The sequence below is a fragment of the Nocardia cyriacigeorgica genome (genome assembly GCF_010868145.1).
Lineage (GTDB): Bacteria > Actinomycetota > Actinomycetes > Mycobacteriales > Mycobacteriaceae > Nocardia > Nocardia cyriacigeorgica_D.
The window spans coordinates 439,259-496,217 of the sequence record NZ_JAAGUY010000002.1; the positions used below are offsets into that span (position 1 = coordinate 439,259).

Sequence of the window (56,959 nt, forward strand, 5' to 3'; positions counted from 1 at the left end):
TTCGCGCCGCTGCTGTGTGGCGGGCTGGAGCGTGACGCCGAACGCGCGTTACTCCGCTCCTTCGAGGGACCGCGCTTCTGTGGCCACCCCGACCTGCGCTACGCGCTACCGCCGTCGACGTCACCGGTGTCCAAGGACTTCCGGCCGCGCGAATACTGGCGCGGCCCGGTCTGGCCGGTGATGACCTGGTTGTTCTCCTGGGCCTTCGCCCGCCGCGGCTGGGCCGAACGCTCCTACATGCTGCGCGCCGAGGGCCTGCGACAAGCCAGCGACGGCAGCTTCGCCGAGTACTACGAACCCTTCACTGGCGAACCGCTCGGCAGCATGCAACAGTCGTGGACGGCCGCGTCGGTGCTGGACTGGCTCGGCTGAAAACTTGCCGGTCACGCGAGTTTTACTGTTCCGCCACCGGGCGTCGTGACGCCGCACACCCGCTACCCCGATACTCGGGTACAACGTCGACCCAGGTCGGAGGCCGATGATGAGGGCGAGGGCGCGGTTCGCCGCAGCGCAATCCGAGGTGGTCGGCCGGGCGTGCAGGGCGAATCGTCGTGGCGGTCGGCCCCATTCGTCCGGATACTGGGTGGAACGCCATGGCAGGTCGGAGGCTCGGATATGACACAGGCACAGCGGTTCGCGCCCGAGGTGATCGCAGCGGGCGAGACCTGGGGCATCTCAGGCGGCGACTTCCTGCTGGTGTACATCCCGGTCGCATTGCTCGCCATCGCGGCAGGGCTGTATTTGCAGCGCAAGTACACCTACCGGCGGGCGTCCGAGTGGGACGGCGTCTCGCTGGAGAAGCTGACGGCTCCGGAGACCGCGATGCTGTTCGGCGAGGAACGCGCGGTGACCACGGCGGTGACGCTGCTGCGCAGCCACGACATCATCGATTCGGAGGGCACGCCGACCCGGCTACCGACCGTGGCCGACCGCGCTCAACTGGATTGGTTCACCCTCGCGATCTATGACGCGATCAGCCATAAGAAAGAGACGATCGCCGATATCACCCGAGAGGCCGCCGTGCCGCTCGGACAGCTGCGCACCGCACTGGTCGAGCGCGGCTACATCACCGGTGACGTGGATCGGCGCGACGCTCGTGATGCCGGTATGCCAATCCTGATCGTCGGTGTCCTCGGGCTCGTCCGTTTCATCGCCGGGATCATCGCGGGCAATCCATCGGGATTCCTGGTGCCGTGCCTGCTCGTGCTGGCATTCACCGCATGGTGGGTGATGACCCCTGATCCGCTGACACCGCGCGGTGAGGCGGCCAAGGCACGCGCCATCTCCGACAATTCGCATCTGCGCCCGTCGAATTCGCCCGCGTACACCACCTACGGTGTCGGCGCCGCCGCGGTCGCGGTCGCGGTATTCGGTGTTGCGGCCCTGACGGTGCTCGATCCTGGTCTCGCGCAGGCGGTGCAGCCGCCGACCGGGGGTGCCGATGGCGGTGGGAGCGGCGGCGATGGTGGCGGTGACGGCGGCGGATGCGGTGGCGGTGGCTGCGGTGGCTGTGGTGGCTGCGGCGGGTGAGATCGTGAACGGTCTGCTGCCCGACGAGGCGCTCGGCATCGGCTGGCGGCCCGAGATCTGCGGGCTGATCGACCAGCTCGATGGTCTCGGTTTCTGCGAGGTGATCGCGGAATCGCTGCCCGCTGCCCGTGTGCCCCCTGAGTTGGCGGCTTTGCGCGCGCGGGGGACGGTTGTTGTCCCGCACGGTGTCACGCTGTCGCTCGGCGGCGTCGACCCGGTGGACGACAAGCGGATCGCCCGCCTCGCGGAGTCCGCGAACCGGGTGTCCGCGCCGCTAGTGAGCGAGCATGTCGCGTTCGTGCGCGCCGGCGGACTCGAAGCCGGCCACCTGTTGCCCGTGCCGCGAACGCGAACCTCGCTGGAGGTGTTGACGCGCAATATCGTCCGTACCCAGGAGGGCCTGCCGGTTCCGCTCGCGGTCGAAAACATCGCCGCGCTATTCGACTGGCCCGATGACGAATTCACCGAATCGGAATTCCTCACCGAATTGGTCGAACGCACCGGCGTGTACCTGCTGATCGATATCGCCAACGTCTACGCCAACGCCCGCAACCGCTCCCGCGACCCGATCACCGAATTACGTCGGCTCCCCACCGACCGGCTCGCCTACTGCCATGTCGCAGGCGGCACCGTATCCAGTGGCCGCTACCACGACACGCATCAGCATCCGGTGCCTACCGAAGTGCTCGCGCTGGTAGCCGAATTCACCACCACCTGTCCCGCGCCGTTGATGCTCGAACGCGATGGCAACTATCCGCCAGCGGATGAACTGCTCGACGAACTCGACGCCATCGCCAATGCGGCGGCTCGTGCGTCGATCACCGCCCGCGCCCGCGCCGCGGCCCCACCGCTGCGGGGAAGAGTGTGATTACCGTGGGCTTCAGGACTTCTCGAGGACAGCTGCCCCGTCGGTCCGGCGTTGGCGAAGCCGGTGCCGAAGCTTCGGGCCGGACCATGAATCGCGTATCGGGACAATCCGCGGACTTGGCGACGGAACAGTGCGTCCCGCAGGGTGCTTCGCTCGCCGCAGTTCATGCTCTCGGCGAGCAGCAGGCCGCACTGGTCCGCGCCTTGGTCGCGGGCGCCGCGCCCCCACCCGGTTTCGATGACGATGCCGTCCTCGCAGCGGAAACCGCTCTCCTCCGAAAACGTGCAGGGATCGTTGCCCGCCACCACCCGATGGTCGCCCACGCAGCGGGCCCTGACTTCGAGCAGCGGTTCGCATCCTGGGCGCGAGGACGACCGAAGATCTCCACCGACGCCGACATCGCCGGTTTCGCGAAGCATATGGGGATCGAGCTGCCCGATCGGAAAGACAGCATCGGATTCCGGATTCGCTCGCTCCTGCGCTCGATGTGGCGATGACGCCCCACACCACTGGCCGCCTCCTACAACCCCGCCGAGGTCGAACAAGCCGACGCCGAGGTCCAGGAATGGATCGCCTTCGACGGTGAAGTCCGCGAGGCCGGAATCTTCGTGCACGAGGCAGGCCTGCACCCCGGTCACGACGCACGGACCGTCACGGTCCGCGACGGCGAAGTCGCAGTCGACAAGGGTGTCACCGGCAATGTGGGCGCAGGGTTCTACGTGCTCGATGTCCCCGACGTGGACACCGCCATCCACTGGGCCCATCGCATCCCCACCGCCCGCTACGGCCACGTCGAAGTCCGCCAGGTCGTGGAGTTCTGACCACCAGGCGTGCGATCAGAGCGAGCGAGCGCGCATCCGCACCGCATCGAGTACCGCTCGCCCTGCCTCCACGTCACCCACAGCAACCCGGACACTTCCATCGGGATATGCCCTGGCCCCTATTCCAGCTCGGCGCAGAGCCGTCGCGACGCCTGGACCGGGCAGGTAGAGGAAGTTGGCATAGCTGTAAGGGACCTCGATGCCCATGTGGCGCAGGGCCTCGCGGAGAGATTCGCGTTCCTCGGTGATCCGGGCAACGCGGACCGCGAGTTCGGGTTCGGCGGCGTACGACGCCGAGACGGCGGTGACTGCGAATGTCGGGGTTCCGAAGGGGAGTTGCAGGTGGCGGATGCGGGTGATCAGCTCGGTGTTGCCGATGGCGTAACCGATGCGTAGGCCTGCCAGGCCGTATGCCTTGGAAAAAGTCCGCAGGATCAGCAGATTCGGGTGGCGGGCCAGCAGGGTGCTCGAGTCGATGCGGTCGTTGGCGGGGAGGAATTCGACGTACGCCTCGTCCAGGATCACCGGGACGCTCGTCGGGATCGCACGTAGGAACGAGCGCAGGTCGCGCTTGGAAACGAGGGTTCCGGTGGGGTTGTGTGGACGACACAGCACCACCAGCCGCGTTCGGCTGCTGACGGCGCGTGCCATCGCTCGGAGGTCCTGGTCGCCCGCGGCGTCGAGCGGCACACCGACGACGTCGACGCCGGTCATCCCGGCCATGATCGGGTAGCCGTCGAACGTCGGCATGCCAAGCACCATGTCCGCGCCGGGCCCGGCCAGCGTGTGGAGGATCTGCATGGCCACCCCGGTGGCTCCGGAGCCGACAACCACCTGGTCCGGGCGCACACCGAGTTGGCCGGCGACGACGCTTGGCAGCCGCGCGGGCAGGAACTCGGGATACCTGTTCGCCCGCCCCAGTTCCCGCTGGATCGCCGCACGCACCGAAGGCAAAGGCGGGAACGGATTCTCGCTCAAACTCAGATCGAACCGGACCGACGGTGCAGCGGTGTGACATCGCCGCGACGACCGGCTGCGGTCTGCCACCTGAATGCTCATCGCGCTGGGCTCCACATATTCATCGCCCCGCACCCCAGCGCACCGCAGCGGCGGCGGCGAAATCACCGGCGTGGGCGAACGCTGACATGAGGACAACAGATCCGTTGCGCAGCCGACCTGCCCGGTTCTCGACATCCAAGGTCACCGGAATCCCCGCGGCGAACAGGTTTCCACAGCTGTCGAACGTATCGGGATGACGCTCGGCCGGCAGCTCCAACGCATCATGCCAATTGCGCAGGAACAACCGATTGGGCTGATTGGTGATGAAGGTATCGATATCGCGGCCCTTCACCCCGATCCGATCGCACACCGCCAGCGCCACCTCGGGAACCAGCCGATTTCCGCGCGCGAAAACCTTGGTGATCTTCGATTCGGTGAAGCTCACGCAGCCCTGTCCCTCGCCGGGCTCCCAGTACTTGCGGTCGCCGTTGGTGGAAAAGTCCATGTCGCCGGCGAATTCGGGATAGGTGCGGCATTCGATGTCCAGAATCGGCGCGCTGTCGTCGCGCACGAGCAGACCGACACCACATCCGTCACCGGGCACGGGTGCCTGGGCGAGTTTACGGATATCAGGCTGGGTGAATACCGGGCCCGCGCAATTCTGGGTCGCGGCGATGAGCGCGGTTCTGGCGTCGGTAGTGCGCATGATGGTCTGGGCCAGCGCCATCATGTGCACGAACGCCGCGCAGCCGCCGTTGTGCAGGTCGAAGACCCAGCCGGGCTTGGCGCCGAGCCTGCGCGCCACTTCGGGGCCGCAGCCCATGACCGGATTGTCGGGCAACTGGGTATGAGTGAGGAGAATGTCGACGCTCGACAGCAAGTCGGTGCCGTGTCGTTCGATCAACGGGGCCACCGCGCGCTCGACCATATCGACAGCGGTCTCGTCGCGGGCGACGTGATGGCGCGTCTTCGGCGAACGGAACATGACATTCTTCGCCATGCGATCCGACCGGGAGAACTGGGTGAAGTACTCCGTCCCGATCGGCTCGCCGGGCAGATAGCTCGCCACATCGATCAGGCTGACCAGCGGCGGGCGTGGCGCGTCAGGGTCTGTCATCAACTCATCCATTCCGGCTTGATCGGCAGCCCGTGCGCGGCACGGTATTCACAGATCGCCTTGAGATTGTCCATTTCCAATTGATGTCCGGCGGAGAACATTTCCCAGAAATCGCCGACCCAGACCGGCCGCTTCGGTGGCGCCGTATCCGGGTAGCCGTTCTCGTCGTAGAAGGGATGGCGGCAATTCACCCACAGCACAACAGACCCCGGCTTGTCCAACACCACCTGTGCATCCACCACGCGCATCAGGTAGACCATCCACAGGTGAAATCCCTGGTCCCAGGCGCAGTGGTAGTCGACGGTCATGGCCTCGGGATTCGCGACCGTGCGGGTGTAGATCTTGGTCGTGTCGCCGAGCCGGTCATGCGCCAACCACAGGCCCGGCTCATCGGTTTCGGCGAATCCGCGCAGGCTGTAGGTCCATTCCTCCAGTGACCTCGTGTCGGCCAGGTATTCGTACACCTCTCGTGGCGGTGCGGCGATATAGGCCTGAACCGGGCAGAAATCGCCGTAGATCTGATCGTGCGGATACACCGACCGGAGCATGTCCATGATGATCGGGGTGGTGGCCTCCTTATCGGAATTCTCGATGCGGAGCAGACCCGGGATCACCTGGTCCGTAACGTCACTGAGGGCGGGCAGGGCGCTTGTTGTCACGGTGTACTCCTGAGAAATGGCAAGAACGGTGGGATTTCGTCCGGGTCACAGTCGATCGAGAGGAACGACGGGCCCGAACCGCCGAGGCATTCGGTGAGTGCCCCGGGGAGCTCGGCCAAGGTGTGGACAGAACAGACGCGCAGCTGGGGAAACATGGCCGCGACGCCGTCACCCAGCCGGGCGGGCTGGAATCTGTTGAAGCTGTACCGATCCCGATACAGCAGTTGTTCGCGCGTCACGCACATGGCGTGCGCGTTGTTGTTGAACACGATGAAGGTGATGGGCTGTGTGTGCTCGACCGCGGTGTGCAGTTCCATGCCGTGCATGAAGAACGAGCCGTCGCCCGCGATCACCACGGTGCGGTGGCCGTCCGGTGCGCGGGCGAAGGCCGAACCGATACCGGCGCCGAACGCATACCCCATCCCGCCCATACCGAGAGCGACCACGAAACGCCCGTCGCGCGGCACCCGCAACTGATGCACCACGGCCGCACCGGTATTGCCCGCGTCGACGAACACGTCGGCGCCGTCGGGCAGTGCTGCCTGGATCGCGGCCACGATATGCCGGTAGCGCAGTCCGGGACCATGCGATTCGGGTACCGGCATCGGCGACAAGGTGCGGGCGGGGGCGGTGCGGGTGACGCGAGTCGTGCGCACCGCGGTGGCGACCGACGACGTCGGATCCGGCGCCGGGGCCGGGGCGATGACAGACTCGGCGAGGTCGGTATCGGCGTGCCCGTCGTGTCCGCCGCGCAGCCGCTGCAGGATGGTGCGCAATGCGAAGGCGACATCGGTGCAGGTGGCGTGGACCGCGGGCAGATGCGGCATGGCGAGCCCGATGCTGGCGATGGTGGTCCGCGCCAGCAAATCGTCGAGTCCGGTGCGTGCGGTGACCGGCATCGGGGTGCCGACCAGCAGGCACAGCGTGGCGGCTTCCAGAGCATCGGTGAGTTCGCGGTGACCCATGGTGCCCGCGACACCGCAGAACGCCGGTTCGGAGTTGTCGTAGGTGTCCTTGGCGTCGGGCGCGACGCCGACCAGCGCGCCCAGCTCCGCGACCAGTTCCGCGAGCGCGGTGCGCGCATCGTCTCGAGCCACCTGGTCGCCGGCGATGACCACCACCGTCCCGAGATTGTGGGCGGTTTCCAGCGCCGTCATCACGCGCTCGAGTTCGTCGTCGTCGAGCCAGGTGGCACGCGGATCGGGACGGAACGCCGCGATACCACCCATCTCGGCCTGCTGGACATCCTTGGGGATGAGCAGCACCGACGGCCCGCCGCGGCGAGCCGCACGCAGTGCCCGCGCCAGCCGTTCCGGCAGTTCGGCCGGGGTGGCGACCCGGGCGCAGTAGCGGCTGATCGTGCTGAACAGCCGGACCGCGTCGATCGCGCCGGCTTGGCCACTCGAATCCTGGAATGCGCCGTGCCCCTCCAGTGCGGTCGGTGGTTGTCCGATCAGGGCCAGCACCGGAACCCGTGACGCATACGATTCAGCCAGTCCGGCAACGAGATTCATTGCGCCTCCGCCGGAGGTCGCGGCGACGACGCCGAGCCCGCTTGTGGAGCGGGCGTACCCGTCGGCCATGGTCGCGGCGGAGAATTCATGTTTGGCCACCACACCCGTGACCGCGCCGCCCGCGTCGAAGATGGCGTCGTAGAGATCCTCGATATTGGCGCCGTCGACGCCGAAGATATGTCGCACGCCGAGGTCCGGCATGGTGCGCACCAGATAGTCCACAACTCTGTCGGGCATCGAACCTCCTTGCCGCGCCGAGTCGGCAGCGCCGTGCACCGCCCATGAGGAGATACGGGGCCGGTCGCGTCACGGTTCAGCCTGATCGAGGGCACTTTTCGCGGAGCACTTGCGTGTACGTATACATCTACGTATAGTCACTGTCATGCCCAACAAGACGATCTACGTTGCCGACGACGACCTAGCCCTGTTCCAGCGGGCGCAGGAGCTCGTCGGCGGCAATCTGTCGGGGGCCGTTGTCACCGCATTGCGCCGGTTCATCGAGCTGGAGGAGGGCAGGCAGGAGGGGTTCGAGGACATCGTGCTCCGGGTCGGCCACAACGGTGCCCGGCAGGTGCGGTTCGAGGGTGCGTTGCTCGGGGAGTGGCGCGATGTCAACGACACCCGCACCGAACACGTTCGGGTTTTCCGCAGCCGCAAGGGCAAGTTCGTCCTGCATGCCCAGTACTCCAACTGGGACGAAGTGCCGGACATAGCCATGAACGGCTGGAAAGACTGGAAGAGCTGGCGGCGCATGCTCGGCGTCGGCGATCAGGATTGGGGTGATTTCATCCTGGAAATCGTTGATTCCCTCGCCGAACTGAAAGGCAAGATGCCGGACAAGCTCTATGAGCGGGTCGCCGATATCGCGGACCGCCCGCCGATCGAAGAGCTGGACATCTGAGGCGCAGGTCGTCTCCACTGCGGTCTCGCCTGCCGATTGCTCGGCCATCGGCGTGACGGCGTGCTCGGCGATCCGCCGACCGCCTAACTGAACATCCACATCCGAGAACGCCGCCCCCTCGGGGAGCGGTGCGGAGTATTCATGCTGTCATTCGCATTATTTTATGAGAAATTCGTGGAAGGAAAGGCCATGTCCACAGGTGGACGCGCATCGGCAATCTGGGCCTCGGGACTCCGAAAGGCCTACGGCGACAAGGTGGTACTCGATGCCATCGATCTGAACGTGCCCGAAGGCACGATCTTCTCCCTGCTCGGCCCCAACGGTGCGGGCAAAACGACCACTGTGCAGATCCTCACCACCTTGATCAGCGCCGACGGCGGCGAGATCCAGGTCGGCGGATACGATCTCGCCACCGACCGAGACGCGGTGCGCACCGCGATCGGCGTGACCGGCCAGTTCTCGGCCGTCGACGAGCTGCTCACCGGCCGGGAAAACCTGGTGCTGATGGCGGATCTGAACCATCTGCCCCGGCGGGCCGGCCGAAACCTGGCGGCGGAACTGCTCGAGCGCTTCGACCTCGTCGAGGCCGCCGACAAGCCCGCGTCCACCTACTCCGGCGGCATGACCAGGCGGCTCGACCTGGCGATGACGCTGGTCGGCGACCCGCGCATCATCTTCCTCGACGAACCGACCACCGGGCTCGACCCCCGCAGTAGGCGGTCGATCTGGGAGATCATCCGAGAACTGGTCGACGACTACAGCGTCACCGTCTTCCTCACCACCCAGTACCTGGAGGAGGCCGATCAGCTCGCCGACCGCATCGCCGTCCTCGACCATGGCCGCATCGTCGCTGAAGGCACCGCATCGGAGCTGAAGCGGCTCGTTCCCGGTGGGCACATCCGGTTGCAGTTCGCCGATCGCGCCGATCTGGACGCGGCGACCACGGCCTTCGGTTCGGCGGCCCGCCCGGTCGACGACGAGCTCACCCTCGCCGTTCCCAGTGACGGCGGAATCGGTTCGGTGCGATCGGTGCTCGACCGTCTCGACGAATTCCACATCCCCGCTGAAGGACTGTCGGTCCACACCCCCAACCTCGACGACGTCTTTCTCACCCTGACCGGATCCCCCGTCGCAGACAAGGAGCCCGTGCGATGACCACCGCAACCTGGCAGGCCGAGCCCAGTAGATTCACCGGCACCATGACGGACTCGCTGACCATGCTGCGCCGCAACTTGCTGCACGTCAGGCGCTATCCGAGTATGGCTTTCAGCATTCTGATCATGCCGATCGTGCTCATGATGATCTTCAATTACGTCTTCGGTGGAGCCCTGGAAGCCGGCCTCGAACCGGGCGCGAAATACATCGACTACCTGGCACCGGGCATGTTGCTGCTGCTCCCGGCCTACCTGACCGTCTCGGTGGCGGTATCCCTTGCCACCGATGCGACCAAGGGCATCGTCAACCGGTTCCGGGTGATGTCGATCGCTCAATCGGCCATGCTGACCGGGCACGTCGTCGGCACGCTGATCCAGGGCGCGTTCGCACTCGTTGGCATGCTCGGGGTGGCCATGCTGATGGGCTTCCGCCCCGATGCGACCCCGATCGAGTGGGTGGCGGTGATCGGACTGCTGCTGCTCGTTGTGTTCGCCTTCACCTGGCTGGCCGTTGCGTTCGGGCTCGTTGCGCCGAATCCGGAGAGCGCGAGCAATATGCCCTTCCCGATCGTGATGCTGCCCTTCCTCGGTAGCGGCCTCGTCCCCACCGACACCATGCCGACCGTGCTGCGCTGGTTCGCCGAATACCAGCCGTTCACGCCGATCACCGAAACCGTTCGCGGACTGTTGATGGGTACCGAGATCGGCGCCAATGGGATCATCGCGCTCGGCTGGTGTGTCGGCATCGCGGCCACCGGCTACCTGTGGTCGATGACATTGTTCAAGCGGCAATCCCGCTGAACACGGCCCCCTCGATCCCCCGTCCCCGGCGGGGGATCGTCGGCGTGTTCAGGGGCTTTCGGCACGGGCTGCGTGGTGCCCTGTCCGCCTTGCCGACCTCAGTTGCGCTCGAGCTCGATCGGGTGGGTGGCCAGCAGCGACAATGGCAGCGGCTGCCTGCGCAACACATGCGCCCACAGGTCGGTGCGGCGCGTGGTGATGGGATCACTCGGCAGGGCCGAGAGCACGATCCAGTCGTCCTGCTCGAGTTCGCCCTCCAGCTGGCCGAAGGTCCAGCCCGCGTAACCGGCGAAGACGCGGATCCCCTCCACCAGCGGGGCGACCACCGCTGGGTCGCTGTCGAGGTCGATCAACACCATCCGGCCGTCGATGCGGCGCAGGCCCGCGACACCATCGATGGAAGCACCGACCCGTAGCGTGCCGAGGCACAGCGCGGCATCGCGTTTGACCGGGCCGCCGACGAACAGGGTGCGCGGCGCCGCGGCGACCTCGGCCCACTGCGGCAGCACATCGTGGACGGCGGTATCGCTCGGCCGGTTGATGACCACGCCAAGACTGCCCGCATCGTTGTGCTCGATGATGTAGATGACGGTGCGGCGGAAGGTCGGCTCCACGAGTTCGGTCGAGGACACCAGCAGGGTGCCCGCGCGGACTATCTGTTCGCCGCGGTGGGAACTGCGCCGGCCCTGTTCATCGCCACCGCCGCGACCGCCGCGAGTTTGCCGATCATCCGGGTCTTCTGCGCGTGCCACTCCGTCATCATCGCAGTTATCGCGCCGTCGCGCCGCTTGTCTTCGCGTTCCGTGTCGCGGGGAACCCCCGACGCGAGCGTGACAAGATCAACATGCCAGTCGACCGGGTGGGGCCGCGTCGTAGAGTCGGCGACATGCAACCGCCCGAGGTCGTCCTCGACAACAGTGACGCCGTGTACGACTACTACCGCGCACACCAGCAGCGGCGGTTCCAAGCGCGCGCGGCATACGCGCTGCTCGGGCGGCGTTTCCGGCCGCGCATCAGCTACGCCACAGGTGCACGGGCGCGGATCACGGAATTGGTCCGCTCCCGCAAACCACTGCTCATCGCGATCAACCATCTCTCCCAGCTCGACCCGTACACCGTGGCCGCGGCAGCCTGGCGTAGCGAACTCCGCCCGATCATCGGCAAGGTGCGCGTGCTCGCCAAAGACGAGCTGTTCCTCGAACGCGATCAGCGCCGCAAGATCGACATGATGGGCGGCATCCCCGTCTTCCGCGGCCGCGACCACGGCCTGCGCGCGGTGAACGCGGCCGGCCAGCGCATGATGGACATCTGCGCCGAACGCCTCCACGACGGTGACGGCATCGCGGTGTTCCCCGAAGGCACCTGCAACGACGTCGATCCGACCCAGGTGCAGCCGATCGGCAGCGGCATCGGCCACATCGCTTTCCGCACCATGAAGCTCGGCACCGAACCCGCACTGCTCAACATCGGCCTCAGTTACGGGCCGCGCGCCGATCCGGCGATCGAGCCGACCAAGGACGAAGCCAAGTCGGCAAGCTTCTACTTCAGCGTGCCGATCACCGAACTGCCTGCCCGTCCCGCGGAGATCGCGCGGTTGGTGCGCAGCGATCTGCAGCTGGCTTTGGACGGAGCCGTCGCGGCGTACTGAACGCGGCTCAGTCGAGGTGGTCCGCCTTGTCGCGTAGGTAGCGCTGTTCGACCTCATTGCTCGTCATATCAGCGGCCTGCCGGAAGAGCACGGCCGCGGCAGTGGTTTCGCCGGCCTGCAACAACAGATGGGCGCGGACTGCCCGCTCCCGTTGCTGGGTCAACGGATTCCGGTCGAGACGGTGGCGCCGATCGAGGTCGTCGAGCAGGGCAAGGCCGCGTGCGGGCCCATATGCTCTCGCCACCGCCACCACCCGGCCGAGCTGGACCGGCGCCGTGGGTGTGAGGTGTTCCAACCACAGGTAGAGCATGGCGATCTGGGGCCAGTCGGTCTGCTCCGGCGCGATCGCCGCGGCATGCACCGCGGCGAGCGCGGCCTGGATTTGGTACGGGCCCGCCTGTCCCTGGTTCCAGACGCTGTCGATGAGTGTGGTGCCTTCGTCGATCAGTGCGCGACTCCACCGTGAGCGGTCCTGCTCCTCCATCGGGATCAGTTCGCCGGTATCGGTGCGGGCACTGCGACGAGAGTCGGTGAGCAGCATCAATGCGAGCAGGCCGACGATTTCGGCGTCCTCGGGGAGCGTGGCACGGAGCATGCGGGTCAGCCGGATGGCTTCACGGGTCAGGTCGACACGGGCGAGTTCCGCGCCTGCTGTGGCGGTGTAGCCCTCGTTGAAGATCAAGTAGAGCACCCGCATGACCGAGGCCATGCGGGCGTCGCGGTCGGCATCGGCGGGCGGGGTGAAGCGCGCACCCGCTGTGGCCAATCGCTGTTTGGCGCGGCTGATCCGCGTGCCCATGGTGGCCTCGGTCGTGCCGTAGGCGTGGGCGATCTCGGCCGTGGTGAGACCGCCGACCGCACGTAGGGTGAGCGCCACCTGGGAGGCGGGGCCGAGTGCGGGGTGACAGCACAACAGCAGCAGGGTGAGACTGTCGTCGGCGTCGGTGATTCGCGCGGCTCGCGCCGGTTCGGCCATTGCCAACTGGGCGACTCCGGCTTCCAGCTCGCGGCGGTGACGGGCCTGGTCGGAGCGCAGCAGGTCGACCATCCGCCGATAGGCGATCCGGATGAGCCAGCTGCGCGGGTTGTCGGGAATTCCGTCGTCAGGCCACTGCTGGGCGGCGGCCAGCAGTGACTCCTGGACCGCGTCCTCGGCGATATCGAACCGTCCGAAACGACGGACCAGCGCACCGAGGACCTGCGGCGCCTCGGCGCGCAGCAGGTCCTCGATCGCGGATGTCATGCGGTGAAGTCCTCGCCCATGATCGGCCGGATCTCGATCGGTTCGCCGAGTGCTTCGACGATGCCGGTGGTGATCTCCACGGCGCGTTCGTGACTGGACACGTCGATCACGGCGAAGCTGGCCAGAACCTCCTTCAGTTCGGCGAATGGGCCGTCGGTCGCGACCACACCATCGGAGGTGGCACGGATGGTTGTGCTGGTCGCCGGGTGACCGAGACCTTCGGTGGTGACCAGCTCACCGGCGGCGATCAGCTCCTGTTCCAGCCGCTGGTAGGTGGCGAACGCGGCCAGCGCCTCCTCCGAAGGGGTATCTGCGGTGGCGGCGTTCCATGCGGCGGCCGGGGTGTAGCCGAGCAGCAGGTATTTCACGTGAAGTCCTCCTACGTCGATGTCGATGATCACGTTAGGCACATGCCCTCGCTGCCACCTCGGAGCCGCTCGACGCTTTTCGACTACTCGGCATTGTGATTCAGATCACATCTATTGGGTGTCGAGGTCGGTGGCGCCGTTCCGAGGTAGCAGCAAACACCCCCACATAGGAGGAAGAAATGAACGACTTGCAGCAGCAGCCCAGCCCCGAGGTCAAGAGTTTGGATCGCCTGGTCGGAACCTGGAAAGTCACCGGCGGCGCGGAAGGCACCGTGCGGTACGAATGGATGCCCGGCCGGTTCTTCCTGCTTCAGCACATCGACCTCACCCAGTTCGGTGAGCCGGTCACTGGGATGGAAGTCATCGGCAAACTGCGCCCTTTCGGGGAGCCCACCGGCGAGGACGTGTACTCGCGGTATTACGACTCGCTCGGCAACACCTTCGATTACGTCTACGGACTCGACGGTGACACGCTGACCATCTGGGGCGGCGCCAAGGGCAGCCCGGCCTACTACAAGGGCACCTTCGACGCCGAAGGCACGACCGTCACAGGCGAATGGGTCTACCCGGGCGGCGGCGGTTACGCGTCGACGATGACCCGCATCTGACGCCTCGTGTGAAACCTACTGCGGCAGACCGAGCCTGCCGCGTGCCCAGTGCGGGACCATCGGCAGGTACTCGGGGCGGGTTTCGACGAAATGCCGCACCATCGGGCACATGGGGAGGGCGCCGAGGTGGTCGGAGCGGGTCTGGTTCAGGGCGGTCTCGACCAGAACGCGGCCATAGCCCTGGCCCTCGTACTGGGAGTAGATCTCGGTGTGCACGAATGCGCGTTCGGCACCGGTGTCCTGGTACTCCGCGTACCCGGCGATCGCGCCGTCGACGTAGATCTCGAAGCGTTCCAGTGCGGTGTTGTTACGGACCTCTGTCGACATGGCTCGAAGCTACTCCACGCGGGCGTCCGGGACACATCGCAACGTGTGGTCGACGAGGATCCGCCGTCTGTCGGGCGTGCCGGGATCGGAACAACCGCGGCAGGAAGCGATGTGGCTGCGGGATCGGGTGCCCGCCGGTGGCGTGATCGGTGGGCAACCCCAGCCGGGGGTGCGCAGGCAGGGTCGGCGGCGGAGAATCCTCGACATGGAGTCGGTGCCGACGATCGTGCTCGCCCCGGACAAGTTCAAGGGTTCGCTGACGGCCGCCGAGGTGGTGGATTCGCTGGCCACGGGTATCGGGCAGGTGCGACCGGATGCTCGGGTGGTTCGTGTTCCAGTGGCCGATGGTGGGGACGGGACCGTCGATGCGTTCGTGTCGGCCGGGTGGACACGGGTCTTGCTACGCGCGCCGGGGCCGACAGGTGAACTTTTGGACACCTCCTATGCGGTGCACGGCGAGACGGCGGTCATCGAGCTCGCCGCCGTCGCCGGCCTGGCCAAACTTCCTGGCGGGCGACCGGACCCGTTGAACGCCAGCACTTTCGGGCTCGGAGTTGTGATCGCACATGCGCTCGATGCGGGCGCCACACGGATCGTCCTCGGGCTCGGCGGCAGTGCATCGACCGATGGTGGTGCAGGCATGCTGACAGGTCTGGGGGCGAAGGTGATCGGGCCGGACGGGCGCGAATTGCCAAGGGGTGGAGCGTCGTTACTGGACGCGAAGCGGTGGGATCCACGCGGTCTGCATCCGGGACTCGCCGCCGCGCAGATCATCGTGGCGAGCGATGTGGACAACCCGCTGCTCGGCCCGTCGGGTGCGGTCACGGTGTATGCAACACAGAAAGGCGCAAGTCGTCAGGACATGGCGCTTCTCGAAGCCGCACTGCGCAATTGGGCATTGCTCACCGGACGCGAGTTCGCCGGGCGTCCCGGCGCCGGCGCGGCGGGCGGGACCGGCTTCGCGGCCATGGCCCTCCTCGGGGCCGAGCTGCGCAGTGGAATCGAGGTCGTGCTCGAACTCCTCGACTTCACCGCTGTGCTCGAATCAGCCACACTGGTCGTCACTGGTGAGGGCTGCCTGGACGAGCAGACCCTGCACGGCAAAGCGCCGATGGGCGTCGCGGCCGCCGCGCGCGCCGCTGGCATTCCCGTCGTGGCCGTCGCGGGACGCTCCGAACTCACCGTCGCTCAGATCGCCACCGCGGGATTCGCCGTCGGCCACACCCTCGCCGAACTGCAACCCGATCCCGAACGCTCGATCGCCGAAGCCGCGGCGCTGCTCGAACAGCTCGGAGCCAGGATCGCCGTCGAACAACTCGACGGTCGGAGCCGGGGCTAGTCAAGGGTTGTCGGGCCGCGCGGCGATCCGGGGCAGAACCAGATCGCGCTGACCGAGGGTCATCCGCTCCCCCGGGCGATCGTGGTCGAGCCCTTCCCGACCGTGATCGCCTGTTCTCGGATGCCCTAACTCGCCGCCGACAGGTTCGTGAACAGCACGCCGCGATGCCGATCGCCCCACTCTTCCAATGGGCGGAGCGCTTCCGCGAGTTCGGCGCCCAATGGGGTGAGCGAGTATTCGACGCGGGGCGGGATCTCCGGGAACACCTCGCGGCGCACGACGCCGGAGGTTTCGAGGTGGCGCAGGTTCTCGGTGAGCACCTTCTCGCTGACGCCCTCGAGCAGGCGGCGGATCTCGCTGAAGCGGCGGGGCCCATCGCTGAGCACCCACATCAGGTGCAATCGCCATTTACCGCCGACGACATCGATCGCCACGCTCATCCCGCAAATGTTGTGATCCATACCACTGTCGGTCGTCACTGGATCCTCCTGACCTCGATACGGACCTCGACGTTAGCAACCGTACCCGCACGTGCGTTCTTGTGACTTCTACCTGCGTAGATGAAACATCGACACCGACGCCGGCAAACAATCGTATCGACTTTCGAAGGATCAGCACATGTCTCAGCAGCAGGGCAGCACCGCCTCGGTCTCGGTCATCGGCCTCGGCCCGATGGGTCAGTCGATGGTGCGGGCATTCTTGAAGGCGGGCACCGAGGTGACGGTGTGGAACCGCAGCAGCGCCAAGGTCGACGCCATGGTGGAACTCGGCGCCAAGCGTGCGACCACCGTCGCCGAGGCGCTCGATGCCAACGAGGTGATCGTGGTGAGCCTGACCCACTACGACGCCATGTACGACGTGCTCGGCCAGGCCACCGACCATCTCGCGGGCAAGGTCATCGCGAATCTGTCGTCGGATTCACCGGAGAAGGCGCGCGCGGGCGGTGCCTGGGTGCGATCGCACGGCGCCGAGTTCTTCTCCGGCGGATTCATGTCGGCGGGCGACAATATCGAGCACCCGGCCTCGTACGTCTTCTACAGTGGGCCGCGCGAGGTGTTCGACGCGCACGCCGAACTCCTGCGCCCCCTGAGCCCGCAGGAGTACCTCGGCACCGATGACGGTCTCGCGCAGGTCTTCTACCAGGCGCTGCTCGTCACCTTCCACCCGTGGATCCTGGCCTACCACCAGGCTCTGGCTGTGGTCGAGCGTTCCGGCCACGATATCGAGCAGTTCCTGCCATACGCCATTCGCTCGGCCGGCGCCTACCCGTTCTTCATGGAGGAATACGCGAAGGAGGCGAAGGCCGGCGGCTGGGGTGATCTGGCGGCCCTGAAGATGATGGACGCGGGCGCCCAGCACATCATCGACGCCAGCGAGGAGGTCGGCGTCGATGCGGTGCTGTCGCACACCGCGCAATCGTTGTGGCGCAAGGCCATCGTTGCGAGCGAGGAGGCCGGTACCCCGGTGTCCATGTTCCAGCTCTTGCGCAATGAACAGGGCTGACGCCCGCTCGAGCATCGAAAGATAGGCATGCACATCGTGTCTCGACACAGCGCCACTCGTTCGGTGACGGTGATCGGACTCGGGCCGATGGGTCAGGCGATAGCTCGCGCCTACCTGGATGACGGTGTCGCGGTGACGGTCTGGAACCGCACCGCAGCCAAAACCGACGCCATGGTCGATCTCGGCGCGATACGCGCGGACAGCGTCGCCGATGCTCTCGCGGCCAGCGAGGTGATCGTGCTCAGCCTGACCCACTACGAGGCGATGTACGACGTACTCACCCCGGTGGCTGATCAGTTGAACGGCAAGGTCGTGGTCAACTTGTCGTCGGACTCACCCGAGAACACCCGGCGCGCAGCAGCGTGGGTCCGCTCGCGCTGCGGTCGATTCCTCGCCGGCGGTGTCATGGCGCAACCGGCGGAACTGGCAGGCCCGACCGCTTACGTCTTCTACAGCGGGCCGGAGGAGGTCTTCGACAAGCATCGGGACCTGTTGCGGCCCTTGGGCGTGCCCGAGTATCTGGGTTCCGACGACGGCCTCGCTCAGCTGTACTACCAGGCGATGTTCGCGCTGTTCACGCCCCTGCTGCTCGGCTACGAGCAAGCGATGGCGATCATCGAACGCTCGGGCTCGGAGATCTCCCGGTTCCTGCCGTATGCGCAGCGTTCGCTTGGGTCGGTCGCGGAACTGTATGCCGCCTGGTCGGGCAGGGCTGAAGCCGGAGATTGGGGCGATCTGGCGCATCTGCGGATGATGGATGCCGGCGCGCGCCATGTCGTGGAAACCGGTGCGGCGGCCGGTGTGGACACCACCCTGGCGGAAACGGTGTCCGCCTACTGGCGGCGGGCGATCGCCGAAAGCGTGGAAGCCGGAACGCCGATTCCGACGTTCCGGCTGTTTCGCGGGCACACGGTGTGAATCAGGCCGTCTCCGAGGACGATCCGAGTCGCGGGAAGGGGGCGGTGGAGAAGATCACCTCCACCGTCACCTCGAAATACTCCGCGATCCGCAAGGCCAGATGCAGGCTCGGGCTGTACTCGCCGCGCTCCAGATATCCGATGGTCTGGTAGTGCACGCCGAGTGCTTCCGCGAGCTCGCGCCGGGAGATGCCGCGCTCGGCCCGCAACATCGCGATCCGGTTGTAAATGACCTCAGTAGGCACGCTGCAACGCCTTCTCGCGTCGCTCGGCCATCGCGGCTCCCGATTCACGCCGGGCCATCCTGCGCATCACGATCGGGGCGATCAGCAGTCCGGCAGCTGCCCAGATTCCCAGTACCGCAGCAGTTTCCAGATGTCGCCAGGATTGGCCGAGCTCGACCGCTTCCGCGTCCGCCGGCAGTAGCGCCGAGCGCATACCGAGTCCGATCCAGTACATCGGAAACACCTGCCCGACGGTCTGCAACCAGCCGGGCAGGCCGGTGATCGGATAGAAAATGCCCGAGATGGCGACCAGCCCCATCAGCGGCATGGTGAAGAAGAACAGTCCACGGGGATCGTCGAAGACCGAACCGACGATCGCACCGATCGACAGCACGGCGAGCAGGCCGAGCGCAAGCACCCATACCAACGTCAGCCAGGACCCGACGCTGTCGAGCGACACACCCCCCACGATCACCATGCCCACGCCCAGCAGGATAACCACCTGGGCGAGCACCGCTCCGGCGCTGGCACCGATCTTGCCGATCAGGTAGCCGATCATGCCGTTGGGCGTGGCCTTGGCCCGGAGCAGGGTGCCGTCCTCGCGATCAAGGACCAGGTACTGGGCGATGCTGTACAACCCGTTGAACCCGATGATCATCCCGAGTATGCCGGGCAATGCCAGGGCGCCGAGCTTCAAACCGGTTTCCTGGAACGTGCCGTTGCGCATGAAGAACAACGCGATCAGCAGCAGGATCGGGGTGAGGAGAACACCGGCGAGATCCTCGGTATTGGTGAACTGCATCCGCAACTCGATCCGGGTCCGGGTGAATCCCGCCCGAATCGCGACCATGGTTGGGTTCATCGCACAACCTCCTCGATGGCGTGGATCTCCGCCTGTTCCGACCCGGACTCGAAGTGGCGGACCAGGGCCACATATGTTTCCTCGAGCGAACCGCGGCGCACCTCCAGTTCGCCGACCTCCGCTCCGAACTGCTGGAACAGCTCGTAGACGAACTTGGTCGATTCGGCGGTGGTGTGCACGAACCGCTGGCCGTCCCTGGTCCAGCGAACCTCGGCGTCCACCGATACCCGGCGCGCCAATTCGTCAGCTGAACCGTCGGCGATGATCCGGCCACCGGCCAGGATCAGGATGCGGTCGGCGAGCTTTTCCGCCTCGTCCAGATCATGCGTTGTGAGCAGGATGGTGGTCTGCTGTTCGTCGGCCAGGCGGTGTACCAGGTCGTGGAATTCGCGGCGGGCCTCCGGGTCGAAACCGGCGGTCGGCTCGTCCAGGAACAGCACCTCGGGCTTGCCGACGACGCCGATCGCCACGTCCAGCCTGCGGCGTTGCCCGCCGGACAGGGTCGAGACCTTGGCGCCGGCGTGTTCGGTGAGGCCGACCAATGCGATGAGTTCGTCGGCGTCCCACGGCCGCCTCGTGGCGTCGGTGCTGTAGGGGCCGTAGAAAGAGCCGAGGTAGGCCAGCAATTCCCGCACCCGCCATTTGCTGTGGTCACGCCACGATTGCAGGACCACTCCGATGCGCGAGCGCCAGGCCTCGTCACCGTGCACCGGATCGACGCCGAGTACTTCGACCCGCCCGGCCGATGGTGCGCGGAAACCCTCCAGGATTTCGATGGTTGTGGTCTTGCCCGCGCCGTTGGGTCCGAGCATGACCAGAACTTCGCCGTGTCGCGCCTGGAACGTGACGTCGTTGAGGACGTCCTCGGTGCCGTAGCGCATGCGCAGTTTCTCGACGTTGAGCACTACGCCATCACCCACTGTCATGGTATCCCTCCCTGTCGTGGGTTGGTGATGATTTGTAGCATACCTACTACATTTCGCAGTGACAATGCTTTGTTGCCTATGGTTGACATGCAGCCAATCAGCTGCCTATTCTGCATTTATGCACCCAAATGGCTGCATATGAGAGAGAATGGCGATGGACGAGGTATTCAAAGCGCTGTCCGACCCCAGCCGCAGACGACTGCTCGACAGCCTCCAGGCTCGCAATGGTCAGAGCCTGCGGGAACTGTGTGCGGGACTGGATATGGCCCGCCAATCGGTCAGCAAGCATCTGGCCGTCCTCGAGGCCGCCGATCTGGTGATCACCCGACGTAGCGGCCGGGAAAAACTGCACTACCTCAACGCCGAACCCATCAACGCCATCGCCGACCGCTGGATCAACCGCTATCACCGCGCGCGGGTGAACACCCTCGCCGACCTGAAAACCGCATTGGAGGCCAGTCCGATGAGCGACACCGAATTCGTCTACACCACCTACATCAAGACCACGCCGGAGAAGCTCTGGCAGGCCCTCACCGACCCCGCTTTCACCAGCCGGTACTGGGGTGCCACCTTCGATACCGACTGGCAGACCGGCTCGGAAATGGTGTGGAAGCAACGCAATTGGGTCGGCAAAGACCCGGAACAAGTGGTACTCGAGTCCGATCCTCCGCGCCGGCTCTCCTACACCTGGCACACCATCGGTCCGGAATTCGCCGCCGAATTCGGCATGGACACCGCCGAGCTCGCCGAGTGGTCCGCTGAACCGCGATCCAAGGTCACCTTCGAGCTCGAACCTCAGGGCGACATCGTGAAGCTGACCGTCGTGCACGACGGCTTCGAACCCGGCAGCCGCATCCTCGAAGGCATCCAGGGCGGTTGGCCAGCCATCCTCTCGAGTCTCAAGACTCTGCTGGAAACCGGGGATGTAATGCCCGAACCCGCCGAATAGCAGCCGGTAGGCGGCAATTCTCAGGGACGGATTTCCACTCGTTCGAATCCTTTCTCGGTCTCGAATGCTCTTATGGTTGTGACAGTCGAACCGAGACAGCGGCCGCGAGCCATGCCTATGTGGTCGCGCCATCACCATCCACCGCGCGCGATCCTCGAGGAGGTGGATGGGGTGGAACGCGGATGGGCTGGCGAGCAGCTCGTGGTAGCGGCCCAGAACGGTGACCGGGAGGCGATCTCCGCGATCGTCTCCGGCGCCCATCCGCATGTGCGGCGATTCGCGCACCAGTTGTGCGCCTCCTCCGCCGACGCCGAAGACGCTGCGCAAGAGGCTTTGATCACCCTGTATCGCAAGATCGGGACGCTGCGTACCGCGGCAGCGATCGCCTCGTGGATGTTCCGCATCGTGCGCAACGAATGCCTACGCCGCGCCCGCCGCGTGCTCGACCGCAACCCGCTGGTTGAGCTTGCCGGAGCCGATACGGTCGTCTCGGCTGAGGACGAAGTCCTGCGCCGCCTCGACACCGATCAGCTGACCCGGGCGATCACATCACTACCCGACCTCCAGCGCAGGGTCCTGATCATGCGCGATGTGCTCGGCTACCCCGGACGCGAGACTGCCGAAGCGCTCGGCCTGAGCACCGCGGCAATGAAGTCACAGCTGCACCGCGCCCGTACCGCGATCCGAGACGACCTGAGCTCGAATCTGTAGTCCGTTATCGCCCGCGCGGCAGCGGCCCTCTCGGCGTCGAACGCACGACCGACCCGCGAGCCGTCGCTCGCACCAGTGATCGACCTTCGCATGCCGCGATGCGTGAAATCGTCCCCCGAATCGAAGGAAGTCCCCCATGCTCACATCCGGATCCCCCGCACCAGCAGTGGAACTCGAAGACACCGCCGGGCAGGTATGGCGCCTCTCCGACCACCTCGGCACGCACAGCGCACTCATGTACTTCATGCGGTCGACGTCCTGCCCGATCTGCAACAGCCACGTTCGTGACCTCGTCGCGCGCCGAAACGAGTTCGCCGCCGAGGGCATCCGTGTCCATATCGCGGTGCCCGAGGACCGCGATCGCGCCCTGGCTTGGAAAACCAAGCGCGGCATCCCCTTTTCTGTTCTGGTCGGCTCGGATCGGACCCCGCACGAGTCGATCGGCCTGACCCGCACCGTCTTCGGCTCGATGCAGCAGTCGGGCACAATCCTTGTCGACCGGGACGGCATCATCCGCCACGCCCACGGTGCCACCCTGCCCACCAGCAGCTACGACAAGAAGGGCATTCTCGCCGCCGTCGATTCCATGCGGAGCGGAACTCGCTCGTGACCGGCGCCACGATGTGGCCGGTCGGCTGGGAAATCGACCCCATCGGTCACGTCGGCCTGCTCCAGTATCGCCAGATCTGGGGAGCCTCGGGCGGTCGACCGCAGTGGATGATTCTGATTGTTGACAGATCATGACCCCCGTCGCGCACCGGTGCGGGTTGGGCGGTTCGTGGTTCGGTCGATCCGACGCAGGTCCCTTTACCCGTGACGGTTCAGTAGCAGTAGGAAGAGAACGGGTGCGAATGATGCGGGCCGGTAGTCGGTTGCGTGTGGTGATAGGAGTGGCGCTCGGCGTGCTAGCGCTGGCGTTGGTGCTCGGCGCGTGTTCGTCGGGAGGCTCGGACTCTGATGTGCCGGGTTCGAGCACGGTGACGAAGGCTTCGGTCACCGCGACGAAGACAGCTGCTCCTACCAAGTCCGGTGCAGCGAAGGAGCCTCCGGGCGGGTCGCAGAGCGGTGGGCAGTCCGGAGACAGTGGGTCTACCGGCGGACAGGGTGATGGCGGCGGTTCCGGGCAGCCCGCGGGCTCGCAACCGGACGGGTCGGGCCCCCACGCGGACCCGGAAAACGCGCATCCGACGGAGCATTTCCCCCCGTGTGAGCCAGGGTTCTGCGGGCACGATCATTGCGGACCTGGCCAATGCGGAGAGACGCCGCCGGGCGGCACCGACAACTGCGGCCCCGGCCAATGTGGTGCGCCAACGAATTGCGCGGGCGAGATCGACTACACAGGTGATCCGCGGTCGGCCGACGAGATCAACAAGATCGGTATGCGGGACGGCAAGTGCCCGGACCCGATTCGTCCCGCCCCGACCACGACGACCCCGCCGGCAGAGACCACGCCCGCGCCGACATCCTCGTCAGCTCCCGCGTCGACTGTCACTACCTCACCGGCCGCGTAGCAGTAGGTTCGAATCGCCAGCTCACGGCCCCGGCGGTCATCCTTCGACTCGCCGGGGCAGGCTTTCCGGAAGCGTCCATCCGCGCCAATGCGCGATGAGGCACAGTCCGGCGCCGAGGCCGGTCGCACAGATCATGCCGATAGTGGGGTGGCCCGCGCTGCTGATCGCGACCATCACAATGCTCGCCGCGAGCGCGGCCGTCGCGTAGAGAGTGTTTCCGCCGAAGATTCGAGGGGTTCGGCGGAGCACGATATCGCGGACCATGCCGCCTCCGACGGCGGTGATGGTGCCGAGAAGCACGGCGGGCAGCCAGCCCAATCCCACTGCGAGCGTTTTCTGTGCGCCGGTGGCGGCCCAGCAGCCGAGGGCTGCGGCGTCGACGAAGAGGAACGTGCGGTCCCAGAGCTTGCCTTCGATCAGCAGCACGAAGGCGATCAGCGCGCCGATCAACGCGATCATGAGGTAGGCGTAGTTGGTCAGCGCGATCGGAGTTCCGCGCTGCAGCAGCGTGTCGCGGATGAGGCCGCCGCCGAGCCCGGACAGGATCGCCAGGGTCACGAAGCCGATCGGGTCGAACCGCTCCGCGCGAGCGAGCACTCCGCCCAATATCGCGTTCGCGAGTACTCCGCTCAGATCGAGCACAAGGAACAAATCGTTCAGATCGGCCGCCTCCACCCGCACATCGTCCACCAGTTATGGCAGAAGGGCCCTCGGGCGACACACCAGTATTGAGAACAAAAAGAGAGCACCGCTCTTGACGTTGATGCCGCAGTGTGCGACTGTTGATCTCAACAGAGAGCGATGCTCACAAGGAGGCGGAAATGACCGGCAACAACGCGACCAACCGATACATCGGCCCTGGCCGGGGTGAGGCGACCATGAACCGGATCGCGAATCTGCTGCCCAAGCTGGGGATCAGCGTGATGGGCTCGCGACTGCTCGCCGTGCGTGGACGCAAGAGTGGCGAGTGGCGGATGACGATGGTCAACGTGATGGACGCCGACGGGGCGCGCTACCTGGTCGCACCGCGCGGACATACCCAGTGGGTGCGGAATCTGCGGGTGGCCGGTGGTGGTGAACTGCGGCTCGGGCGGAAGGTGGAGGCCTTCACCGCGAGCGAGGTCGACGACGCCGACAAGGTGCCGCTGCTCCGCCTCTACCTGAAGCGCTGGGGTTGGGAGGTTGGCCGGTTCTTCGACGGCATCACCAAGGACTCCACCGATGCGGAGCTGGCCGCGGTCGCGCCGGGCTTCCCGGTGTTCCGTCTCGCCTGATCAGCGGCGGATCAGGAATTCGATGGCGGCGGCGTAGCCGAAGACGCCCATACCCGCGATGACCGCCGTCGCGATGGGGGAGATGAAGGAGTGGTGCCGGAACTCCTCGCGGGCATGCACATTGCTGACGTGCACCTCGACGATCGGAACCTCCGGAATCACCAGCGCGTCGCGCAGCGTGACCGAGGTATGGGTGAGCCCACCGGGATTGATCACGATTCCCGAGACCGCCCCGCGAGCCTGATGGATCCGGTCGATCAGGGCGCCCTCGGAGTTCGACTGGAAGGCCTGCACCTCGCGGCCGAGCCCGGTGGCGGTGCGAGTGCACAGTTCCACCACGTCGTCGAGCGTCTCCGAACCGTAGATCTCCGGCTGGCGGACACCGAGCATGTTCAGGTTCGGTCCGTTCAGCACCAGGATCGGCAGGTTCGGCGCAGCGGTTTCGGGCATGCCGGCAACCTTACCGATCCGTCGGCGTCGACCTCCGCGATTGGCGGCGGGCCGCCGCGGGTATCTCTGGAGAAACGCCGAGTTCGGTGGTATGTGCACACGGCGTGACGTCTGCCGGTACGGTAGCGGCGCCGGTTGTCTTCGGACCGCCGGACGACGTTGGTGAACGGCCTCGAAGACGGGAGCGATCGGGCACAATTGGGATCGTTGTGCACGGGTTGCGTTCCCGGGTCCGGGGGCGCCGCATACAGGGATTGATCAGGTACGGTGGTCTTGTTACTGGAGTGACAAGAGTGAAGAGTGGGCGACATGGATGTGTGGGGATCCCGCCGCTTTCGCTTCCGGGGCGCACTGGCCCTCACGGGGGTGGCGGTTCTGGTATTCGCGATGGGATCGTGTGGTTTAGGTGAGCAGCCGAACGAAGCCGAGGCTGTGGTCGAGCGCTTTACCGAGATGCTCGACGACCATGACTACGCGGCCGCCGCGGAGCTGACGTCGTACCCCACTGCGGCCTCGGCAACCCTGAAGCAAATGTTCGAAGGCCTGGAATCGGGCGAAGTCGACTACGAGAAGACCCAATTCATCGAACTCGACCCCGCGTCGGGTCTGTTCAGCATGGACGTCGACTGGAACTTCGGCGAGGGCAAGGACTGGAGCTACAGCATCGAAGGTTCGGTGCGCAAGCTCGCCATCGGCTGGCGGATCTCCTGGGATCCCGCGATCGTCATGCCGCAGTTGAGCCACAACCGTGACGTCAAGCTGGTGCGCACCACACCTGAGCCGCCACCGCGCGTGGTGGACATCGTCGGCGAACCGCTGATGGCCGAGCAGACGATCAACGTGATCAAACTGGATCCCGCCCTGATGCCCGATCCGGTTGCCTCGACGAACGCCCTGGCCGCCGTGATCGAACCGGTCGCCTCGCTGATCACCGGACCGTATCTGATGCAGCAGCTTGCATCCTCGCAGGGTAAGCCGATCATCGCGGTCAGCCTGCGCGACGGCGACTTCAACATCCTCGAGCCTCGTATGGCGCCCATCCCCGGTGTGGTGATGGAAAAGCAGCCGCGGGTCATCTCCGTCGACCGGCGGGTGCGTTCTCCGATGCTGGACGGACTGGTCGAGGTATGGGAGGACAGCCAGCAGGCGCACTCCGGGTGGGGCGTCCAGTTGTTCGAGAAGGACGGCCGATTCATCACCCAGCTGGCTGGTGAACAGGGCCCTGCCGGGCCGGATATCGCCGCGACCATGGATCAGAAATTGCAGCGCGCCGCCTTGGATGCTGTGGTCAGCGTCGCGAGCCCCGCATCGCTGGTGGCGATACAGCCCTCCACCGGCGCGGTGGTCGCGGTTGCCCAGAACGGTTATGCCAGCGAGCACGGGCCGGTAGCGTTCACCGGGCTGTACCCGGTCGGCGCGAACATCGAGCTGTTCCGCAATATCGCGGCCGTCGAAAAAGGCAAGGCGCCGGGGGATATCACGGTGCAGGAGGCCGCAGAGGCCGCGACCAAGCTCGGCGTCGGCGTCGATTTCCGGGTACCGGGTCTGGACGAGGTCACCGGACGGCTGGCGATCTCGGGGCGCAGCGCCGAGCAAGTCCGGCAGGGTGCCGGGGCGGACGCGGTCCTGGCCAGCCCCTTCGGGATGGCGATCGCTGCCGCGACAATCGCGCGCGGCTCGGTGCCGCCGCCCATGATCGAGCGTGGGCGGCCCAGCGAAACGGATGCTCAGCTGGATCCGCTGGCGGCGCCGGTCACCGATCGGCTGCGCACCATGATGCGCGACGGCATGAACGATCCCCGGATGGACGAGCTTCGGATGTACGGCGGGGTCACCGCCTTCGTCGCCGAAGCGGGTGAGGACGGCTGGTTGATCGCCACGATGGGAGATCTGGCCTTCGCCGTCCACATCGACGCTATGGACGGCGGCGATGCGGCAGTGCGCATGGCGGCCCGGATGTTCCGCTCGTTCACCACACCCGAGCCCTGATCGGGGATCAGTTGATCGCGGTCCACGCCGCGCGCCAGCCCAGCAGGAAGAACGCGAGCACACCGCCCGCGACCAGCATGAAGCTGAACGCGGTGCCCTGACCGCTGATCGAACGCAGCAGCATGCCGCCGCCGAAGGTGCCGAGCCAGACCAGGACTCCGGTGGGCCAGAGCGAACTGCCGTCGAAGCGGGAGCTCTCGCCGTACATCCGGCTTGCCGCGGCCAGCGCCACCACCCAGCCGACCGCGAGTCCGATCGCGAACGGCCATACCGTCCGCAACAATCCGGCGAGCACCGCCTCATCGTGACTTTGCCGTCCGATCGCACAGAACAGGACCACCAGCAGGGCATCGATCACCAACGGCAGGAAAATCCTCACCCGGGTCAGCTTAGTGTTTGTTTCAACAAGGTCCCCGCGACACCACGGCTACACGGTGCGGCGCTGTTCGAATTCCTTTTCGTATTCCGCGTCATCGGCCTGTTTGGTGCGGAAAAGGAACGCGAAAACGATCCAGCCGATGATCGCCACCAGAATGAAACTCACCAACCGGTAGACGAATGCGGCGGCGACGGCCTGGGCGGCGGGCAGACCCGCGGCGGCGGTGAGGCCATAGATCAAGGTCGCGTCGACGTAGACGATGCCGCCGGGCGCGAACGGAATGGAGCCGACGGCTTTACCTGCGGCGAAAGCGATCAACAGACCCGCCCACTTGGGATCTCCACCGACCGCATAACAGGCGGCGCCGAGGCATGCGACATCGGCGAACCGGTGTACCAGCGCCCACCCGGCGACCCACGCGCCATCGCGTTTGCCGAGATCGACCGACTCCAACTGGGCCAGCATCTCGGTGACCTTGGCCATGCTGTGGTCGGCAGGCTGCTTGCGTACCCGGTTCACCAGCGCCAACGATTTGCGCAGTACCAATTCGAGCGCACCGGGATTGCTGGAGATGTAATTGCCCGCCCACACCAGCGCGACGATGGCCAGCACCGTAACGATCAGCTTGACCGGGCCCACCCGGTTGCCGACCAGCAGCGCACCGCCGACACCGAGCAGCGCCAGGCCCGCCGCGGCGACCACACCGGAAAACACCAGCTGCCAGGACGCCACCACCGGGCTCGCACCCCACCGCCTGGTCTGCCGATAGGTGAAGGCGGTGGAGAAGACCTGCCCGGCAGGCAGCGTCACCGACATCGCGGTCGCGCCGTAGACGACGGCGACGGATTTCCGCTGGCTGACCTCGACACCACCGGCATTGAGCAGCTGTTTCTGCACCCGCCCGAATCCGCTCATCGACATCGCCTGGAATACGATGCACAGCGCGACCCAGCCCCAATGGATTTCGGTGAGTGTGCGCCACGATTCGTGCAAACGCGGCCACAGATAGATGGCTTCGCCGATCAGTAATGCGAGCAACGCCACACCAGCGACCCATTTCAGCCACCGGAATCTTCGCCGAATCGACGCAGCGGTAGCCGCAGGCGAGGCAGAATCGCCTGCTGGAGCACCGTTGGCCGTCACGCGGTCAGCCTAACGAACGCACCTGTTCTTCGTCTGCACCGTCGGTCGCCTCGGCGCCGTTCTTCGGCCAGGCCAATCTGGTTTTTCTGCGGCGTCCGCGCAGCTGTACCTCGTCGCCGCTCACCCAAAACTCTTGCTCACTTTCATCGGCGAAATACAGCGCGGAGCCCGAGGCGAGCACCCGACCGGGCTGGTCTTTGGCCAGCTCGGTCAGTCGGGACGCCTCGTTGACCGGATCTCCGATGACCGTGTATTCGAAACGATTGGCCGCACCGATATTTCCCGCGACGGCCAGACCAGCCGAAACACCGATACCGATATCGAGGCCGTGCACTTCGCGCAGCGCCTCACGTAGTTCCCTTGCCGCGGCGAGGGCGGCGCCCGGCGCGTCCGGACGATCCAGCGGCGCGCCGAAAATCGCCAGCGCGGCATCGCCGACGAACTTGTTGACGAATCCGTGGTGTCGATCGATGACGTCGACCACGACCCGGAAGAACTCGTTGAGCAGGCTCACCACCTCGGTGGGCGGGCGCTCGGCGGCGGTGGCGGTGGAGCCGACCATATCCACGAACAGCACCGCGACGAATCGCGTCTCACCACCGAGTTCGGTGCCGTAATCGAGTGCGCGCTGTGCCACCTCGGCGCCGACATGCTGGCCGAACAGCTCCTGCAGCTGCTGACGCTTGGCGGCCTCCTCCATCATGCGGTTGAAGCCGACCTGCAGTAGACCGATCTCACTGCCGTCGAACACCTCGACCTGCACATCACGGGCGCCGGCCTGGACCCGGTTGATCGCCTGGCTCAGCTGACGCACCGGATCGGAGATGCTCGAGGCGGTGAGCATGGACAACGCCAGCGCCTGCATGATCACGACACCGCACAGCAGCAGGATCGACACCGCAAGTGACTGCGCCGAGAATTTGATGTCGGAGGAGATCTGGGTGACGCACAGCAGCACGATCGCGATGGTCGGGGCGAAGGTGCCCATTCCCCAGGTCATGGCCATTCTGGTGCCGACGCCGGGGGTCAGGGTCTGATCGAACGTGCCCGCGGTGAGCGCTTCGGCGGCGACCGGGCGCAGGATGCGTTCGCCGAGCATGTAGGTGAAGCCGAACACAATGGTCGCGGCCATACATTCGGTGACGATCACCGCGCCGGCAAGTTCGGGTGTGTCGACGATGATCAACGAGGCCAGCACCGCGCCGCCGACGATCCACAACGCGAGATGCAGAATCGACTGCCGAAGCGGCGCATGCAGTGCGGCCATCTGTTCTTGTCTGCTCGGCGGTCCACCACGGACCTGCCAGCGCATCACCGGCCGCAGCATCAACGCCGAGGCCACCACGCTCAGCAGGCCGCCGATGGCGAAGACCAGTGCCGGGATCAGCAGGCCGACCCGGCGCGGGCCGCCGAGCTCGCCTTCGGGCACCGGCAGCCCGTACTGGATGAACGCCCACACCAGCACAGCGCCGAACGCGTTGGCAAGCAGCATCGACGCCAAGTACAGCGGCCAGCGCGTATGCATGGTCTGTTTGACCGCTTCCAAGGGCGCTGACACGATCACCAATCTAGCGTTTCGAACATCTATCCTCTGCGCGGTGGGGCTGCGCCGATAAGCTCGGCAAGGTGACCGAGCCGAAGTCAGGTTCCGCGGGGTCGACGCCGAAGTCGGCGGCACAGCGGGAGGGGAGAGCGTCGGCGGCAGCCGATGCGGTACATCCGATCGTCAGGGTGACAGCGGAGTGGTCGTGGCGACTACTCGTCATCTTCGCGCTGATCGCCGTGCTCGCCATGGTGGTGCAGCGCCTGGCGACGGTGGTGATTCCGCTGGCCATCGCCCTGTTGGCGGCCGCGCTGCTGGCCCCACTGGTGGATTGGATGCAGCGACTGGGGATAGCGCGATGGATGGGCGTGTTCGTCGTGCTCGTCGGTTCGCTTGGGCTGGTGGCCGGGATCCTCACCTTTGTCGTCGAGCAGTTCGTCGAGGGCGTGCCGCAGCTGACCGATCAGTTCACCAACAGCATCAAAGAGGTGCAGAACTGGCTGATCAACGGACCGATCCATCTCAGCGAGGACCAGATCCGCAGTGCGGGCGACACCGCGGTCAAGACCATCCAGTCCAATCAAGACGAGCTGACCAGCGGGGCGCTGACCACCGCGACGGTGATCGGGCACATCCTCACCGGCACCTTTCTCACTCTGTTCATCCTCATCTTCTTCCTCTACGGCGGCGATCAGATCTGGCATTTCGTCACCAGGATCGTGCCGACGGCACATCGGCAGCGAGTGCGTACCGCTGGTGAGCTCGGCTTCGGGTCGCTGGTCGGGTTCGTGCGCGCGACGGTGGCGGTGGCCGCGGTCGACGCGATCGGCATCGGTGCCGGGCTGGCGATCCTCGGCGTTCCACTGGCCCTGCCGCTGGCATCACTGGTATTCGTCGGCGCATTCATCCCGATCATCGGTGCATTTCTGGCCGGCTTCGTCGCGGTGTTCATCGCACTGGTCACCAAAGGCCTGGTCACCGCGCTGATCGTGCTCGGCATCATCATTGCGGTGATGCAGCTGGAAGGCCACGTGCTGCAGCCGCTACTGCTGGGCCGGGCGGTGAGCATCCACCCGCTGGCGGTGGTGCTCGCGATCACCGCGGGTGTGGTGCTCGGCGGAATCGCGGGTGGTCTGCTCGCCGTGCCATTCGTCGCGGTGATGAATACCGCGATCCGGTCGTTGCTGACCGACGATCCGGAGGAGTTGTTCGAGGAACTGCGCACCGACGACGACGAGCGCGGCAGGTTGTACTCGGCCGAACCGGATGAACCCGAACCCGGCCGGTTCGATATGTCGGCCATGCTGGCCGAGGCGCAGCGCAAGCTCGGATCGGGGAAGGCGGGCCCGGACAAGCAAGGCGAGCCAACGGCGGAACCGGAGGCGACGGGGCCGGACAAGCCGACCGATGATGCCGTGACAGCCGATGATGCGACCCCGCACGATTGAGCTGAGCGCCGCCGACACCGCGACCGCCCCGCTGTGGCGGGCTGCGCAGGCGTTCCGGCTGGTGACGCTGCTGTACGCGGTGGGGCAGCAGATCGCCTCGGTGCCGTACTACCAGAATCAGCGGCTGAGCTGGGTGCTGATCGCCATGATGGCGGTGTGGTCGGGCGTATCGGCGATCATGTTGTCGCAGTGGCATTTCCCCGACGCCATCCGGCTGCGCGGCTGGGTTGTGCTCGGCGACCATGTGGTGGTGATCGCGCTGATGGCCTCGACCCGGTTGGTCGCCGATTACGACTGGTACCACGGCCACCAGACCCTGCCGACGACGCTGTGGGCGACCAATGCGGTGATCTCCGCGGCGATTCTGCGCGGACCGTTGTTCGGTGTCCTGTCCGGTGTGCTGATCGCCGCGACCAGCATCACCGTCCGGGATCAATGGGGGCAGGACGTATGGACCGACGCGACCGCACCGGTTCTGGTGTCGGTGGGGCTTGCGCTCGGTCTCGCCGCGAATACCGCCCGCGCTGCGCAACGTCAGCTGGAACGGGCGGTGCGGTTGACGGCAGCGACCGAGGAACGCGAACGGCTGGCCCGTCAGGTGCACGACGGCGTATTGCAGGTGCTCAGCTATATCAAGCGTCGCGGTACCGAAATCGGTGGGCCCACCGAAGAATTGGCGCGGCGGGCAGGTGAGCAGGAGGTGGCGCTGCGCGTGCTGATCTCCGAACAGGGCGCGCGCGTCGACGAGGGCGGGGCCGAAGTCGATCTGCGGCCGTTGCTGACCGAACACGCCACACCGACCGTCAACGTGGCGACACCGGGCGATCCGGTGCCGGTCGGACGCTTGGCGGCAAACGAGATCGCGGCGGCCGTCGCCACCGCGCTGTCGAATGTCGGACTTCACGCCGGGCCGGACGCGAAAGCCTATGTGCTGCTGGAAGACACCGGTGACGAACTGATCATCAGCGTGCGCGACGACGGTGTCGGGATCGCGCCCGGCCGGCTGGCCGAGGCCGAACGCGAAGGGCGGATGGGGGTGTCGCGGTCCATCGTCGGCCGGATCGCGACGCTTGGCGGCACTGCGGAACTGTTGACCGAGGAAACCGGCGGTGTCGGCTTCGGCACCGAATGGGAAATCCGGGTGCCACGTGGGTGAGCACCCGGACGAGGGAGGTATCGGATGAGCGCGGACGCGATCACCGTGATGGTGGTGGACGACCACCCGATGTGGCGCGACGGCGTCTCGCGCGATCTGACCGAGTCCGGATTCCAGGTTGCCGCCACCGCCGACGGGGTTGGCGCGGCCACCAGGCGCGCGGCGGCGGTGCGGCCCGATGTGGTGCTGATGGATATGCAGCTGCCCGACGGCAACGGTGCGCAGGCCACCGCCGAGGTGCTTCGGGTGTCGCCGGCCAGCAGGGTGCTGGTGCTGTCGGCGTCGGCCGAACGCGGCGATGTGCTGGACGCGATCAAAGCGGGCGCCACCGGATACCTGGTCAAAAGCGCGTCGTCAGCGGAACTGCTCGACGCCGTTCGTGCCACCGCGGCCGGTCAGGCGGTTTTCACGCCGGGCCTCGCGGGGCTGGTGCTCGGCGAATACCGGCGTATCGCCACCGCTCCCGCGGATCCGGCGACACCACCGCGGCCCGCGCTCACCGACCGCGAAACCGAGGTGCTGCGGATGGTGGCGAAGGGGTTGTCGGCCAAGCAGATCGCGTCACGGCTTGGGCTGTCGCATCGCACTGTGGAGAACCATGTGCAGGCGACCTTACGGAAGTTGCAGCTGGCCAATCGAGTCGAGCTGACCAGATACGCGATCGAACAGGGGCTCGAATAAGTCGCCGGGCCTGTCGGCTTCACCAGGCGGCGCCGCGAGTTCAGCGGCGGGACTGGGATGCCGCGATGGCGCATGTCCTACTTCGGGAGGATGCCGCGCGGGTGGAATCGGGGATCGCCCCGATGCCGGAACCGGCGATTCCTCGGTAACCTCGGACGCATGGGCGGCCCCGACTCGGTTTCTTCAGGCATCGGCTCCGGCGGTCCGGTGGGCGATCGTGACCTGCGGGTCTCCGATGCCGAACGGGAGCATGTCGGTGAGCTGCTGCAACGCGCCGTCGGCCTGGGCATGCTGTCGCTCGGCGAGTTCACCGAGCGAATGGACACCGCGCTGGCCGCCAAGACCCGCGGCGAACTGAACTCCGTGCTCATCGACCTGCCCGGGGTCCGCCTGGTCGGACAGCCGGCCGCTCCTTCGACCGACTTCGTGAACGCACCACGCTCGCTCTCGGAACCGGCCACGCCGGCCGCCGCTCCGGTGCCGCAGCATCCGTCCAGCGTGATCCGCGGCAGGCTCTCGACGCTGAGCAGGACCGGGCCCTGGCAGGTGGCACCGGTACTGCACGCCAACAACGTGCTCTCCACCGTGACCCTGGATTTCACCGAGGCCATCATGTCCACCCAGGTCGTGGAACTGCACGTCGACGATTACGCCAGCTCGCTCACCCTGATCGTGCCCAGCGAAGCCACCGTCGACCTCAACGGCATCGAACTCGTCGGTTCCAGCACCAACAACAAGGTCCGCACCGGACCACCCATCGGCCGCCTCCACCTCGTCGTCCACGGTCGCACCCGCTTCGGCTCGGTGACCGCCAAACACCCGTTCATGTCGAACTGGCGCAAGCTCATGGGGTTCTGAAACGCCCGCACCCTGCGGATTCGGGTAGATATTCGGGCGCCATCAGGGGTTTCTACTCATGTTCGCCGATGCCTGGCGAACGAGCATTGGGAGCATGAGTACAGCTATTGATCCGGTGCTGATCTCGCGGTTGTCGGGGGAGTTCGAAGCGCTCGGCGATCAGATGTGGGCAATGGGGCGCGACCTGGAGCTGTTGCGGGTTCAGGTCGCCGCGGAGGGGGGCGGCCGAACCGAGGACGGGGCCTATCCGCCACCTGCCGGACAGTTCGGCCACCAAGGTGCATGGGCACCGCGGGGTGCCGGGACGCCCTACGGAGTCCCGCCCGGTACCCACGGCTGGGGCGCGCCGGTCGGCGCCGCGTGGCGTCCGCCGCAGGTTCCGAAGCGGACGCCGTGGTGGCAGCAGGACGGGGTGATCAGCCGGATGCTGGCGGTGGCCGGTGTCGGGGTGACGTTGATCGGCGTGGTCATGCTGCTGGTGCTCGCCGCGCAGGCCGGGTTCTTCGGGCCGGTGCCGCGGGTCGCTACGGGTGTGGTGTTCTCGGCCGCACTGGTGGCCGCAGGCGTTCGGGTATATGGACGCAGCGGCGGGCAGGTCGGTGGAATCGCGTTGGCGGCCACCGGCATTGCGGGCGGCTACCTGAATGTGGTCGGCGTGACCACTGTGTACGAATGGTTGCCGCCGGTCGCCGGGCTCGCGGTGGCGTCGGCGGTCGCGGCCGGTGGGGTGTGGCTGGCGATGCGGTGGAACTCGCAGACGCTCGCGGTTCTGGTCGTGGCCGGAGCGGCGGTCTTGTCGCCGGTGGTCACTGTGGAGTTGGCGCTGCTGGGCTTCCTCATCGTGTTGCAAGCCGCCTGTGTGCCGGTGCAATTGGCGCGTAACTGGCCGATTCTGCATGTCATCCGGACGGCGCCCGCGGTGCTTGCCACGCTGGCGGCGATCGCCGTCGCCACCTTTGAGGACCCGGCGCGGGCTCGGCTGAACTGGCTGCTCACGGCGGCTGTCGCGATCGCGGCGGTCGGGCTGGTCGGCACGGTACTCGCCGTGCGTAGACGTCAGGGGGACATCACCGCCACCTTCACGCTGGCTATGGCGGCCACCCCGCTGCTCGCCGCACCGGTGATGTTCGAGCGGCGCACTTCCGTGCTGGTCGCAGCTCTCTTCGCCGTGGTACTGCTCGCGCTCGCGGTGACCGTGATTCTGCCGAATCAGCGTCTGCGCCAGTTCATTCCGGCGCACACCGCGATTGCGGCCGCCATTGCCGGATCGTTCGCACTGCTCGAAGCCTGCATCGGCGCGACCAGCGTGCAGACGCTGCCGATCGCGCTGTTCCTGATCGCGGTCGGCTTCCTCGCCGTCGCCGGGCAGGTCCGCAATCTGGTATCCGCGGGAATCGGCGTGACATTCGCGGTGCTCGGCGCACTGGTGTTCCTCGATAGCGCCTCGCCGGAAACCCTTGCTGTGCAACGATTCGCCGAAGCGCGGCTCGACATCTCGACGCTGCTGGCAGCACTGCTCGCCCTCGCCGTGGTGCTGGTAGGGGTCTGGGCCGTCCGCAGGCTGCCCGGAATTGCCGGTGACGTCGCCGATGCGGTGCTCTGGATCACCGGGAGTCTGGCCGGCCTGTACGCGGTGACCGCCGCGACGGTGTCCATCGGGGTGGCCACCGGCGCCCCCGACGGCTTCCTCATCGGCCACAGCGCGGCCACCATCGCCTGGATGGTCGCGGCCACCGCCGCACTGCTCTACGGCCTGCGCAAACTGGCCGCCTCGCCCGCCGTAGCCAAACTTGTTCTCGGCTCAGGTCTGCTCGTCACCGCCGCTGCCCTGGCGAAACTGTTCCTGTTCGACTTGGCCACGCTCGACGGCCTTGTCCGCGTCGCCGCCTTCCTCATCGTCGGCGTCCTGCTGCTGCTGGCGGGCACCCGCTATGCGCGAGCGTTCGCCGATGTGGGAAGCGACAACCCACCGACGTCCTGAGAGCTACCTCCAGTCGCTTGCCCATGGGTTGATCCACAGCGGGATGCGGGTCCTTGACGTACAACCGGACGTCGTCGGCGACGGCGATCGGTTGTTCGACCGGCCCCGCTCACCGAGTTCGGCTTGATCCTGACAATGGGTCTGTTCAACCCGGTCTTCGCCACCTATCGGCTGCGCAATGCCGAATCAGGGGTACTCGCAAGGGTTCTCGCCGCCTGGTCGAACACGAGCACCGCCACTATCGCGGCGATGACCGCAACGTGGGGTGTTCGCAACCACGACCAGCCCGCGCCGTGCCATCGCCGCCCCAGGCGTGCTCCTCCTCGCTGCGCCCCTGCTGCTGACCTACTCGCTCTCGCGCCGTCGCAGCAGTTCGTTCACGCTGACGGTGCGCCCGTCGCCGGAGTGATGGCGGCCCTCGTCGGGCGGCGGGGTGCGGCGGCGGGAGGAGCGGAGTTCGGCCATCCAGTTCTCGATACTGCTTCGGCTGTCGTCGCCGGACTCGGCTGCGGGTTCCGGCGATGTTTCGGCCAGTTCCGGCTGGGCGGGCGCTTCGGTGGTCGGAGCCTCATCGGGAGCCGGGGTCGGCGCCGGTGCTGATCCGGAAGTGGACACGCGCGGCAGCAGCGGGCGTGGGGCCGAATGCTGTTCCGGGGCAGGCGCCGCCGGAGGGGCGGGATGGGAGTGCCGGATGGGTGATTCGGTCTCACCGAAGGGCTCGAACACCGGCTCGGCCGACTCGGCGCCGAACGGGGGCCGACCCGATGTCACCGCGGCATCGTCATGCTCCGAGCCCGCGCCGAACGACGGGGGCTGCGGGTGCGGATGCGGGCGTGTCGGGTCGGCGGGACCGAAAGGTGAGCCGAACGACGGTGCGTGCGAGCTCGAATCGGCGGCGCGCCCCGGCGCCGAACCGGCGTCGTACTGCGGTGTGCGATCCCGGGATCCGGGATCAGCGGGCGCCGCGCCGACACCTTCGGTGCTTGCCGGCGGTAGGACACGGTCGGCACCGCGAGGTGGCTCGGCCGGCGCGAATCGCAGTGTCGATCCGGCGGACTCGCCGGCACCTGGTTCCGGCTCCGGCGGCGTCGCCTGAGCGGCCCTCGGCCGAGTCGGATCCGGTGGCACTGGCATCGGAATGTGCTGGGTGGACGAGGATCCCGGGGCCGGCTTCGCTTCCGGCGGAAGGGCATCGAGCCGTTGGGTTGGCGCCTCGGCCTCGATCTCCTCCACGGTGCGCGGGCGCCGCGGCGTCTTACGCTGCTGGCTCTCCGGCATCGCGGGCATCTGCATGGTCACCGGGTCGGTGATGGGCGTGGTCTTCACCAGGTCGACGACCTCGCCGCCACTGGGCCGCTCATCGTCGAGGATGGGTTCGCCGAGCCCGATCTTCTCCTGGATGCGCTTCATCCAGGCAGGTGCCCACCAGCAATCGTCGCCGAGCAGCTTCATCGTCGCAGGCACCAACAGCATGCGCAGGATGGTGGCGTCGATGAACAGCGCCGCGATCATGCCGTAGGCGATGTACTGCATCATCACCAGATCGGAGAACGCGAACGCGCCGGTGACCACCAGCAAAATCAAGGCCGCCGCGGTGATGATGCGGCCGGTGTTCGCGGTGCCGACCCGGATCGCCTCGGTGGTGGAGGCGCCCTGTGCGCGCGCCTCCACCATGCGGGAGAGCAGGAAGACTTCGTAGTCGGTGGACAACCCGTAGACAACGGCGATGATCAACACCAGCACTGGCGACATGATCGGCTGCGGGGTGAAGTTCAGCAGTTCGGCACCGTGACCGTCGACGAATATCCAGGTCAGGATGCCGAGGGTCGAGCCGAGTCCGAGCGCGCTCATCAATGCCGCCTTGATGGGCAGTACGAGCGAACCGAATGTCAGGAACATCAGCAAGGTCGTGACGAACAGCACCAGCGCGATCATCAGCGGCATGCGATCGATCAGCGCATCGATACTGTCCATGGTGAACGCCGGTTGCCCGCCGACGAGCAGGGTGACGTCGTCGGGAACTTCCATCGCCCGCAGGTATTCGATGGTTGGCCGATAGTCCTCGGAATCGGTCAGCGTCGCGGTCGTCCGGTAGACGTCGGTCTGCTCCGTGGACCGCGACGGCACCTCGAACTTGCCCGCCAGCCCCGGTGCTTCGCTGGCCTGTTTCCAGACTGTGCCGACCGAATTGCTGTTCTCGGAGATCATGATCAGCTGCACCGGATCGGATTTACGCAGCGGGAAGATCTCGTCGAAGTTCTGCTGCGCCATCCGGGTGGGGTTGTCCGGCGGCAGGTACCGCTCGTTGATCCCGCCGAACTGCAGGTTCTTCACCGGGATGATCAGCAGCAGCAACAAGATGGTGATCGGGATGGCGATCTTGAGCGGATGCTTCATCACCCAGCGGGTCGAGCGGCCCCAGAAACCGTTCTCGACTTCCTCGGCGGTCTTGGTCTTGCGGAACCATTTGAGCCCGAACCTGTCGACCCGCGGCCCGAGAATGCCGAGCATGGCGGGCAGCAGGGTGATCGAGGCCAGTGCGGCAAGCGAGACCGTCGCGATGGTGCCGTAGGCGACCGATTTCAGGAAGCCCTGCGGGAACAGCAGCATGCCGCCGAGACTGGCGATGATCATGGTGGCGGAGAACACCACGGTGCGACCCGCGGTCATCACCGTCCGCCTGACCGCCGCTGGTGTGTCGTAGCCCTCTGCCAATTCCTCACGGAAACGGCTGACTATGAATAGGCCGTAGTCGATCGCCAGACCGAGACCGATCATCGAAACGACGTTGGAGACGAATGAGTTGACGTCGGTGAAGTTGGTCAACGCCATGACGATGCCGTTGGCACCGATCACCGTCAGACCGCCGACGATCAGCGGAAGCCCCGCGGCGACCACACCGCCGAAGATGAAGAACAGCAGGATGGCCACGGCCGGAATGGCCAGGACCTCCATACGTTTGGAGTCGCTGGCGATCGTGTCGTTGAGTGTGCCCGCGACCGCTTGCAGACCCGCGACCTGCACATCGACGCCTTCGATATAGAAGACGTCCTTGACGGCACGGAAGTTGCGCACCATATCGGTGTCGTTATCGCCGACGATGGCGATCGAGGCGAAGGTGTGTTTGCCGTCTCTGGATCCGAACAGACTCGGCTGTGCCGGACCGGTTTCGGTGGCCCAGTAGGCGCCGTTGACCTTGGCGATCTGCTCGGGATGCTCACGCGGCAGCCGGTTAAGGCTGTCGATGATCTTGCTGCTGAACTCGGGGTCCTGGATGGTTTTGCCCTCGGGCGCGGTGTACAGCACGATCACGTCGCTGGTGTGATCGCGGCCGTAGGCCGAGTCGGAGATGCGCGCCGCGTCGGCCGATTCCGAGGTGGGGTCGTCCCATCCGCTGTTGCTCAAATGGTCGCCGAGTCCGAGACCGTAGCCGCCAAGAGCCAGCAAAGCTGCCACGACGACGCCGATGACGGCGAAACGTAGTCGGTAGACCAGATCGCCCCAGCGGGTGAACACTAAGCGACTCCTTGTGCGGGGCGAGAGGTGAGCAGCGCCGACAGCGGCCGGAACGGCTGCAGCCAGGCACCCTCGTCGGGCAGCGAGTCGAGGCTAACCCGTGGCAGCGGTTCGCGGAACACGCCGGGAATGTCCTCGAGATCGACGAACTCGAGGGTATCGGATGTGACCGCCCAGCTCGCGTGCTCGCGGAAGCCGAGGATCTGCACGGGGACGCCGTCGGCCGCGATCTGCTCGAGCGGCTCCCGGAAGGCCTGCCCATCGGCGGAGGCGACCATGATGCCTGCCAGCCCGGCGCCGCGACGGCGCATCGCGATGTGGGCGAGCATATCGGCGTCGACATCGGAATCTTCGTCGATCTTGGGTTTTGCGAAGACGGCGTAGCCGACGTTGCGCAGCGCCTCCACCCACGGCCGCACCACATCGGCGGTGCCCGGCGCGATATTGGTGAACACCGTGGCCTCGGGTTCGACGCGCTGCCCGGCGCCGACCGATAGCTCCGCGGTGCGCGAGAGCAACCAGCGGCCGAGAGCGTCGAAGCGGGGACGGTAGGCGGCGGTCGGCCTGCCACCGAGGATGGCGCCGAGCCCCATATCGAGATTGGGGGCGTCCCACACCAACAGCACCCGGCGGACATCCGAATTGTCGGCTCCGCGCACCTCGCCGGCAACCTCGTCGGCCGGTGCCATCTCACTGACGCTCATCATTCGATCCTCCCCCATATGAACTCGGTGATGGCGCTTCCGGCGCGATGGGCCTTGCCCTCGAACTTGGTGACCGGCCGTTCGAAACCGATCGGCGCGCTATCGCGGTGGTTGGCGCTGACCCCGCCGGTGGTCTCGTTCAGGCCGGTCAGCAGTGGTTCGGCGGCGCCGACCTCGGCGATGTGTTCGGCGTAACCGGCGTGGTCGGTAGCGACGTGCAGCACACCGCCCGGCTTCAGCCGGTTCGCGATGAGCGCGAGTGTCGCGGGTTGCAGCAGTCTGCGTTTGTGGTGGCGTGCCTTGGGCCACGGATCGGGGAAGAACACCCGCACACCGGTCAGCGACTGTTCGGCAATCATGTTTTCCAGCACGTCGACGGCGTCGCCGCGCAGCAGCCGGATGTTCTGGATCTGCTCCCGCTCGACCGCCTGCACGAGCTGGGCGAGGCCCGGCTGATAGACCTCGATGCCGATCAGGTTCAGATGTGGTTCGGCCTTCGCCATCGCCGCGGTCGCGGTACCGGTGCCACAGCCGATCTCGATGACCAGCGGCGCCGTGCGGCCGAACCAGGCATCGGCGTCCAGCGATTCGTCGGCCACCTCGCGTCCGATCAGCGGCCAGGTGCGATCCCAGGATTTCTGCTGGTTGGGGGTCAGCGCGCCGCGCCGCGACCGAAAGCTGGTCACCCGGGGATACAGGCGGGACCCGGTCTTCGACCGCCGACCGGCATCAGCCGGAGCCGAAGCTGTGGACGGTGGGACCGGAACGGACTCGTCTGAATGGTTCACGGCGTCGTTCACACGTCCATTGTCCAGCATCGGATGTTCTCCAGCGCAGGCGACCGCGTGGTTACCCGGCCGGGCGGCCGGTAAACCACGCTTGACCGGCTCAGGCGGCCTTTACCTGCTCGATCTCGCGCACCGCGGGTTGCGGTGCGCGCAGTGGACGGCCGAGTGCGACCTTGACCGCGGTCGTCGCCATCTCCACCAGTCCGCGCACGCCAGCGACCGAGGCGGTCACCGACCAGACGGTGGTGTCGCCGTCGTCGGCGATCGGACGGCCCGCGACGCGGTCGGCGAGCCAGTTCAGGCTGATCGGGGCCGCCAGCGGCATCAGCGTGAGGTGCTCGCTGAGCCGATCGCGCAGATAACTGACCGCGGCGCCGCCGCTGCGATACCGCTGCACCTGTCCGTCGACGCCGTCGATGTGGATGATCTGGTCGTGCACCGGCTGGATGACCAGCAATGGGCAGGCCGGTGTCGCGTTGCCCAGTCGCAGATCGTCGAGCATGGTCTGGAACTCCGGCCGGGCCAGCACCTCGGTCAGCGGACGGTCCAGGTAGTCGTCGAGTCGCTTACCCGCGAGGCCGAGCACCGCGGCCACCGTTGGCCAGCGTGCTGCCCGGTCGAGCAGCTGCTTACCTTCGGTGGTGAGTTCGTCACGGACCAACGCGCCGAGTGCCGGGTACAGCCGCGACAGCGCGGCGATGACGATGGTCGGCAGGCCCGCGTAGTGGCTGCCGTTGAGCCGGACGAACACCTCGCCTGGATCGCCGACCGGTGCGCCGAGTACCGCGCCGACCAAGTCGAGCTCGGGCGCGTAGGTCGGAGCCATTTCCACCAGCCATGAGCTGGCCATACCGCCACCGGAGTAGCCCCACGCGACCACGGGGGTGTCCGCGTGCAGGCCGAGCGGGGCGAAGGCGAGGGCGGCGCGCACGCCGTCGAGGGCGCGGTAGCCGGGTTCGCGCGGTGCGCCGAAGTTGCCGTTCGGGCCCTCGTGGTCGGCGATGCTCACCGCCCAGCCGCGTCGCAGCGCATTGGCCACGAGCAGCCATTCCATCTGGGTCACCGAACCGAGCGCCTTGGCGCCGCGGCGCAATGCGTAAGACGGTGAACACCTTTCGGTAACCGCATCCATAGCCGTCTGAAATGCCAGTAGTGGGCGCGCGTCCGATGGGTCGGCGTCATGGGGCAGCAGCACCGTGGTGACGGCGGCCTCGGGGGCGCCGTGCAGGTCACAGCTGCGATACAGCAGCTGCCAGGCCGAAACCTGTTGCGGCACGATGCCGAACAACGCGACCTCGATCTTGCGGCTGCGCAGGATGGTGCCCGCGGGCTGATCGGCGAATCCCGGCGGTGGGCGATGGAAGGGGTCACGGCTCGGCAGCAGGGGTGTGCTCGCCTCACCGGTGTCGAGGATCGTCACATCGCTCGGTTCGGCACCGATCGTCCGGTCGGCATCGACCGCCCTGTCGCGAGTCATCGCAACCTCCTCGTCGAGGCCCGATGCGCGGGCTTCGGGCACATTCAGCGGCGTCTCGCCGCCGCGCGGTCCGGCGCCGCGCTGTGTCGCCCGCTCGTCGTGATCGAAAAGTCAAGCTACGCACCGACTGTGGTGCCGACCATCAGGTCAGGGTAAGTTACCCGGCATTCGCCGGACCAGCCCAGGCGGATAGTACGGCACGTCGCCGTGATCGCCATTACGCTGCCTCCCATGGGTGGTCCGACGGTTTTCATCACGGGGGCGGCAGCCGGTATCGGCCGCGCCACGGCGCTGCTTTTCGCAGCCAAGGGCTACCACGTCGGCGCCTATGACATCGACGAAGTCGGGTTGACCAGGCTCGCTGCCGATATCGGCAGTGCGGGTGGCAGCGTGCGTACCGGGCTGCTCGATGTGACGGACACCACAGCATGGGCGGAGCGGCTCGCCGAGTTCTGGGGGGACGCAGGCAGGCTCGACATCCTGGTCAACAATGCGGGCGTGCTGCGCGCGGGCCCGTTCGAATCGCTCGACCTGGCCCAGCATCAGGCCATCGTGGATGTGAACCTCGGCGGCGTCATCAACGGCACGCACCTCGCGTTCCGCTGTCTGCGCGACACCCCTGGCGCCCAAGTGGTGAACCTTTGCTCGGCCTCGGCCATCTACGGCCAGCCCGAACTCGCCAGCTACGGCGCCAGCAAATCGGCGGTCAAAGGGCTCACCGAGGCGCTCGACCTGGAATGGGCGCACCACGACATCCGAGTCATCGCGGTCTGGCCGCTGTTCGTCGCCACCGCGATGGTCGAGGGCGTGAACACGAAGTCCACCCGCTCGCTCGGCGTGCGGCTGAGCGCCGAGGACGTCGCCAAGGGCATCTGGTCGGCCACCAGGAAACCGGGCAGGTTGCCGCGAGTGCACTACGAGATCGGCACCCAGGCGAAACTGCTGGCCACCGCCGCGAAATACGCGCCCAACTGGGCGGTGCGCACGGTGAACAAATACGTCAGCGGCTCATGAGGTGTGCGGTCCGGCGGCCCGCACTCGCCGGCGGCCCGACTTCTGAAAGAATGCCCGCAGAACTCGACAGGGGGGTGCGCACCGATGCCGAAAGCCGCCGGACCGGATGCAACGATGCTCGACCGACGTGAACCGACACGTGAGCGCGATCAACTCGACGAACTGACCGAGGCCCTGCGCCAGGGTCCGGGCAACGATCCGCAGATCGGCTATCACGCCGGGCTCGCGATCGACCGCTGGCGGATGCCGCCGCGCATCCAGGTCACCGGCCGTGCGCACACCGGACGCACCACCGTGCTGCACGCGCTGGCGCTGATGTCGGCGGTGGAGACGGGCCCGGTGGACGAACCCGGCCTGCCCGATCCGGTGCTCGACGGCGACATAGTCGTCTACGTGCTCGCGGCTGCTCCCGGCCCTGCCGACCAGCGCATCCTCGGTTCGCTGGCGCCCGACCGCACCATCGTCGTGCTCAACAAGGCCGATGCGGTGGGCTCCCGGTGGTCCGACGCCGTCATCGCCGCCGAGCAGTACGGCCGCGAACTCGGCAGGCTAGTGCTTCCCGTCGTCGCCTCGCTCGCGGTGCGGACAAGGGCAGGCGCGATCACCGACGCCGATCTCGACACCCTGCGCAGGCATGCGGGCAACACCGATCCGGCGTTCACCCTCTCGCCGGACCTGTTCACCGCGCCGAACGCTGGGCCGGACGTCGCCGAGCGCACCCAGCTGTTGCAGCGCTGGGATCTGTACGGGGTGAGCTGTGCGCTGAGCGCTGTCCGGCATCAGCCGGAGATCACCGGACAGGCCCTGTTGCAGATCCTGCACGCCGTCAGCGCGGTCGATCCGCTACACAAACTGCTGCATCGTCGCTACGAGCAGGTCTCCGCTCAGCGCGGTGGTGAGCTGCTCGACGAACTCACCCGGCTCGCCGCACGTGCGGTGCCCGGCGACGGTGGGCAGGCACGTGACGTGCTCGAGGACTACCTCTACGGCGATGACGCCCTGTGGACCGGCTTGTGCGCGGGCCTCGCCCATCCGTCGGTCGCCCATCTGGCCGCCGGCTACCCCTCGCCCGCGCCCGCCGACGCCGACGACGCGCTCAACCGGGCCGCCCGCTGGCGTTCGCTGATCGCCAGCGATATGCCGCCCGCAGCCCGACGTGCCGCGCTGCGAGTGCACAACGGCTATGTACGGCTATGGGAGCGAATGAGCAGTGCAGGTCTCTGATCCCCCGGAACCGCCGTCGCGTACCGATGCCGCCGCACCCGTCTCCGCGTTGCCCGCGGAGCTGGAGGCGGTGGTGCAGCGATGGAATCCGCAGGGGATGGCGCTGTTGCGAGCCGTCGCCGGCGTCGGCAGCGCCTCGGGTGTGGTGCTGATCGGCCCCGATGACGCAGGCACCACGCTGCTCAGGACCGAACTGGCCCGGTTCGAACCACATGTCGATCTCACCGACCCGGTCGCCGATGCGCGCACGGCCGTCGAGACCACCTCACCCTCGGGCGGCGCGCCCGCCGCGGTGGCGCTGATCCTGCTCGACGCCGGTATCACCCTCGGTGCCGCGATCCTCGATATGGTGCGCGGGCTGCGCGCGGGTGGCACCAGGGTGCTGCTGGCCATGAACGGCATCCACGCCCATCAGGACTGGCGTACGGTGCTCGATCGCGATCTGGCGCTGCTCGCGGGCGAGGGCATCACCGATATCGATATCGTGCCGGTCTCCGCACGTTTGGCCGTGGCGGCGCGCACCTCCGGCGATACCGCCCTGCTCGACCGCTCCGGTCTCGCCGCCCTGCATGCGGAGCTCATCGCGGCCACCCTCGGCGCCGCCGAGGACGGTGACGACCGGCTCGCCGCCGTGCGGGTCAGAGTGCTGACCGACACCAGGGCTCGCATCGTCGAGCAGGTGGGTTCGCTGCGCGCCGGTACCGCCGCGGTCCGGCTGCGTGAGGAACGCTCCACCGTGCTGGCCGGACGCGACGGTGGCCGGGCAGCGGCCATGTCCACCCTGCGCAGTCAGTTACATCTGGCGCGGCTGGACCTGATGACCGAGGTCGGTGCGCGGGTGCGCGCCCTGCACACGGCCGCACGCGCCGAACTCGACCGGCTCGGTCGCTCCGATATCGGCGACTACCCGGACCGGCTACAGCGGGCGGTCACCGAGCTGGCCAACGCCGTCGACGCCGATATCGAGCATCGGCTGGCCGAACTCGCCTCCCGCGTCGGTGGCCCGGACCCGGGCCCCGTGCGCCGCGATCCGCCGCCCCGGGTGGGTCCGGATCCCGAACCGCGGCAGCGGGGTGTCGAAGATCACCTCGTGATCGCGCTCGGCGCGTCGGCCGGTGTCGGCCTCGGCAGGCTGGTCGTTTCGCCGTTCAGCCTGGTGCCCGCACTGGACGTGGCGAGCGTGCCGGTGACGCTACTGCTCGGCGCGGGCGTGGCCGCCTGGGTGGTGCGTGCGCGCGGCCAGCTCGCCGACCGCAACCATCTGCGGCAATGGGTCGCCGACGCTCTGGTGAACGTGAAAGCCCAGCTCGAGCAGCGGGTCGGGACGGCGATGGTCGAGTCCGAAGCGCAGCTGTCGGAGCGGGTGGTGCGGTCGAGCAACGAACGGATGGTCGAGGTCGATCGCCGCGCTGCCGAACTGGAGGCGCGGCTGCGTCGCTACATCGCCGAACAACCGGGTCAGCTCGCCGCCTGTGAACGTGACATCGAGACCGTCGACCACTGGATGGCGTCCGCCAGTCCTGGGACGAATGATCAGCGGTGACGAGGGGTACATATAAGGAACCCGATTCCGTACGGTTCGTCATATCGCGTTAACCTCTAGACAGGAACCTGGGCGTCCGCTTCGCCCTGTGCGTCGGCCGGCCGGTCGGCGCGATCGACGGGCCGCAGCGGGTGCCATCCAGCCAATGGTGGCGCTCGGTGGTTCGGGGCTGGTCATGCGCCGATGGGGCCAGGACCGAAACACCGCAGAACCGCCCATCTCAGGAGAGTTTTCATGACCTCAGCGACCATTCCTGGTCTTCGTGGATCCGACGGCAAAGCGCCGACCGAACACAGCGAACTGCTCGCCTGGGTACAGGAAGTCGCCGAACTGACTCAGCCTGATCGGGTGGTGTGGGCCGACGGTTCCGACGCCGAATGGGACCGTCTGACGAACCAGCTGGTCGAGGCGGGCACGTTCAAGCGACTGGACGAGAAGAAGAAGCCCAACTCCTTCCTCGCCCTGTCCGATCCCTCCGACGTCGCGCGCGTCGAATCGCGCACCTACATCTGTTCCGAGTCCGAGGCCGATGCGGGCCCGACCAACAACTGGGTCGACCCCACCGAGATGCGTGCCACCATGACCGAGCTGTACCGCGGCTCGATGAAGGGCCGCACCATGTACGTGGTGCCGTTCTGCATGGGCCCGCTCGGTGCCGAGGACCCCAAGCTCGGTGTCGAGATCACCGACTCGGAGTACGTCGTGGTCTCCATGCGCGTGATGACCAGGATGGGCGCCGCCGCGCTGGAGAAGCTCGGCACCGATCGCCCGTTCGTGAAGGCACTGCACAGCGTCGGCGCACCGCTGGCCGAGGGCCAGGCCGATGTCCCGTGGCCGTGCAACGACACCAAGTACATCACCCATTTCCCCGAGGACCGGGAGATCTGGTCCTACGGCTCCGGTTACGGCGGCAACGCGCTGCTCGGCAAGAAGTGCTACTCGCTGCGGATCGCCTCGGCGATGGCGCACGACGAGGGCTGGCTGGCCGAGCACATGCTGATCCTCAAGCTGATCTCCCCGGAGAACAAGGCCTACTACGTCGCCGCCGCCTTCCCCAGCGCCTGCGGTAAGACCAACCTCGCGATGCTTCAGCCGACCATCCCCGGCTGGCGTGCGGAGACCCTCGGCGACGACATCGCCTGGATGCGTTTCGGCAAGGACGGCCGCCTCTACGCGGTGAACCCGGAGTTCGGTTTCTTCGGCGTCGCGCCCGGCACCAACCACAGCTCCAATCCCAACGCCATGGCCACCATGGACGCGGGCAACACGGTCTACACCAACGTCGCGCTGACCGACGACAACGACGTCTGGTGGGAAGGCCTCGAGGGCGAGCCCGATCACCTGATCGACTGGAAGGGCAACGACTGGAACCTGCGGGAGACCGAAACCCTCGCCGCCCACCCGAATTCGCGCTACTGCACCCCGATGTCGCAGTGCCCGACGCTGGCGCCGGAGTGGGATGACCCGCAGGGTGTGCCGATCTCGGCGATCTTGTTCGGCGGCCGCCGCAAGACCACCATTCCGCTCGTGACCGAGTCCTTCGATTGGCAGCACGGCGTTTTCATGGGCGCCACCATGTCCTCGGAACAGACCGCTGCCGCCGAGGGCAAGGTCGGCACCGTTCGCCGCGACCCTATGGCGATGCTGCCGTTCATGGGCTACCACGTCGGTGACTACATGAACCACTGGGTCTCGCTCGGCAAGAGTGCGGATGCGACCAAGCTGCCGAAGATCTTCTACGTCAACTGGTTCCGCCGCGGCGAAGACGGCCGGTTCCTGTGGCCCGGGTTCGGCGAGAACTCTCGTGTGCTGGAGTGGATCGTCGGCCGCATCGACGGTAAGGCCGAGGGCGAGGCCACCGCGATCGGTACTGTGCCGCAGGCGGCCAACCTCGACCTGGCGGGTCTGGACGTCGATCCGGCCGATGTCGACGAGGCACTCGCGGTGAACGTCGAGGAATGGCGCAAGGAAATCCCGATGATCGAAGAGTGGTTCGAATTCGTCGGCGACAAGCTGCCCTCCGGTGTGCGCGACGAGTTCGAGGCCCTGAAGCAGCGCTTGGGGTGAGGTAACCCGATATCTCGAACACCGCCCGCACCCCACCGGTGCGGGCGGTGTCGATTTCTGTGGTCGGCCTGCGGGTTTGGTGCGACGCGATGCGGGTACCTGTTCGTTATGCCGAGTTGAGCCTGTTGTGTGGCTTATGCTTTGCGTGTTCTCCGGCTCACGACAGCACAGTTCGATTGCCGCAAGTCAACTGATCGACTGAACTGCTTCCTCGATCTGCTCGTGGGCGTGTGAGAATCGCCGCCGACGATGCGATCGCCGCGCGAGAGGGTGTGGAGCATGGCCGATGGGTATACAAGGGCTCAGGTAGCCGAGCGACCGATAGGGGCGGTGCCGCACGCGAGCACGCCGTTGCGCCGGGCAGCCCGGCGTCTGCAATCGGTTCTGCCGCCGGGCTGGTACGTCGAAGTCGTCGACACGCCCGCGTCAGGTGATGACGCGCAGTCGGTCCTGCGTGTGGTGTTGCCTCCGGAGTGAGGTGGTAGGCACCCCGGAGGCTGTCGAAACCGCTCTGGGGTCTAGCCGGTCCAACCGAGCGGCATCAGCACCGATTTCTGCTCACAGTAGGCGTCGACGCCCTCGGGGCCGTTCTCGCGGCCGATTCCGGAGTTCTTGTAGCCGCCGAACGGTGAGCCGGGATCGAACGCGTACCAGTTGATCGCGTACGTGCCGGTGCGCACGCGCGCCGCGATCTCGGCGCCGTGTTCGACATCGCTGGTCCAGACCGAGCCGGCCAGGCCGTAATCGGAGGCGTTGGCGATGGCGACCGCGTCGTCCTCGGTGTCGTACGGAATCACCGAAAGTACCGGTCCGAAAATCTCTTCCTTGGCGATCGTCGACGAATTGTCGACATCGGCGAAGATGGTCGGTTCGATGAACCAGCCCTTGTCCAGACCCTCCGGCCTGCCGCCGCCGAGCACCAGCCGAGCACCCTCGGCCTTGCCCTTGGCGATGTAGCCTTCGACCCGTTCACGCTGACGCTGTGAGATCAGCGGGCCGAGCTGGGTGGCCGGATCGGTCGGATCGCCGACGGTCATGGTGCGCACGTGGGCAGCCAGAGCCTCGACGATTTCCTCATAGTGGCTGCGCGGCGCCAGGATTCGAGTCTGCGCGACACAACCCTGGCCGCTGTTCATCAACCCGGAGAAAGCCAGCGTCGGGATACTCGCGGCAATATCCATATCCGGCAGCAGGATTGCCGCGGACTTACCGCCGAGTTCCAGCGAGACCGTCTTGAGCTGCTCGGTCGCGATGGCGCCGATCCGGCGGCCGACCGCGGTGCTACCGGTGAAGGTCAGCTTGTCGACGCCCGGATGCGACACCAGGTACTCGGAGGCCTCGGCCTCGGCGGGCAGCACCGACAGCACGCCTTCGGGCAGGCCGGCCTCGGCGAAGATCTCGGCGACCTTGTTGGTGGTCAGCGGCGTCAGCGGCGAGGGCTTGAGCACCACCGTGCAACCGGCGAGCAGCGCAGGCGCCAACTTGTTGACGGCCAGGAACAACGGCACGTTCCATGCGGTGATCGCGGCGACCACGCCGCGCGGCTCACGTGACACCCGGGTGGTGCCGAAAATGCCGGTGCGGGTCTCGTTCCAGGGGAACGATTTCGCCAGGCTCGCGTGGTAGTCGAGGGCCGCGACGGCCGGGATCTGGTTCAGGGTGGTCGCCGCCATCAGCGGTGCGCCCATCTCGGCGGTGAGCGTTGCGGCCAGGTCGGCGCCGCGTTCCTCGATCAGGCGCGCGGCGCGGGTGAGCACCTGGGCGCGTTCTTCCGGCGGCGTCGACGGCCACGGGCCGGAGTCGAAAGCCGCGCGAGCTGCGGTGACCGCGGCGTCGACATCGGCGCGATCGACGGCGGGGACGCTGCCGACCGGCTCCTCGGTGGCCGGGGAGAAGACCTGGATGCGCTCGGTGGTGGCGGGCGCGGTCCAGCGGCCGCCGATGAAAAGGCTGTCGTAATCCATGAGAACACGTTACAGTTTTGTCGTCCGATTGTCTGTAACAGGTTTCAGTTTGGTTGGCGCGCACCCCCATGAGCTGCGTGAATTCCGACCTGTCGGTTCGCTTTTCGTCAGAACGCACTATTGCGTTCTGTTGCTGGACAAGGGATGCTGTAGCTACTGATCAGCTCGCTCGATCCATCGAACCGATACCGCAATTGGGGAGTCCGATTCATGGCGGTGCAAGTGATCGGCCGGTCGTTGATGACAAGCGACCAGACCGAGCATCAAGCTAAGAGCGTTGGCAGCGGCGGTTGGGTAGTTTCCTTTCTACCCGGCCGCACTTTGACCATTGAGCAAGCAACTGCCGCAATGCAGGCCGCCGAGGCCGTCGCGGTGGTCGGTACGCTTGCCGATCTGGTCGGGCTGACCACGCTGGAGACGGTCGGGCTTGCAATGCGGGAGTCGCCGTGGCAGGAGGCCAGGCACGTCACCCGTGGCTGGCGTCAGGCGCTCTGGGTTCGCTGAAAGCGAGCGCCGATTCTGCGCCCGTGTGGGACAGTTCAGTCCGGTTTGATCGCGACAACCACCAGGTTGCTGACGAGTAGCTCACGTAGCCAAGGGATGTGCACCAGCCGCCACGCCCAGCGCGGGTGGTAGCGCGGGAACACCGCGAACACTTCCGCAGGCGTCCGCTGTGCCCAGCGCAGACCATCGGCGGCGCGCACCGCGAACAACGAACGGCCGAACCTGTTCTTGGGCTCGCGGCCATGCTTGCGCCGATACCGGCGGGCCGCGTACTCACCACCCAGGTAATGCCACGGGCCGGTCTCATGCCCACCGAACGGGCCGTGCCACACCGTGTAGGAAAGCACGATCACCCCGCCCGGCCTCGTCACGCGCACCATCTCGTCGGCCATCAGCCACGGATCGGGCACATGCTCGGCGACATTCGACGAAAAACAGATGTCGACCGCGCCATCCCGGAACGGCAGCGCCATCCCGGAGCCGCGCACCGCGCCCGGCACCGTCAAGCCGGCCGCATGCAGCTCCGACGGATCCGGCTCCACCGGGATGTACCTCGCGCCGGTTCTGGCGAACTCGTCGGCGAAGTAGCCCGGCCCACCACCCACATCGATGATCGTCGCGCCAGCCAGATCGCGACCGGTCACATCCGCATAGAAGTCGCTGATCATGGCGGCGCTGTCGGTGGCGATACCGCCGTAGAACACCGCGGGAGCGGTCTGCTCGAACCGGAAACTGCTCAGCAGCCGGAGAGAGCGGCGCAGCGTGGCCCGCTGGGCGAAGCGCGGACGCCGCACCGAACCACGCGCAGCCGTCGGCGTGGTCGGCCGCCCCGGTAGCATCCGGACCTGCGGTGACCACCCAGTCGGCGTTCTATCGGCTCCGATCACGGCGCCGAGTCTCGCACAAACCGCCCGGCGACCCGGTCGCGGCCGGGTCAGCGGCCGGTCAGGGCCGCGATCGGACCACTGTCCAGTCCCGTCCACTAGGGTGTACGTCGATATCCGACGTTCCCGACGGGGACCCGACGACCGGAGAAGCTCGACCGTGCGCGAAGTCCTTTTGCTCTGCTGGCGCGACACGGGGCATCCGCAGGGTGGGGGCAGCGAACGCTACCTCGAGCAGGTCGGCGCCCACCTGGCGGCCCGCGGGGTCACAGTCACCCTGCGCACCGCCCGCTACCCCGGTGCCGCCAAGCGGGAGACCGTCGACGGTATGCACATCAGCCGGGCCGGCGGCCGCTACTCGGTCTATCCGCGTGCACTCGCGGCCATCGCGTTCGGTCGGCTCGGGATCGGGCCGCTGCGCGGTCTACGACCCGATGCGGTGATCGATACCCAGAACGGCATCCCCTTCTTCGCCAGGGCCGCCAGTCGAGCGCCGTCGGTGGTGCTCGTGCACCACGGGCATCGCGAACAGTGGCCCGTCGCGGGCCGGCTGGTGGGCCGTATCGGCTGGTGGATCGAATCGCGGCTGTCGCCACGCGTGCATCGCGACAACCAATACCTCACCGTTTCACTGCCGTCCGCCGAGGAATTGACGACGCTCGGCGTCGACGGTTCTCGCATTGCGGTGGTACGCAACGGAGCTGAACCTGTTCCAGTCGACGCCCCAACGGGAGCGAACGAAACCCGTACCAACGAACCACGGGTGGTGGTGCTGTCACGCCTGGTGCCGCACAAGCAGATCGAGGACGCGCTGTCGGCCGTCGCGCAGCTGCGCGGCCGGATCCCCGGTGTGCAGCTCGATGTCATCGGTGACGGCTGGTGGGCCGACAACCTGAAATCCGTCGCGCGAGAACTGGGTATCGCCGACGCGGTGACCTTCCACGGACACGTCGACGAACGCCGCAAACACGAACTCCTCGCCCGCTCCTGGGTGCACGTCATGCCCTCACGCAAGGAAGGGTGGGGTCTTGCGGTGATCGAGGCCGCGCAGCACGGTGTGCCGACCGTCGGCTACCGATCCTCGCGCGGGCTCACCGACTCCATCGTCGACGGTGTGACGGGCGTGCTCGTCGATGATGTCGATCAGCTGGCCGAATCGGTCGCCGAACTGCTCGATGACGCCCCGACCCGCACCGTCATGGGCGAAAAGGCGCGCTCGCGGGCGCGCGAATTCTCCTGGGGGAGGACAGCTGACGGCGTGTACCAGGTGCTCTCGGCGGCGGCGGAGGGACGCAAGGTTTCCGGTCTGATCCCGCCGGTCTGAGTGCGAAGCAGACCTCGAGCCGCCGTCGTTTCAGCGCCGGGCAGATGACCGAATCGTGAGTAGGGGCGCCAGTAACAGTGCTGCCCAGAGCAGATGCGCGCCGATCACCGCTGCGCGGTGCGCGGTTGCGCGCTCGGTGATGACACCGGGAACGCGATAGAGCGCGAGATCCGGTGTGGTCACCACCGGCTCCAGTTGCGCCAGAGTGTTTTTCGATTCGCCCATCGGACCCGGTGTGCGGTGCTCGACCAGCACCCAGCCGACGCCGAGCGCGGCGAGCTCACTCGGTGAACCACCCGCCAACAGCACACTTTCCACCTGTCGTGCACGTGCCCCCTCGCCGGAAACCCGCTGTCCACGTACCGGAAGCTCACCGGTCTGCAGGACATCGTTCGGCAGCATGCGCGGTGCCGGATCGAGCACTGGAGCGTTTCCGCTGTACGGGAACCGGCGGAACATCCCGCCCGGCAGCACCGCGACATCGCCAGGGCCGTCGACCCGTTCGGCGGCGGCCTGCCACGCCGCCGGGTAACGCACCGCCTGCATCTGTCCACCGACACCCCACGCCAGGTCGATGAGGGGGAGGATCAGCGCGGCGATGAAGACGCCCGCGACGGCGATCGCCGGACCGGCCGAGGACGGTCGGTGGTTGCCGGCCTTGGCGAACTCGCTCCGGTCGTTCCCACTCGCGTCAGGGAAAGGCTGCTGAGCTCCGGCGGCTTCGGTAGGTCCTCCGGCGAAGCGGGCTGCGACGGCCATACATCCTGCGGCGGCACACAGGGCGTATGCGGGCATAGCGAGTGCGACGTACTTCTGGGTGTCGCGCAACAACCCCGCGCCGGGCACCTCGACCACCAGCCATTCGAGAACGTCCATGCCCAAGGCGGTCGCAGCGAGTGCGGGCAGGATCACGGCCGCAAGCGCCAGCCCGAGAAGCCTGCGTCCGGTGCGCACGCCTGCGGCGTCGGGCATCGGTGTCGCCCGGTCCTCGTCCGGCCGTGGCACATCGCCGATGTCCGATGCTGGGGACGAATCTACCGCGACGCCGTTCTCGGCGGCGGTAAGGGAAGAGCCGGCGGGAGTCGATGCCGCGCTTGGGCCGGTTCGGCGAGCTGAATCTCCGGCAACTGTCCGCGCGCCGAGGGCGACCAGCACCAGCAGGATCGCGGTCGCGACCAGGGCGAGCAGTGTGGTGCGCGACCAGGGGACGGCCTCGGCGTTCCAGATGCCGCCGAGGCCGGCGAGGCTGCCGAGGGTGGCGAGGCCGGGTTCGGCGCGGGCGGCAAAGGCAGCGATCCCGGCGGGGTCGGAGGTCTCGGTGCCCGCGCCGGAGACGATGGTGGCGACCAGCCAGGGGGCGGAGGCCGCGACCAGCAGGGCGAGCGCGCCGGGTAGGTTTCGGCGGCCCGCGACGGTGAGGCCGACAATGCCCGCCAGCAGTGCGCCCGTCGGTGTCAGGCCCGCGGCGGCAAAGCATCCGGCCAGGACCGCCCAGTCACGCAGCGCCTGCCTGCCCTTCGCCTTGTCCCGCTGACGCAGCCGGTGCGCTGCCAGCGCCGTCCACGGCAGGGCCGCGTACCCCGTGAGCAGGCTCCAGTGGCCCTGTAGGAGCCGTTCGGCGACAAAGGGATTCCAGATCGCCACCGTGACGGCTACGAGCTGTGCGGCGACTGGAACCCTCAGCAGTTCCCGTGACAGGACCGCCGCACCATATCCCGCGGCCCACAGCGCGACCAGCAGGATCACTTTCACCAGCACGCCCCCGTCGAGCACGGGGGACAGGGCCGCGAGCAGCGCGTCCTGCGGGACGGCGCGGGGCGCGGCGTCACCCAAGCCAAGGGCGGCGTCGGTGAGGTAGGAGCGTGGCGTGCTCACCGCGTCGCGCAGCAGCAGATAGCCGGGGCCGAGCAGTGGCGCCGTGATGACGAGCGTCAGCAGCGCGCTGTAGGTGGCAGGGAGGGCCCCCGCCCACCGGACGCTCCGACTCCAACCGCGCGCACTCACGACTGTGCACCCTACGTTCTGGTGGCGCGGGCGGCGACGACATGCGGCGCCATCGGGGGTGGACACGCGCGATTCCCGGTCGGGGTGCGACGATGGCGGGCGTGCCTGCTGTTCGTCGCCTTCCCGTAATGGCGGACCTGAGCTTGGTGACGGCGGGCGCGATGACGGCCAATGTGGCCGGATACCTGCTCCAATTGCTCGCCGGACGTTGGCTCGGCGTCGCCGGATACAGCGAATTCGCCAGCCTGCTCGCGGTGCAACTGCTGTGTGCGGTGCCCGCGCTGGCGCTGCAGAACGTGGTCGCCAGAGAACTCGTGCGCGGCGCGAGCGTGGCGGCCCTGCGTGGTCTGCAATGGCGGTGCGCGGTGATCGTCGCCGCGGTGGCGGTGGCGCTGATTCCGGTCGTGACCATGGTGCTGGAGGTGAGCCCGGTCGCCTGTGCCGCCGCGCTCATGCCTGCGCCCGCACTGGTGATGCTCGCCGGCGAGCAGGGCGTTCTGCAGGGCAATAGGCGGTTCCGTGGGCTGGCCGTCGTGCTCGGCGCTGCGGGAGTCGCGCGCGTGGTTCCCGCGATCGTGGTGCTCGCGCTGGGTGCAGGTGCCGCGCCCGCGCTGTGGGCGGCGGCGTTCGGTATCGCCGGGGCGGCCGTGTTCGCGCGATACGTGGCGGGGGCGTCGACGGAGGCGGTGCGCGCGCCGGAGGCGGCCGAGCCAGAGGTGGAGGCAGCCGTCGGTGGCGCGGCCTCGCTCGATCTGTACGCCCCGATCACCAGCGCCGGTTTCGCGGGGGTGATCGCGGTGCTGCGGGCCGCGCAGGTGCAGGCGGCGCTGATGGCGTTGTCGTCGGCCGACCTGATCGTGGTGCGGATCGTCCTGAACGAGGATGACGCCAGCCGCTACGCGCTCGGCACCATGGCCACCAAGATCGCCTTCTGGCTGCCCGCAGCCGTCGGGATGGTGCTGTATCCCCGGATGGCCCAGCCCGGACACTCGGCGGGTGCGATCCGTTCGGCGCTGGCGGTATTGTCCGGGATCGGCGTCATCGCAGTGCTCGGCGCGGCCGTCGCCGCCCCGCTGGCGCCCCTGTTCGCCGGGGAGGACTACGCGCCGATTCAGGGCCTGCTGTGGTTGTTCGCCTTGCACGGCGCGGTTCTCGCGGTGCTCCAGGGCGCGCTGCTGTCCGCGATCGCCGTCGACCGCACCTCCCTCGCCGCCGTCACCTGGCTCGGCCTGGCGATCGAGCTGGTGCTGATGCTGGCCTTCGCCCGCACCATCCCGTCGCTCATCGCCACCGCCGCGAGCGTCGCTGCCGCCACCACCGCGATCGTCGCGGTCGTGGTGCTCTACACCGCCGCTCGCCAACCAGCGCAGGCTGAATCCGACTCCTGATCGCGGGTTCGGCCGGCACGGCCGGTCCCGGAGTGCGCCTCGGGCCCCAACGAAAACAACTCGGCTCCCCGGCGTGATTGCCGGGGAGCCGAGTTGATTCAGCTACTTACCGCTGAGCGATCAGGGCTTCTCGGGAAGCTTGATCGTCTCGGTCGG

Annotated in this window: 56 protein-coding genes (2 of these 56 cut by a window edge); 31 read left to right on the forward strand and 25 right to left on the reverse strand. The window is 67.1% G+C overall.

Annotation, left to right across the window (positions count from 1 at the left end; genetic code table 11):
• The 5 genes from ggh to GV792_RS05975 form a co-directional block, all read left to right on the forward strand.
• On the forward strand, positions 1-372 hold the final stretch of the coding sequence (ggh, locus tag GV792_RS05955) for a glucosylglycerate hydrolase (RefSeq protein WP_163822598.1). 966 nt of this gene lie to the left of the window's left edge; only the last 372 of its 1,338 coding nucleotides appear in the window; its start codon lies off the left edge, out of view; the stop codon is at positions 370-372.
• Positions 373-615: 243 nt separating this feature from the next.
• Entirely contained in the window at positions 616-1,530 is a 915-nt protein-coding gene (locus tag GV792_RS05960) for a TIGR04222 domain-containing membrane protein (protein WP_163822599.1), read from the forward strand.
• 16 nt (positions 1,531-1,546) lie between these two features.
• A complete protein-coding gene (locus tag GV792_RS05965) occupies positions 1,547-2,398 on the forward strand; it encodes a DUF692 domain-containing protein (protein ID WP_375154452.1) in 852 nt (283 codons plus the stop codon).
• Positions 2,399-2,514: 116 nt separating this feature from the next.
• Positions 2,515-2,895, forward strand: coding sequence for a hypothetical protein (locus GV792_RS05970; protein WP_163822250.1), 381 nt, complete (start codon positions 2,515-2,517; stop codon positions 2,893-2,895).
• A gap of 12 nt (positions 2,896-2,907) precedes the next feature.
• Positions 2,908-3,219, forward strand: a complete 312-nt coding sequence (locus GV792_RS05975; protein WP_163822721.1) for a YciI family protein — start codon at positions 2,908-2,910, stop codon at positions 3,217-3,219.
• Positions 3,220-3,234: 15 nt separating this feature from the next.
• Here the strand turns inward: GV792_RS05975 and GV792_RS05980 are convergent, their stop codons facing one another.
• Genes GV792_RS05980 through GV792_RS05995 form a run of 4 tightly spaced genes read right to left on the reverse strand, consistent with a single transcriptional unit; the run spans position 3,235 to position 7,745 of the window.
• Entirely contained in the window at positions 3,235-4,278 is a 1,044-nt protein-coding gene (locus GV792_RS05980) for a pyridoxal phosphate-dependent aminotransferase (RefSeq protein WP_163822600.1), read from the reverse strand.
• A 19-nt stretch (positions 4,279-4,297) separates the two neighbouring features.
• The gene (locus GV792_RS05985; protein ID WP_163822601.1) at positions 4,298-5,335 is read right to left on the reverse strand and encodes a 3-oxoacyl-ACP synthase III family protein; all 1,038 of its coding nucleotides are present in this window, start codon (positions 5,333-5,335) and stop codon (positions 4,298-4,300) included.
• Positions 5,335-5,994, reverse strand: coding sequence for an SRPBCC family protein (locus GV792_RS05990; protein ID WP_163822602.1), 660 nt, complete (start codon positions 5,992-5,994; stop codon positions 5,335-5,337). The genes GV792_RS05985 and GV792_RS05990 overlap by 1 nt, the downstream gene beginning before the upstream one ends.
• The gene (locus GV792_RS05995; protein ID WP_163822603.1) at positions 5,991-7,745 is read right to left on the reverse strand and encodes a thiamine pyrophosphate-binding protein; all 1,755 of its coding nucleotides are present in this window, start codon (positions 7,743-7,745) and stop codon (positions 5,991-5,993) included. Before GV792_RS05995 ends, GV792_RS05990 begins: the two co-directional genes overlap by 4 nt.
• A gap of 145 nt (positions 7,746-7,890) precedes the next feature.
• Here GV792_RS05995 and GV792_RS06000 point away from each other — a divergent pair, with 145 nt between their 5' ends.
• From GV792_RS06000 to GV792_RS06010, 3 genes are all read left to right on the forward strand, one after another.
• Complete coding sequence (locus GV792_RS06000) at positions 7,891-8,409, forward strand: EXLDI protein (RefSeq protein ID WP_163822604.1); 519 nt, start codon at positions 7,891-7,893, stop codon at positions 8,407-8,409.
• Between the two features lie 189 nt (positions 8,410-8,598).
• Positions 8,599-9,564: an ATP-binding cassette domain-containing protein gene (locus tag GV792_RS06005; RefSeq protein ID WP_163822605.1), complete on the forward strand. Its 966-nt coding sequence runs from the start codon at positions 8,599-8,601 to the stop codon at positions 9,562-9,564.
• Positions 9,561-10,364 carry an ABC transporter permease gene (locus GV792_RS06010; protein ID WP_163822606.1) on the forward strand — a complete coding sequence of 268 codons (804 nt, stop codon included), beginning with the start codon at positions 9,561-9,563 and terminating at the stop codon, positions 10,362-10,364. The genes GV792_RS06005 and GV792_RS06010 overlap by 4 nt, the downstream gene beginning before the upstream one ends.
• A 98-nt stretch (positions 10,365-10,462) precedes the next feature.
• Here the strand turns inward: GV792_RS06010 and GV792_RS06015 are convergent, their stop codons facing one another.
• Positions 10,463-11,116: a YqgE/AlgH family protein gene (locus tag GV792_RS06015; RefSeq protein WP_163822607.1), complete on the reverse strand. Its 654-nt coding sequence runs from the start codon at positions 11,114-11,116 to the stop codon at positions 10,463-10,465.
• Positions 11,117-11,250: 134 nt separating this feature from the next.
• Here GV792_RS06015 and GV792_RS06020 point away from each other — a divergent pair, with 134 nt between their 5' ends.
• A complete protein-coding gene (locus tag GV792_RS06020) occupies positions 11,251-12,012 on the forward strand; it encodes a lysophospholipid acyltransferase family protein (RefSeq protein WP_163822608.1) in 762 nt (253 codons plus the stop codon).
• A gap of 7 nt (positions 12,013-12,019) precedes the next feature.
• On the opposite strand, the gene GV792_RS06025 is transcribed toward GV792_RS06020, so the two are convergent.
• Together GV792_RS06025 and GV792_RS06030 are read right to left on the reverse strand one after the other, a co-directional pair.
• The gene (locus GV792_RS06025; RefSeq protein ID WP_163822609.1) at positions 12,020-13,255 is read right to left on the reverse strand and encodes an RNA polymerase sigma factor; all 1,236 of its coding nucleotides are present in this window, start codon (positions 13,253-13,255) and stop codon (positions 12,020-12,022) included.
• Positions 13,252-13,623: a YciI family protein gene (locus GV792_RS06030; RefSeq protein ID WP_163822610.1), complete on the reverse strand. Its 372-nt coding sequence runs from the start codon at positions 13,621-13,623 to the stop codon at positions 13,252-13,254. The genes GV792_RS06025 and GV792_RS06030 overlap by 4 nt, the downstream gene beginning before the upstream one ends.
• 179 nt (positions 13,624-13,802) lie before the next feature.
• On the opposite strand from GV792_RS06030, the gene GV792_RS06035 reads away from it, so the two are divergent.
• Positions 13,803-14,231, forward strand: coding sequence for a hypothetical protein (locus GV792_RS06035; RefSeq protein WP_163822611.1), 429 nt, complete (start codon positions 13,803-13,805; stop codon positions 14,229-14,231).
• A gap of 15 nt (positions 14,232-14,246) precedes the next feature.
• On the opposite strand, the gene GV792_RS06040 is transcribed toward GV792_RS06035, so the two are convergent.
• A complete protein-coding gene (locus GV792_RS06040) occupies positions 14,247-14,558 on the reverse strand; it encodes a GNAT family N-acetyltransferase (protein WP_163822612.1) in 312 nt (103 codons plus the stop codon).
• 205 nt (positions 14,559-14,763) lie between these two features.
• Here GV792_RS06040 and GV792_RS06045 point away from each other — a divergent pair, with 205 nt between their 5' ends.
• Positions 14,764-15,897, forward strand: a complete 1,134-nt coding sequence (locus GV792_RS06045; RefSeq protein ID WP_163822722.1) for a glycerate kinase — start codon at positions 14,764-14,766, stop codon at positions 15,895-15,897.
• Between the two features lie 125 nt (positions 15,898-16,022).
• Here GV792_RS06045 and GV792_RS06050 read toward each other — a convergent pair whose 3' ends face one another.
• A complete protein-coding gene (locus tag GV792_RS06050) occupies positions 16,023-16,376 on the reverse strand; it encodes a winged helix-turn-helix transcriptional regulator (protein WP_163822613.1) in 354 nt (117 codons plus the stop codon).
• An 88-nt stretch (positions 16,377-16,464) separates the two neighbouring features.
• Here GV792_RS06050 and GV792_RS06055 point away from each other — a divergent pair, with 88 nt between their 5' ends.
• Positions 16,465-17,400, forward strand: coding sequence for an NAD(P)-dependent oxidoreductase (locus GV792_RS06055; RefSeq protein WP_309138602.1), 936 nt, complete (start codon positions 16,465-16,467; stop codon positions 17,398-17,400).
• Positions 17,401-17,436: 36 nt separating this feature from the next.
• Positions 17,437-18,318 carry an NAD(P)-dependent oxidoreductase gene (locus tag GV792_RS06060; protein ID WP_309138600.1) on the forward strand — a complete coding sequence of 294 codons (882 nt, stop codon included), beginning with the start codon at positions 17,437-17,439 and terminating at the stop codon, positions 18,316-18,318.
• Position 18,319: 1 nt separating this feature from the next.
• Here GV792_RS06060 and GV792_RS06065 read toward each other — a convergent pair whose 3' ends face one another.
• The 3 genes from GV792_RS06065 to GV792_RS06075 are packed head-to-tail and all read right to left on the reverse strand — an operon-like array spanning position 18,320 to position 20,329.
• The gene (locus GV792_RS06065) at positions 18,320-18,562 is read right to left on the reverse strand and encodes a helix-turn-helix transcriptional regulator (protein ID WP_309138599.1); all 243 of its coding nucleotides are present in this window, start codon (positions 18,560-18,562) and stop codon (positions 18,320-18,322) included.
• Complete coding sequence (locus GV792_RS06070; protein WP_163822616.1) at positions 18,552-19,403, reverse strand: ABC transporter permease; 852 nt, start codon at positions 19,401-19,403, stop codon at positions 18,552-18,554. Before GV792_RS06070 ends, GV792_RS06065 begins: the two co-directional genes overlap by 11 nt.
• Positions 19,400-20,329 (reverse strand): ABC transporter ATP-binding protein, encoded by a 930-nt coding sequence (locus GV792_RS06075; RefSeq protein ID WP_163822617.1) that lies wholly within the window; start codon positions 20,327-20,329, stop codon positions 19,400-19,402. The genes GV792_RS06070 and GV792_RS06075 overlap by 4 nt, the downstream gene beginning before the upstream one ends.
• 154 nt (positions 20,330-20,483) lie before the next feature.
• Between GV792_RS06075 and GV792_RS06080 the strand changes: the two genes are divergently transcribed.
• From GV792_RS06080 to GV792_RS06090, 3 genes are all read left to right on the forward strand, one after another.
• Positions 20,484-21,278 carry an ArsR/SmtB family transcription factor gene (locus tag GV792_RS06080; RefSeq protein ID WP_163822618.1) on the forward strand — a complete coding sequence of 265 codons (795 nt, stop codon included), beginning with the start codon at positions 20,484-20,486 and terminating at the stop codon, positions 21,276-21,278.
• 171 nt (positions 21,279-21,449) lie between these two features.
• Positions 21,450-21,989 carry an RNA polymerase sigma factor gene (locus GV792_RS06085; protein ID WP_309138598.1) on the forward strand — a complete coding sequence of 180 codons (540 nt, stop codon included), beginning with the start codon at positions 21,450-21,452 and terminating at the stop codon, positions 21,987-21,989.
• A 136-nt stretch (positions 21,990-22,125) separates the two neighbouring features.
• Entirely contained in the window at positions 22,126-22,599 is a 474-nt protein-coding gene (locus GV792_RS06090; protein WP_163822619.1) for a peroxiredoxin family protein, read from the forward strand.
• 937 nt (positions 22,600-23,536) lie between these two features.
• Here GV792_RS06090 and GV792_RS06095 read toward each other — a convergent pair.
• Entirely contained in the window at positions 23,537-24,175 is a 639-nt protein-coding gene (locus tag GV792_RS06095) for a trimeric intracellular cation channel family protein (RefSeq protein WP_163822620.1), read from the reverse strand.
• Between the two features lie 146 nt (positions 24,176-24,321).
• Between GV792_RS06095 and GV792_RS06100 the strand changes: the two genes are divergently transcribed.
• A complete protein-coding gene (locus GV792_RS06100; protein ID WP_163822621.1) occupies positions 24,322-24,774 on the forward strand; it encodes a nitroreductase family deazaflavin-dependent oxidoreductase in 453 nt (150 codons plus the stop codon).
• Here the strand turns inward: GV792_RS06100 and aroQ are convergent, their stop codons facing one another.
• Entirely contained in the window at positions 24,775-25,224 is a 450-nt protein-coding gene (gene aroQ, locus GV792_RS06105; protein WP_163822622.1) for a type II 3-dehydroquinate dehydratase, read from the reverse strand.
• 309 nt (positions 25,225-25,533) lie between these two features.
• On the opposite strand from aroQ, the gene GV792_RS06110 reads away from it, so the two are divergent.
• A complete protein-coding gene (locus tag GV792_RS06110; RefSeq protein WP_175583961.1) occupies positions 25,534-27,213 on the forward strand; it encodes an NTF2-like N-terminal transpeptidase domain-containing protein in 1,680 nt (559 codons plus the stop codon).
• A gap of 7 nt (positions 27,214-27,220) precedes the next feature.
• On the opposite strand, the gene GV792_RS06115 is transcribed toward GV792_RS06110, so the two are convergent.
• The 3 genes from GV792_RS06115 to GV792_RS06125 are packed head-to-tail and all read right to left on the reverse strand — an operon-like array spanning position 27,221 to position 30,260.
• Positions 27,221-27,592, reverse strand: coding sequence for a DUF3054 domain-containing protein (locus GV792_RS06115; RefSeq protein ID WP_163822624.1), 372 nt, complete (start codon positions 27,590-27,592; stop codon positions 27,221-27,223).
• A 48-nt stretch (positions 27,593-27,640) separates the two neighbouring features.
• Positions 27,641-28,735: a lysylphosphatidylglycerol synthase transmembrane domain-containing protein gene (locus GV792_RS06120; protein ID WP_163822625.1), complete on the reverse strand. Its 1,095-nt coding sequence runs from the start codon at positions 28,733-28,735 to the stop codon at positions 27,641-27,643.
• A 4-nt stretch (positions 28,736-28,739) separates the two neighbouring features.
• On the reverse strand, positions 28,740-30,260 hold the full coding sequence (locus GV792_RS06125) for an adenylate/guanylate cyclase domain-containing protein (protein ID WP_175583120.1): 1,521 nt from the start codon (positions 30,258-30,260) through the stop codon (positions 28,740-28,742).
• A 197-nt stretch (positions 30,261-30,457) separates the two neighbouring features.
• On the opposite strand from GV792_RS06125, the gene GV792_RS06130 reads away from it, so the two are divergent.
• The 5 genes from GV792_RS06130 (at position 30,458) to GV792_RS06150 (ending at position 36,402) form a co-directional block, all read left to right on the forward strand.
• Entirely contained in the window at positions 30,458-31,726 is a 1,269-nt protein-coding gene (locus tag GV792_RS06130; protein ID WP_309138601.1) for an AI-2E family transporter, read from the forward strand.
• Positions 31,707-32,882, forward strand: a complete 1,176-nt coding sequence (macS, locus tag GV792_RS06135) for a MacS family sensor histidine kinase (protein ID WP_175583119.1) — start codon at positions 31,707-31,709, stop codon at positions 32,880-32,882. Before GV792_RS06130 ends, macS begins: the two co-directional genes overlap by 20 nt.
• A 24-nt stretch (positions 32,883-32,906) precedes the next feature.
• Positions 32,907-33,563, forward strand: coding sequence for a response regulator (locus GV792_RS06140; RefSeq protein ID WP_163822626.1), 657 nt, complete (start codon positions 32,907-32,909; stop codon positions 33,561-33,563).
• Between the two features lie 207 nt (positions 33,564-33,770).
• The gene (locus GV792_RS06145; protein ID WP_163822727.1) at positions 33,771-34,421 is read left to right on the forward strand and encodes a DUF1707 SHOCT-like domain-containing protein; all 651 of its coding nucleotides are present in this window, start codon (positions 33,771-33,773) and stop codon (positions 34,419-34,421) included.
• A gap of 94 nt (positions 34,422-34,515) precedes the next feature.
• A complete protein-coding gene (locus GV792_RS06150) occupies positions 34,516-36,402 on the forward strand; it encodes a DUF2339 domain-containing protein (RefSeq protein ID WP_256673765.1) in 1,887 nt (628 codons plus the stop codon).
• Positions 36,403-36,747: 345 nt separating this feature from the next.
• On the opposite strand, the gene GV792_RS06155 is transcribed toward GV792_RS06150, so the two are convergent.
• From GV792_RS06155 to GV792_RS06170, 4 genes are all read right to left on the reverse strand, one after another.
• A complete protein-coding gene (locus tag GV792_RS06155) occupies positions 36,748-39,918 on the reverse strand; it encodes an MMPL family transporter (protein ID WP_163822627.1) in 3,171 nt (1,056 codons plus the stop codon).
• Positions 39,918-40,622 carry an NYN domain-containing protein gene (locus GV792_RS06160; RefSeq protein WP_175583117.1) on the reverse strand — a complete coding sequence of 235 codons (705 nt, stop codon included), beginning with the start codon at positions 40,620-40,622 and terminating at the stop codon, positions 39,918-39,920. Before GV792_RS06160 ends, GV792_RS06155 begins: the two co-directional genes overlap by 1 nt.
• Positions 40,622-41,440, reverse strand: coding sequence for a tRNA (guanosine(46)-N7)-methyltransferase TrmB (trmB, locus tag GV792_RS06165; protein ID WP_163822629.1), 819 nt, complete (start codon positions 41,438-41,440; stop codon positions 40,622-40,624). Before trmB ends, GV792_RS06160 begins: the two co-directional genes overlap by 1 nt.
• Positions 41,441-41,510: 70 nt before the next feature.
• Positions 41,511-42,887: a lipase family protein gene (locus GV792_RS06170; RefSeq protein WP_163822630.1), complete on the reverse strand. Its 1,377-nt coding sequence runs from the start codon at positions 42,885-42,887 to the stop codon at positions 41,511-41,513.
• A gap of 231 nt (positions 42,888-43,118) precedes the next feature.
• On the opposite strand from GV792_RS06170, the gene GV792_RS06175 reads away from it, so the two are divergent.
• The 5 genes from GV792_RS06175 to GV792_RS06195 all read left to right on the forward strand — a co-directional run bounded on the left by GV792_RS06175 (position 43,119) and on the right by GV792_RS06195 (position 49,212).
• The gene (locus GV792_RS06175) at positions 43,119-43,901 is read left to right on the forward strand and encodes an SDR family oxidoreductase (RefSeq protein WP_163822631.1); all 783 of its coding nucleotides are present in this window, start codon (positions 43,119-43,121) and stop codon (positions 43,899-43,901) included.
• Positions 43,902-44,015: 114 nt separating this feature from the next.
• Positions 44,016-45,125 carry a hypothetical protein gene (locus tag GV792_RS06180; RefSeq protein ID WP_163822632.1) on the forward strand — a complete coding sequence of 370 codons (1,110 nt, stop codon included), beginning with the start codon at positions 44,016-44,018 and terminating at the stop codon, positions 45,123-45,125.
• Positions 45,112-46,668: a hypothetical protein gene (locus GV792_RS06185; RefSeq protein ID WP_163822633.1), complete on the forward strand. Its 1,557-nt coding sequence runs from the start codon at positions 45,112-45,114 to the stop codon at positions 46,666-46,668. The genes GV792_RS06180 and GV792_RS06185 overlap by 14 nt, the downstream gene beginning before the upstream one ends.
• 234 nt (positions 46,669-46,902) lie before the next feature.
• Positions 46,903-48,735 (forward strand): phosphoenolpyruvate carboxykinase (GTP), encoded by a 1,833-nt coding sequence (locus GV792_RS06190; RefSeq protein WP_163822634.1) that lies wholly within the window; start codon positions 46,903-46,905, stop codon positions 48,733-48,735.
• Between the two features lie 279 nt (positions 48,736-49,014).
• On the forward strand, positions 49,015-49,212 hold the full coding sequence (locus GV792_RS06195; protein ID WP_163822635.1) for a hypothetical protein: 198 nt from the start codon (positions 49,015-49,017) through the stop codon (positions 49,210-49,212).
• 41 nt (positions 49,213-49,253) lie between these two features.
• Here GV792_RS06195 and GV792_RS06200 read toward each other — a convergent pair whose 3' ends face one another.
• Positions 49,254-50,699 carry an aldehyde dehydrogenase gene (locus GV792_RS06200; protein ID WP_163822636.1) on the reverse strand — a complete coding sequence of 482 codons (1,446 nt, stop codon included), beginning with the start codon at positions 50,697-50,699 and terminating at the stop codon, positions 49,254-49,256.
• A gap of 210 nt (positions 50,700-50,909) precedes the next feature.
• On the opposite strand from GV792_RS06200, the gene GV792_RS06205 reads away from it, so the two are divergent.
• Positions 50,910-51,203, forward strand: a complete 294-nt coding sequence (locus GV792_RS06205) for a hypothetical protein (RefSeq protein WP_163822637.1) — start codon at positions 50,910-50,912, stop codon at positions 51,201-51,203.
• Positions 51,204-51,238: 35 nt separating this feature from the next.
• On the opposite strand, the gene GV792_RS06210 is transcribed toward GV792_RS06205, so the two are convergent.
• Positions 51,239-52,042: a class I SAM-dependent methyltransferase gene (locus tag GV792_RS06210; RefSeq protein WP_163822729.1), complete on the reverse strand. Its 804-nt coding sequence runs from the start codon at positions 52,040-52,042 to the stop codon at positions 51,239-51,241.
• 205 nt (positions 52,043-52,247) lie between these two features.
• Between GV792_RS06210 and GV792_RS06215 the strand changes: the two genes are divergently transcribed.
• Entirely contained in the window at positions 52,248-53,411 is a 1,164-nt protein-coding gene (locus GV792_RS06215) for a glycosyltransferase family 4 protein (protein WP_163822638.1), read from the forward strand.
• A gap of 30 nt (positions 53,412-53,441) precedes the next feature.
• Here GV792_RS06215 and GV792_RS06220 read toward each other — a convergent pair whose 3' ends face one another.
• A complete protein-coding gene (locus tag GV792_RS06220; protein WP_175583963.1) occupies positions 53,442-55,415 on the reverse strand; it encodes a hypothetical protein in 1,974 nt (657 codons plus the stop codon).
• A 128-nt stretch (positions 55,416-55,543) separates the two neighbouring features.
• Here GV792_RS06220 and GV792_RS06225 point away from each other — a divergent pair, with 128 nt between their 5' ends.
• Positions 55,544-56,803 carry a polysaccharide biosynthesis protein gene (locus GV792_RS06225; RefSeq protein WP_175583115.1) on the forward strand — a complete coding sequence of 420 codons (1,260 nt, stop codon included), beginning with the start codon at positions 55,544-55,546 and terminating at the stop codon, positions 56,801-56,803.
• Positions 56,804-56,923: 120 nt separating this feature from the next.
• Here the strand turns inward: GV792_RS06225 and GV792_RS06230 are convergent, their stop codons facing one another.
• Positions 56,924-56,959: the final stretch of a DUF3068 domain-containing protein gene (locus tag GV792_RS06230; RefSeq protein ID WP_163822640.1), read on the reverse strand. It continues 1,119 nt past the right edge of the window; only the last 36 of its 1,155 coding nucleotides appear in the window; the start codon falls outside the window, past its right edge; its stop codon occupies positions 56,924-56,926.

Bases quoted from the DNA above. Each gene is read 5' to 3' on its own strand.
- GV792_RS06040 (WP_163822612.1), bottom strand. From the start codon at position 14,558: ATGTCGACAGAGGTCCGTAACAACACCGCACTGGAACGCTTCGAGATC.
- GV792_RS06080 (WP_163822618.1), top strand. From the start codon at position 20,484: ATGGACGAGGTATTCAAAGCGCTGTCCGACCCCAGCCGCAGACGACTG.
- GV792_RS06225 (WP_175583115.1), top strand. From the start codon at position 55,544: ATGGCGGACCTGAGCTTGGTGACGGCGGGCGCGATGACGGCCAATGTG.
- GV792_RS05985 (WP_163822601.1), bottom strand. From the start codon at position 5,335: ATGACAGACCCTGACGCGCCACGCCCGCCGCTGGTCAGCCTGATCGAT.
- GV792_RS05960 (WP_163822599.1), top strand. From the start codon at position 616: ATGACACAGGCACAGCGGTTCGCGCCCGAGGTGATCGCAGCGGGCGAG.
- GV792_RS06205 (WP_163822637.1), top strand. From the start codon at position 50,910: ATGGCGGTGCAAGTGATCGGCCGGTCGTTGATGACAAGCGACCAGACC.
- GV792_RS06005 (WP_163822605.1), top strand. From the start codon at position 8,599: ATGTCCACAGGTGGACGCGCATCGGCAATCTGGGCCTCGGGACTCCGA.
- GV792_RS05995 (WP_163822603.1), bottom strand. From the start codon at position 7,745: ATGCCCGACAGAGTTGTGGACTATCTGGTGCGCACCATGCCGGACCTC.
- GV792_RS06045 (WP_163822722.1), top strand. From the start codon at position 14,764: ATGGAGTCGGTGCCGACGATCGTGCTCGCCCCGGACAAGTTCAAGGGT.
- macS (WP_175583119.1), top strand. From the start codon at position 31,707: ATGCGACCCCGCACGATTGAGCTGAGCGCCGCCGACACCGCGACCGCC.
- GV792_RS06195 (WP_163822635.1), top strand. From the start codon at position 49,015: ATGGCCGATGGGTATACAAGGGCTCAGGTAGCCGAGCGACCGATAGGG.
- GV792_RS05980 (WP_163822600.1), bottom strand. From the start codon at position 4,278: ATGAGCATTCAGGTGGCAGACCGCAGCCGGTCGTCGCGGCGATGTCAC.
- GV792_RS06090 (WP_163822619.1), top strand. From the start codon at position 22,126: ATGCTCACATCCGGATCCCCCGCACCAGCAGTGGAACTCGAAGACACC.
- GV792_RS06140 (WP_163822626.1), top strand. From the start codon at position 32,907: ATGAGCGCGGACGCGATCACCGTGATGGTGGTGGACGACCACCCGATG.
- GV792_RS06200 (WP_163822636.1), bottom strand. From the start codon at position 50,699: ATGGATTACGACAGCCTTTTCATCGGCGGCCGCTGGACCGCGCCCGCC.
- GV792_RS06190 (WP_163822634.1), top strand. From the start codon at position 46,903: ATGACCTCAGCGACCATTCCTGGTCTTCGTGGATCCGACGGCAAAGCG.
- GV792_RS06150 (WP_256673765.1), top strand. From the start codon at position 34,516: ATGAGTACAGCTATTGATCCGGTGCTGATCTCGCGGTTGTCGGGGGAG.
- GV792_RS06125 (WP_175583120.1), bottom strand. From the start codon at position 30,260: ATGCATACGCGCTGGCCGCTGTACTTGGCGTCGATGCTGCTTGCCAAC.
- GV792_RS06210 (WP_163822729.1), bottom strand. From the start codon at position 52,042: ATGCTACCGGGGCGGCCGACCACGCCGACGGCTGCGCGTGGTTCGGTG.
- GV792_RS06025 (WP_163822609.1), bottom strand. From the start codon at position 13,255: ATGACATCCGCGATCGAGGACCTGCTGCGCGCCGAGGCGCCGCAGGTC.
- GV792_RS06010 (WP_163822606.1), top strand. From the start codon at position 9,561: ATGACCACCGCAACCTGGCAGGCCGAGCCCAGTAGATTCACCGGCACC.
- GV792_RS06070 (WP_163822616.1), bottom strand. From the start codon at position 19,403: ATGAACCCAACCATGGTCGCGATTCGGGCGGGATTCACCCGGACCCGG.
- GV792_RS06075 (WP_163822617.1), bottom strand. From the start codon at position 20,329: ATGACAGTGGGTGATGGCGTAGTGCTCAACGTCGAGAAACTGCGCATG.
- trmB (WP_163822629.1), bottom strand. From the start codon at position 41,440: ATGCTGGACAATGGACGTGTGAACGACGCCGTGAACCATTCAGACGAG.
- GV792_RS06020 (WP_163822608.1), top strand. From the start codon at position 11,251: ATGCAACCGCCCGAGGTCGTCCTCGACAACAGTGACGCCGTGTACGAC.
- GV792_RS06100 (WP_163822621.1), top strand. From the start codon at position 24,322: ATGACCGGCAACAACGCGACCAACCGATACATCGGCCCTGGCCGGGGT.
- GV792_RS06170 (WP_163822630.1), bottom strand. From the start codon at position 42,887: ATGACTCGCGACAGGGCGGTCGATGCCGACCGGACGATCGGTGCCGAA.
- aroQ (WP_163822622.1), bottom strand. From the start codon at position 25,224: ATGCCCGAAACCGCTGCGCCGAACCTGCCGATCCTGGTGCTGAACGGA.
- GV792_RS06175 (WP_163822631.1), top strand. From the start codon at position 43,119: ATGGGTGGTCCGACGGTTTTCATCACGGGGGCGGCAGCCGGTATCGGC.
- GV792_RS06160 (WP_175583117.1), bottom strand. From the start codon at position 40,622: ATGAGCGTCAGTGAGATGGCACCGGCCGACGAGGTTGCCGGCGAGGTG.
- GV792_RS06110 (WP_175583961.1), top strand. From the start codon at position 25,534: ATGGATGTGTGGGGATCCCGCCGCTTTCGCTTCCGGGGCGCACTGGCC.
- GV792_RS06180 (WP_163822632.1), top strand. From the start codon at position 44,016: ATGCTCGACCGACGTGAACCGACACGTGAGCGCGATCAACTCGACGAA.
- GV792_RS06035 (WP_163822611.1), top strand. From the start codon at position 13,803: ATGAACGACTTGCAGCAGCAGCCCAGCCCCGAGGTCAAGAGTTTGGAT.
- GV792_RS06000 (WP_163822604.1), top strand. From the start codon at position 7,891: ATGCCCAACAAGACGATCTACGTTGCCGACGACGACCTAGCCCTGTTC.